Below are 54,594 nucleotides of genomic sequence, written 5' to 3'. Positions count from 1 at the left end.
GTCGGCGCGCATCTCCAGCCAGGCCAGGCCCGGCAGGCGCATCTCGGCCCGCAGCCGCAGCAGCCGGCCCGGTTCGATCTCCTCCACCCGCCAGAAGTCGAGGGAGTCGCCGACCCGCAGCCGCTGGGCATCGCGCCGCCCGCGGCGCAGCCCGACCCCGCCCGCCAGCCGGTCGAGCCGGCCGCGCAGCGCCCAGGCGAGCGGGAAGGAGTACCAGCCGTTCTCGCCGCCGATGCCCTCGATGACCCGCCACAGCGCCTCGCGCGGCGCGTCGACGATGCGTTCCCGCCGGTCGGTGTAGAGGCTGCCGCCCGCCCAGTCGGGGTCGGTGGGCAGCGGATCACTGGGCGCCCCGGGCACCGACGCGGACGACCAGCGGGTCATGACCTGGGCGTCCCGGACGCGCTGCAGGGCCAGCCGCACCGCCTCCTCGAAGCCGACGGGATGTCCCGGCGGGTCGGGCACGTAGCGGGTGATGTCGTGCTCGCGGCAGACCACCTCGTGCCGCAGGGACTCGGTGAGCGGTCGGGCGATGGACGCGGGCACGGGGGTCACCAGGCCGATCCAGTGGCTGGACAGCCGGGGCGTGAGGACGGGGACGGGGACGATGATCCGGCGCGGCAGGCCCGCGACCGCCGCGTACCGGCGCATCATCTCCCGGTACGTCAGGACGTCCGGCCCACCGATGTCGAAGGTGCGGTTCACGTCGTCGGGCATGCGCGCGCTGCCCACGAGCAGGCGCAGCACGTCCCGTACCGCGATGGGCTGGATCCGGGTCCGCACCCAGCTGGGCGTGACCATCACGGGCAGGCGCTCGGTGAGGTAGCGCAGCATCTCGAAGGAGGCGGAGCCCGATCCGATGATGACGGCGGCCCGCAGCACGGCGGTGGGCACGCCCGAGGCGAGCAGGATGCGGCCCACCTCGGAGCGCGACCGCAGGTGCGGCGAGAGCTCCTCCTCGGGCACCCCGGTCGGCGTGAGACCGCCGAGGTAGACGATGCGGCGGACCCCCGCCGCCCGCGCCTGCTCGCCGAAGATGCGCGCGGCGCGGCGGTCGGTCTCCTCGAAGTCCCCTCCGGAGCCGAGCGCGTGCACCAGGTAGTACGCGACGTCGACGTCCCGCATCGCCTCGGCGACCGAGGCGGCGTCGGTGACGTCGCCTCGCACCACCTCGACTTCCCCGGACCACGGGTGGTCGCGCAGTTTGCCGGGGGAACGGGCCAGACAGCGCACCCGGTGGCCGGCGTCCAGCAGTTCGGGCACGAGCCGGCCGCCGATGTAGCCCGTGGCACCCGTCACCAGGCAGCGCGGTCCCTCTCGCGCCGTGTCACCGTTCATCGGCCCTCCGTCCTCCGCGTCGGCGCCCGGCGGTCGTCCCGTCCACCAGGCTGCTGCTGTGATCACTTCCACACGAGCGGGCCCGGCGGATGCGGGCACCGGCGTTCTATAGGCTGATCGCGTGGCCACAGCAGACGACCGGGCGCAGCGCGCGGTGGGACCGGGTGCGCACGCCGGTCCGGCGGCGAGGGACCTGCAGGTCCTGGCCGTCCAGCTGCGGCGGATGAACGGTGAGATCAACCGTCTGGTGCAGGACTTCGCGAGCGACCACGGGCTGCACGCCACCGACGTCCAGGCGCTGGCGGCCATCCTGGACGCGGACGAGCCGATGACGCCGGGCCGGCTGCGGGCCCATCTGGGGCTCACCTCGGGTGCCGTGACCGCGTGCGTGGACCGCCTCGAACGCGCCGGGCACATCCGCCGGGTGCGCGAGAGCGCCGACCGCAGGGTGGTCCACCTGCACTACGCGGCAGACGCCCGTTCCGCCGCCCGGACGCACTTCCGTCCACTCGCGGAAGCGGCGGCGGCTGCCCGGTCCCGGTTCACCGAGGAGGAACTGGCGGTGGTGGCCCGCTTTCTCGGGGCGATGAACGAGGAACTGTCCCTGCGCCGGTCTTCCGCGGACCGGCCCGGTTAGCGGACCGGCCCGGTTAGCGCACCGGCCCGGTTAGCGCACCGGCCCGGTTAGAGGGCGGTGCATCCGCCGCCCCGTCCGGCGGCGAAGAAACGGGCAGACCCGGGGTTCGATAACTTGATGATTGAGATTGTTTTTCATCGAAGTACCTCGTGTCCCCGAACCCCCAGCGGCAGGGCCCGGCCCGAAGCGGCCTCAGCCCCTCACCGCCCCGTGACCGAACCACAGGAGAACGATGTCGGCCATCCCGCGCCCGGTCCGCTGGCTCATCCCCGTAGCCCTGCTCGTCGTATGGCTGGGCATCGGCGGGACCCTGGGCCCGTATGCCGGGCGGCTCGGCGAGGTAGCCACCAACGACCAGGCGGCCTTCCTGCCGCGCAGCGCGGAGTCCACCGAGGTCATCACCGCGCAGCGCGCCTTCCAGCAGAACGGGACACTGCCGGCCATCGTGGTGTGGACCGGCGACGGCGGTACCGAAGTGCGGTACCGGCAGGCGGCGGCCACCAAGGCGCTGGCCTCGCTGTCCGGCACGCCGGGCGTCGTCGGGCGGACCTCACCGGCCCTGCCCTCCCCGGACGGCAGGGCGTTGCAGGGCGTGGTGCAGCTGCGGCCCGGGCTCGGCGACCGGCTGCCCGGCACCCTCGACCGCGTCAGGGCCGCCGCCGAGCGCGTGCCCGGCACCAGGGCCCGACTGGCCGGCCCCGCCGCGACCCAGGCGGACCTGGCCGACGCCTTCTCGGGCATCGACGGCCTGCTCCTCGGCGTCGCACTCGCCACCGTCCTGGTCATCCTGCTGCTGGTGTACCGCAGCGTGCTGCTGCCCGTGGTGGTCATCCTCGGCGCCGTCCTCGCGCTCGGTCTGGCCTGCGCGATCGTGTACGCGCTCGCCGGCCACGGCGTGGTCGGCGTCGACGGCCAGGTCCAGGGCATCCTGTCCATCCTGGTGATCGGCGCCGCCACCGACTACGCGCTGCTGCTGACCGCCCGCCACCGGGAGGAACTCGCCCGGCACACCGACCGGTTCACGGCCGTCCGGGCCGCCCTGCGGCGGTCCTGGGGGCCGGTCGTGGCCAGCGGGGCGACGGTCGCGCTGGGCCTGCTGGCCCTGCTGATCAGCGATCTCACGAACAACCGGGCCCTCGGGCCGGTCGGCGCCATCGGCATCGGCTGCGCCGTGCTCAGTGCCCTGACCTTCCTGCCCGCCGTGCTCGTCCTGCTCGGCCGTGCCGCCTACTGGCCCGCCTCGCCCCGGCCTGCCGCCGGCACGGACTCCGGCAGCGGGGTCTGGCCGCGCGTCGCCCGGCTGGTCGACGGCTCCGCGCGCAAGGTCTGGGCGATCGCGCTGGTGGGCCTCCTCGCCTGCGCCGCGTTCGCCCCGACCCTCACGTCCAGGGGCGTCCCCCTCGACGAGACCTTCGTGAACGACGCGCCGTCGGTCACCGCCCAGCAGACGCTCGGCCGGCACTTCCCGGCCGGCTCCGGCAACCCGGCGGTGATCATCGCGGACGCCGGCCGCCAGGAGCAGGTCCTCGCGGCGGCCCGCGACACCTCCGGCGTGGCCTCGGCCGCGGGCGTCACCCGGACGGGGCACCCGGGCGGGGAGGCCCTGGTCGTCGACGGCCGGGTGCGGATCGACGTCACGCTGCGCGCCACGCCCGACAGCGACGCGGCCAGGCGGACCGTGGCCCGGCTGCGGTCGGCCGTGCACGCGGTGCCCGGCGCGCACGCCGTGGTCGGCGGCTACACCGCCCAGCAGTACGACACCCTGCGCACGGCCGAACGGGACCGCACCCTCATCGTCCCGGTGGTACTCGCCATCATCTTCACCATCCTGACGGTGCTGCTCCGCTCGCTGCTGATGCCGGCGCTGCTCGTGGCCACCGTGGCACTGAACTTCGTCGCCACCCTCGGCGTCTCGGCCCTCGTCTTCCAGCATGTGTTCGGCTTCACCGGCACCGATCCGTCCGTGCCGCTGTACGGCTTCGTCTTCCTGGTCGCACTGGGCGTCGACTACAACATCTTCCTGATGTCCCGGGTGCGCGAGGAGTCGTTGCGGCACGGCGTGCGCCAGGGCGTCCTGCGGGGCCTGGTCACCACTGGCGGCGTGATCACCGCGGCCGGCGTGGTGCTCGCCGCGACCTTCGCCGCCCTGGGGGTGATCCCGCTGGCCTTCCTGGTCCAGATCGCGTTCATCGTGGCCTTCGGCGTCCTGCTCGACACCCTGGTGGTGCGGTCACTGCTGGTGCCCGCTCTGGTACGGGACATCGGGGCCGGCGCCTGGTGGCCGGGGCGGCTGAGCCGCCGGCGGGACCACGGCGCGGCCGACGGCCCTGGACGGGCCGGACCGGGCTGACCCGCCCGCCCCGAACACCCGGTTCCATGGCCAGTGGACATGGTCCGGCCAGTAGCGGGCAGGCGCATTGTACGCGTTGGAGATCGTCCGTCGCGGTGAAGGAGCGAATGCGGAGGTGTATGCCGGTATGGGCGCGAAGGTGTTGGAGCGGTTTCCTGCGGGAGCTCCGCGCGGATCGTGGCCGGCGGAGGAGTACGCGGCGCGGCGCAGGGCGGAGGGGCAGCCCGCGACCGTGGTGATGGACCTGAAGGACGACGCGTTCCTCGTGGTGGTCCCCACCGCCGAGGAGGACTGACGAGGAGTGGCGTCGCGCCAGTGCCGGCGCGGACGGAGCGCGGACCAGCACCGAAGGGGCGCGGCCGCCCGGACGCGGCGCCCGCCACCTCCACACGCCGCACGACCGGTCCGCCGGAAGAGCCGGCACATCGGCGGGCCGGTGGCCGAACGGCACCCAGCCGAATGCAGGACGCCCTCGGCCCAGGCGCCCTCGGTGAGCCGGGCCTCAGCCGGCCAGATGGCCGAGGTGAGCCCGGCGCACCTCGGCCGTCTGCCCCTGGACCAGCAGGAACATCCCCTCACGTGCCAGCCGCTGGGCCCGGCCGCCCAGGTCCAGGGACCGGCCGCCCCCGGCCACGATCGCGGCGGTCGTCGCGGCCCGCATCAGGTCGTAGGCCCGTGTCTTCAGCGCGAGCCGCTCCTCGATGCGCTCGTGCGGCACCGGGTGGTCCCAGAGGGCGTAGGCCCGCTCCCGGACCTCGTCGAGACGGGTGCCGAGCGCACGCCCCGCCTCTGCCGCCTCCGGGACGCCGTCGAGCAGGGCCAGTGCCGCGTGCGCCACGCCGAAGACGGCCGGGGAGGCGTTGGTGTTGCGGGGGCGGTCGACGAGGGCGAACCGCTCCTGGGGGGTGCGCAGGACGACCGCCTCCTCCGGCAGCCACAGTCCGTCGAGCTCCAGCGACACCGTACGGGCGGCGCCGAGCGCGGCCAGGCGCATGGGTGGTGACGGGCGCAGCCCCGGCTGCTCGCGCGCCTCGGCGAAGGCGAACACCACCTCGGCCGCGTCGGTCACACCGGCCAGCAGCATCATGTCGTTCAGTCCCCACCCCGTGTACCAGGGGACGGTGCCGTCGAAGCGCCACCCGCCGCGCTCGGCCACCGCCCGCACCGGAACCCGGGGGAACGCGCGGACGTGCGCGTAGGCGATCCCGGCGAGCAGTTCGCCGGACGCCAGCGGTCGCAACAGCCGCTCGCGCACCGGGAGTTCGGACATCGCGAGCAGCTTCACGGGAGTGTGGTGCTGCGTCACCACGAACCACGTCGAGCAGCACGCCCCGGCCAGGATCTCCGCCGTCTCCCGGCCCACGGCGGAGGGCGCGGCCGCCCCGCCGTACTCCGCCGGCGCGCTCAGCCCCAGCAGCCCGGACCGCTTCACCGCCCGGATGTGGCTCAGGGGCACCTCCTCCTGATCGACGCATTCGGCGTTCGGGGCGAGCAGGTCCTCCGCGAGCCGGCGGGCCCGGCCGACGAGGAGGTGCGCGTCCGGGGAGTGCGCCTCGGAGGAGTCCGCGTCGGGGCAGTGCGCGTCGAGGGTCATGGAAAAGATTCTCCGGGTGCCGTAGGGCGAGGTGTCGATCCGGGGGTGTGCCGTTCGTGTAGGAGGTGGGACAAAGGCACTATGCCAAGGAGGACGCCATGAAGTACTACCTGCTCAGCGTGATCCAGCCGAGCGAGGGCACGCCGCCCTCGGCCGAGAAGCTCGCGGAGATCATGGGCGACGTCGAGACCTTCCACCAGGAGCTGCGTGCGGCCGGGGCCTGGGTGTTCGCCGGCGGGCTGCACGGCCCGGAGACGGCCACCGTCCTGCGCCCCAAGGGCGAGGACGTGCTGATCACGGACGGGCCCTACGCAGAGGGCAAGGAGTATCTGGGCGGCCTGTGCCTGATCAAGGCGCCCGACCTGGACGCCGCCCTGGAGTGGGGGCGGAAGGCCAGCCGGGCCACCACCCTCCCCATCGAGGTACGGCCCTTCCTGCACCCGGCCGAGGAATGATGCCCGACGCCCTCGACGTCGAGGCCGTCTTCCGCGCCGAGTACGGACGCGCGGTCTCCGTCCTCGTCCGCTTCCTCGGCGACATCGACCTCGCCGAGGAAGCGGTCCAGGACGCCTTCACCACGGCCCTGCGGCGATGGCCGGAGACCGGCGTGCCGCCGAGCCCGGCCGGCTGGATCGTCACCACGGCGCGCAACCGGGCGATCGACCGGCTGCGCCGCGAGTCCTCCCGGGACGCCCGGCACGCCGAGGCGGCCCGGCTGTACGCGCCCGACGTACCGGCCGAGGAGGGACCCGTGCGCGACGACCGGCTCCGCCTGATCTTCACCTGCTGTCATCCCGCGCTGGGCCTCCAGGCGCGGGTGGCGCTCACCCTGCGCCTGCTCGGCGGGCTGACGACGGCGCAGATCGCCCGCGCCTTCCTCGTGCCCGAGGCGACACTGGCCCAGCGGCTGGTCCGGGCGAAGGCGAAGATCCGCAACGCGGGCATTCCCTACCGCGTGCCCGGCGACGCGGATCTGCCCGATCGCCTGGGCGGCGTGCTGGCCGTCGTCTATCTGATCTTCAACGAGGGCTATACGGGTGCTGTCGAGCTGTGCGCCGAAGCGGTACGCCTCGGCCGGCTGCTGTCCGGGCTGATGCCGGACGAACCCGAGGTCACCGGCCTGCTCGCGCTGATGCTGCTCGTCGAGGCGCGCCGCCCGGCCCGGGAGGGCGGCGCCGGTGAGCTGGTGCCGCTTCCCGAGCAGGACCGTACGCGCTGGGACCGCGAGCTGATCGCCGAGGGCCGGGAACTCGTCCGCCGCTGCCTGCGCCGGGGCCGGCCCGGGCCGTACCAGCTCCAGGCCGCGATCAACGCCGTGCACAGCGACGCCCCGACGCCGAAGGCCACCGACTGGGTGCAGATCCTGCGGCTGTACGACCAGCTCATGGCGCTCGCGCCGAGCCCGGTCGTCGCCCTGAACCGGGCGGTCGCCGTCGCCGAGGTCGAGGGCCCGGGGCAGGCCCTCCGTCTCGTGGACGCGCTCGACCTCCACGGCTACCACGTCTTCCACGCCGTCCGCGCCGAGCTGCTGCGCCGTCTCGGCCGGTACGCCGAGGCCGTACGGGCCTACGAGACGGCCGTCGCCCTGACCGGGAGCCCGGCCGAACGCGCCCCTCTCGAACGGCGCAGGCGCGAGTTGGAGTGTGACTGAGGGCACAGCGAGAGCGTCCGCCGGACGGAATTCATTTCGGTGCCTGAAAGGTTGGTAACTACACTGACCGCCGATCCGCGACCGCAAGGACGCGCCCCACCAGCGAGGCACCGTGAACCGTCCCACCCCCGAGCAGCCCGCCGACATCGTGGCCCGGCTGCGCGCCACCTTCCGCACCGGCCGCACCAGGCCCGTCGCATGGCGTACGGCCCAACTCGGCCGCCTGCGCGCGATGCTCACGGAGAAGGGCCCGGAGCTCGCCGCCGCCCTCCACGCCGACCTCGGCAAGAGCTCCGCCGAGGCACACCGCACCGAGATCGACTTCACGATCCGCGAGATCGACCACACCCTCGCCCACCTCGAGGAGTGGCTGCGCCCCGAGCCCGCCCCGGTCCCGGCGCACCTGGGTGGCGACGCGAAGGCCTGGACGCAGTACGACCCGCTCGGCGTCGTCCTCGTCATCGCCCCGTGGAACTACCCGGCCCAGTTGCTGCTCGCACCCATGGTGGGCGCGCTGGCCTCGGGCAACGCGGTCGTCGCCAAGCCCAGCGAACTGGCCCCCGCCACCTCGGCCGTGCTGGCCCGGCTGCTGCCCGCCCACCTCGACACCGACGCGGTCGCCGTGGTCGAGGGTGGCGTCCCGGAGACCACGGCCCTGCTGGCCGAGCGCTTCGACCACGTCTTCTACACCGGCAACGGCGCGGTCGGCCGTGTCGTGATGCGGGCCGCCGCCGAGCACCTCACCCCGGTCACCCTCGAACTCGGCGGCAAGTCCCCGGCTTTCGTCGACCGCGGCACCGACCTGGAGGTGGTCGCGGACCGGCTGGCCCGCGGCAAGTTCCTCAACGCCGGGCAGACCTGCGTGGCCCCGGACTACGTGCTGACCGACCCGAAGACCGCCGCGGCCCTCGAACCGGCTCTGGCCCGTGCCGTCGAGGCGCTCCACGGCGCCGACCCGTCGGCCGACGGCGAGTACGGCCGGATCGTCAACGAACGTCACTTCGACCGGCTCTCCGCTCTGCTCGGCTCCGGCCGTGTGGTCGTGGGCGGCGGCAGTGACCGTGCGGACAGGTACATCGCGCCGACCGTGCTGGCGGACGTCGACCCCGCCTCGCCGGTCATGCAGGAGGAGATCTTCGGTCCGATCCTGCCGATCGTGACGGTGCCGGGCCTGGACGATGCGATCGAGTTCATCAACGACCGGGACAAGCCGCTCGCCCTGTACGTCTTCACCGAGTCCGACGGCACCCGGTGCCGGATCGCGGCCGAGACGTCCTCCGGCGGGCTCGGGTACGGTCTGCCGCTCGCCCATCTCACCGTCTCCGACCTGCCGTTCGGTGGCGTGGGGGAGAGCGGCACGGGCAGCTACCACGGCCGCTACTCCATCGAGACCTTCAGCCACCGCAAGGCGGTCCTGGACAAACCGCTTGGCTGAGAGGGCGGTTGACTGGTCTATACCCTTGACTGGTACAGACCAAAGCGGTTGAGTGTGCCTCCACACCCCCCACCACGGCCGCCCCCACGCCGTGACCGGTACCACCGGTGCGTGCGCACGGGACCGGGCAGCGACCCAGCCCCGTCCGGGAGCGGCCGTGCTCCGCAAAGGAGTTGATCCCGTGTCGAGACGCCGCATCGCCGCAGTCCTGACCTCGCTCGCCGTCTCGGGCGCCGCCCTGGTGCTCCAGCAGGCCCCCACCGCCTCCGCCGCCGGATTCGTCGTGAGCGAGGCACAGTTCAACCAGATGTTCCCGGGCCGGAATTCCTTCTACACCTACGGCGGGCTGACCGCCGCGCTCGGCGCGTACCCCGCGTTCGCCAACACCGGCAGCGACACCGTCAGGAAGCAGGAGGCCGCGGCCTTCCTCGCCAACGTCAGCCATGAGACCGGCGGGCTGGTGTACGTGGTCGAGCAGAACACCGCCAACTACCCGCACTACTGCGACTGGAGCCAGTCGTACGGCTGCCCGGCCGGCCAGGCGGCGTACTACGGGCGCGGCCCCATCCAGCTCAGCTGGAACTTCAACTACAAGGCCGCGGGTGACGCCCTCGGCATCGACCTGCTGAACAACCCCTACCGGGTGCAGAACGACGCCGCCGTCGCCTGGAAGACCGGTCTGTGGTACTGGAACACCCAGACCGGCCCAGGCTCCATGACCGGCCACAACGCCATGGTCGGCGGCGCGGGGTTCGGCCAGAGCATCCGCAGTATCAACGGCGCCCTGGAGTGCGACGGCAGGAACCCGGCCCAGGTGCAGAGCCGGGTCGACGCCTACCGGCGGTTCACGCAGATCCTCGGGGTTTCACCGGGCGGCAACCTCTACTGCTGACGCCCGTCCGTACGGCATGGTGTCATGCACCTGACTATTCGCCAGGGTCGTCGTCACCATCGTCCGGACGAAGGGGACACCGTCATGCGCACCCCCCACGCCCTGCTCGCCACGACCGTCGCGCTGGCCGCGGCGGTCGTGGCCCCTGACGCACACGCATCCACCAGCGCCGCGGCGGTGGTTCCGGCCGCCGGGGCGTACTACGTCCAGAGCGCCACCACCGGCCTCAACGCGGCCGCCGGCGGCGGAGCCGTCGAACAGCACAGTCCCAAGGGCAACGAGGACCACCAGCAGTGGAACCTCAGAGCGAGTGGAACCTCGTACGTCCTGGAGAACGCCGACACGGCGGGCAGCTGCCTCGGCCGCTCCGGCGACCAGGCCCGCACCGTGGCCTGCACGAGCCCCGAGGCGGCCTGGGAGATCACGCCTGCCGGCACCGACCGGTACACCCTCAAGGTCCCCGGGACCGACCGGTACCTCACGGTCGGTGCCAAGCCTGCCGGCGCCAACTACCCCGCCCAGCTGGCCCTCGGCTCCCCGGGAGACCTCGCCGCCTGGTTCCTCACCCCGGTGACGCCGGCCACCGGGCCCATGCCGCCGGCCGGCCAACGCACCCTGGACCAGGTCACCTTCCTGACCGCCCACAACGCCTACGCCAACGGAGTCGACGGCGGATTCGCCCCGCCGTTCGTCAACCTCGTGCCCAACCAGCGCCGCGGCATCGACCAGCAACTCGCCGACGGAGTAAGAGGGTTCATGCTGGACATCCACCAGACCCCGGACGGCGCGATCCTGTGCCACGACAGCTGCACCCTGGTCAGCAGCCCGGTCGCCCTGTGGGTGGACCTGCAGCGCATGGTGAACTTCCTCAGGGCCCACCCGGACCAGTTCGTCACCGTGTTCCTGGAGGACTACGTCGATCCCGGCGTCCTGCGCGACGAGATCGCCCGCGTCGGCGGCCTGTCCGACGTGCTCTACCGGCCCGACCGGACCGGTGTGCGGCTCAGCGGCTGGCCGAAGATGGCAGACCTGATCGCGGCGAACCACCGGCTGCTGATCTTCACCGACCACAGCCGTTCGTCGGACGAGGCGGCGGGGCTGACCCGGGACAGCTTCGGCGTGATGTACCAGCGGGAGTGGACGGTCGAGAACTACTGGTCGATGGGATCGGGCCTCGGCTCCTCCGACTGGTCCTGCTACAGCCGCTGGTACGGAGCCGACACCAACATCCCGCTCACGCACACCGAGCCCGGCTTCCGCCCGCTGTTCGTGATGAACCACTTCCGCGACTTCACCATCGCGGGCACGGCGCAGACCGACAACACCAAACTCGCCGACCGGGCCCGGCGGTTCTGCCAGCCCGCAGCCCGCAAGAAGCCCAACTTCCTCGCCGTGGACCGCTACGACCTGGGCAACCCGGCGGACGCCGTCGGCTCCCTCAACACCTACACGTATCCGTAGGGCGCCGAGCGCACCCGTCCGCGGCCGGGGTGTGTGCGAGACTCCGCCGATGACCTCCGAAACGATCAACGCGGACGCGGCCGGCACCTGGAAACTCGGCGACCTGCCGGTGGGCCGGCTCGGCCTCGGCGCGATGCGGCTGACGGGCAGCGCCGCCTTCCACCTCGGCACGCCGAGCAGGCGGGCGCGGTCGATCGCCGTGCTGCGCAGGGCGGTCGAGCTCGGTGTGAACCACATCGACACCGCGGCCTTCTACTTCTCCGCCCTGCGCTCCGCCAACGAGCTGATCAACAGCGCACTGTCGCCCTACCCCGGCGACCTGCTCATCGCCATCAAGGTCGGCCCCTACCGCGACTACCACGGCGAGTGGGGCACCTCGGCCCGGCCCGACCAACTGCGCGGGCACGTGGAGGAGAACCTGCGCCAGCTCGGCCGTGACCACCTGGACCTGGTCTATCTGCGCCGCATGCGCCAGGACTCGATCGCCGAACACTTCGGCGCCCTGGCCGAGCTGCGCGAGGCGGGTCTGATCCGGCACCTCGGCATCTCCGACGTCGAGCCCCGCCACCTCGCCGAGGCACAGGCCATCGCGCCCGTGGTGAGTGTCCAGAATCGCTTCGGACTCGGTCTGCGCACCCCGGCCGGCGACGAACTCCTTCGCATCTGCGGGGAGCAGGGCATCGCCTTCGTGCCCTTCTACGCAGTGGCGGGCGAGAGCGGGCCGCGGGCCGCCACCGGCACCCACGAGGACGAGGTGCTGGCCGTCGCACGGGCCCACGGCGCGACCCCCACCCAGGTCCGGATCGCCTGGACCCTGCACAAGGGCCCGCACGTGCTGGCCATTCCCGGCACCGGCAACCCCGACCACCTCGTGGAGAACGTGGCGGCCGGCGCGCTCCGCCTCACCGGCGAGGAGACGGCCCGCCTCGACACGCTGCACACCGGGGCCGAGTGAGAGGTCCCCGGCGCCTGCCGTGACGTCGTCCGGTGCCGCCCGCCGCGGCGCCGTCCCGGCGCCGTCGTCGTCCTCCGCCGGTCAGCCGAGCCGCTCGTGCAGGAACGCGACCGTGCTGCGCCAGGCCCGGGCGGCCGAGCCGGGGTCGTGGCTCGGGCGGCGGTCGTTGAAGAAGGCGTGACCGGCCGGGTGGAGACGGAAGTCCGGGGTGATGCCGGACTGCCGCCGGATCGTCTCGCGCAGCTCCTCGACCCTCTCCGGCGCGATGCTGCGGTCGCGCTCGCCGTAGTGACCGAGGATCTGGGCCCGCAGGCCGGAGAAGTCGGGCAGCTCGCCCTGGATCACGCCGTAGAACGGCACCGCCGCGCTCACGCGTGGCTCGGCCGCGGCCAGATACAGCACGAAGCCGCCGCCCATGCAGAAGCCGACCGCGCCGACCGTGTCCGAGGTGACCTCGGGGCGGGACAGGAGGTGGCCGACCGCGCCGGAGAGCAGTTCGACCCCGCGGGAGACCGGCAGGGCCCTCATCATCCGCCGGGCCTCCTCCGCGTCGTGTGCCACGCTCCCGCCGTACAGGTCGGGAGCGAGGGCGACGAAGCCCTCCGCGGCCAGCCGGTCGGCGATGTCCGCAATGTGGTCCGTCAGGCCCCACCACTCCTGGATGACGAGCACGCCGGGCCCGCGTCCGGACGGCGGCGGAGCGAGGTAGCCGTGGGCGGTGGCGCCCGCGCTGGGGAACGTGACGTTCTGCCGGGCGGGGGTCTCGGCCGGCTTCGGCTGCTCGGGCATGGCGCTCAGCTCCTGTGGGGTGCCGCTTCGCTCCGCTCCTCCTGCGAACGACACAGGGAGCACGGGTGTGCGAATCCCTGCGGCCGTTCCCGGCGGTCCCTCCCATAATGGGTGCGGGCGCGGCCACGAGCAGGCGACGGCGCCCGGATGACTACAATCGTGTAGACGGTCTGCTGAGCTGCGGACGAGGACGGGGTGAGGAACGTTCCCATGACCGACGCGAAGGACGAGCGCAGGCCGGCCGGCGAGCTGGAAGCCAGCGTCATGGCCGTCCTGTGGGCGACCGGCGCGCCGCGGACCCCCGGCCAGGTCCAGCTCGGCCTCGGTGCCGATCTGGCCCGCACCACGGTGACCACGATCCTGACCCGGCTGCACGACAAGGGCGTCGTCGGGCGCCGCCGCCAGGGCCGCGGCTACGCCTACTACCCCGTCCAGGACGCGCACGGACTGACCGCCCGCCGTATGCACTCCGAGCTGGACCGCGACACCGACCGCGAGCGGGTCCTCGCCCGCTTCGTCGCCCAGCTCAGCCCCGACGACGAGCGCATCCTGCGCGATCTGCTCGAACCCGGTGAGCAATGACCGCTTTGCTGCTCCTGCCGCTGCTGCTGCCGTTCGCGGTACCGGCGCTGGCCCGGCGCGCGCTCGACCGCCTCGCGCCGGTGACCGCGCTGTGGGTGATCACCGCGTCCGCGGTCGTGCTCGCGGGCTGCTCCCTCGCCGCGCTCGGCGGCTTCGTCCTGACCGGCCTGCTCAAGCTGCCCGTCTTCGCGGCGCTCGGCGAACTCGTCCGCCCGCTGCCCACGGCCTCGGACCTGGTGGTCGTCCCCGCGGCCGCGGTCTCCGTCGGCGCGCTCGCCGTCTGCGCGGGCACGCTCGGGCGCGCGGCGCTGCGGGAGTTCCGCGCCTTCCGCAGCGCCCACACGGAGGCCGACCGCCGGCCCGCCGCGGGCGACCTGTGCGTGGTCGACTCCCCGTACCCGGACGCGTACGCCCTGCCGGGCCGCCCGCACCGCATCGTCGTCACCACCGCGATGCTGCGCAGCCTCGACGCCGCCGAGCGCGAGGTGCTGTTCGCCCACGAGCGGGCCCACAACCGGGGCGGCCACCACTACTTCCTGGCCGCCGCCGAACTCGCCGCGCACTGTCATCCCGCGCTGCGCCCGGTCCGCCGTACCATCCGCCTGGCCGCCGAGCGCGCCGCCGACGAGGCCGCGGCCGAGGCCGTCGGCGACCGCCGCCTGACCGCCCGCGCCATCGCCCGTGCCGCCCTGGCCGGCCAGGATTCCCACTCCGCGCGCCCCGAGTTCGCCCCCGCCGCCACTTCGGGCCCCGTCCCGCACCGGGTCAAGGTGCTCCTCGCCACCCCCCACATCCCGCGTCGCGCCGCGGCCTCGATCGCCGCGCTCCTGGTGGCCTGCTCCGCCGTCTCCTTCGTCTCCTCGGCGAGCGGCATGATCGACCTCCATCACCGGGTGGAGATCGCCCAGGGCGAAGAGTCCCGCTGACCCTCCGCCGATCCTCCGTCGGGCCACCGCCGGACATCCCCGTCCTTCTTCGGGAACAGTGACTGGCGCGCATCGGGTTTTACGTATAACCTCACCCGTCAATCCCACCTCCCCGGAAGGCCCCGATGAGACACGTCGCGCTGGTCACCCTCGTCGTCGAGGACTACGACGAGGCGATCCGCCACTACACCCGGGACCTTGGGTTCCGGCTCGTCGAGGACGCCCCGCGCCCGGACGGCTCCCGCTGGGTCGTCGTCCGGCCGGGTCCCGGGGACGGCACCGGACTGCTGCTCGCCCGTGCCAGGGGCGACGCCCAGCGGGCCCGGATCGGCGACCAGACCGGCCGGCGTGTCGGGTTCTTCCTGCACACCGACGACTTCGCCCGCGACCACGCACGGATGCGGGCGGCCGGTGTGACCTTCCTGGAGGAGCCGCGCCACGAGCCGTACGGGACGGTCGCCGTCTTCCAGGACCGGTACGGCAACAAGTGGGACCTGCTCCAGCCCGCCACCGCGTGACACACCATCTGCCGAGGAAAGACCGCACATGACCGCGCCCCGCATCGACACCGACACCCTCCGCCGGCTCCCCAAGGCCGTGCTGCACGACCACCTCGACGGCGGCCTGCGCCCCGCCACCGTCGTCGAACTCGCGGACGCGGTCGGCCACACCCTGCCCACCACCGATCCCGACGAGCTCGCCGCCTGGTACTTCGAGGCCGCGAACTCCGGTGACCTGGTCCGTTACATAGCCACCTTCGAGCACACCCTCGCCGTGATGCAGACCCGCGAGGGCCTGCTGCGCACCGCCGAGGAGTACGTCCTCGACCTCGCCGCGGACGGCGTGGTCTACGCCGAGGTGCGCTACGCCCCCGAGCTGATGCTCCAGGGCGGCCTGACCCTCGCGGAGGTCGTCGAGACCGTGCAGGAGGGACTCGCGGCCGGCATGGCCAAGGCCGCGGCGGCCGGTACGCCGGTCCGTGTCGGCACGCTGCTGTGCGGCATGCGCATGTTCGACCGCACCCGCGCGACCGCCGACCTCGCCGTCGCCTTCCGCGACGCCGGCGTGGTGGGCTTCGACATCGCCGGCGCCGAGGACGGCTTCCCGCCCGCCGACCACCTGGAGGCCTTCGAGCACCTGCGCCGCGAGAGCGTGCCGTTCACCATCCACGCCGGTGAGGCGCACGGCCTGCCCAGCATCCACCAGGCCCTCCAGGTCTGCGGCGCCCAGCGCATCGGCCATGGCGTGCGCATCACCGAGGACATCGTCGACGGCAAGCTCGGCCGCCTTGCGGGCTGGGTGCGCGACCGCCGCATCGCCCTGGAGATGTGCCCGACGTCCAACCTCCAGACGGGCTGCGCCACCTCGATCGCCGAGCACCCCATCACGGCCCTGAAGGACCTGGGCTTCCGGGTCACCCTCAACACCGACAACCGTCTGGTGTCCGGCACCACGATGACCCGGGAGATGTCCCTGCTGGTCGAGCAGGCCGGCTGGACCGTCGAGGACCTGCGCACGGTCACGGTGAACGCCCTCAAGAGCGCCTTCGTCCCCTTCGACGAGCGCAAGGCCCTCATCGAGGACGTGGTCCTGCCCGGCTACGCGGCCGCGCTCTGAAGCAGTCCCCGGACGTAGGCGGCCTGTCCGACGTGCTGCAGATCGTCGGACAGGACGCTCACCAGGCGCACGCCCAGCGTGACCGGAGGGTCCCAGCGCTCGTCGACGACGCGTTCGAGGTCCTTGGCGGCCAGCCGGCGCAGGGCCTGAACGGTCTGCTCGTGCACGGCGTCGTAGTAGCCCGTCAGCAGTTCACCGGAGGCGACCCGCACCTTGGCGACCTTCGCCGGGCTGTGCCCGTATCCGGTGTCGCGGCGGCCGAGGTCCAGCCCGAAGCGCTTCTCCCAGTCCTGGGTGAGCCACACCTGGTCGAGGCCGAACGCGCCGGCGACGTGGTCGTCCTGTACCCGGGTGAGATGCCAGACCAGCCAGGCGACGGAGTTGGCGTCGGCGGCGGGACGGGCGTCGAGCAGCTCGGCCGGCAGACCGTCGACGACGGCATGGACTTCTTCCCGGATGCGGCCGTAGCCGTCGATGAGGATGTCCTTCGCATGCATACGTCCACCATCGCGCATCACCGTTCCTCATGCGTCCCCAGTCGCGGCCGGCAGGGAACAGCCCGCCCCGGCGGTCAGGAGGACTCGGGCTCCCAGGGCGGTGTCGGACCCGCGGGACCTCCGGTCTCGAGCAGGGTGATCAGGGCGCGGGCGGCAGGACTGGTGGCCTGCTCGGGAGGCAGCAGGGCCACGGTCTCGTACGCCGTCTCGTCGACGCCCTTGAGCGGGAGGGCGGTGAGCCCCGGCCGCTTGTGCCGGAAGTGCCGGGGCACGACGGCGACGCCCAGGTTCTCGTCGACCAGGTCGAGCAGGCTGTGCACGTCGTTGACCTCCAGGGCCACCGTGCGCCGCACACCCGCGGCGGAGAAGGCCGCGTCGGTGGTCCGGCGCGGTCCCCAGTCCGGGTGGAAGTCGACGAAGACCTCTGCCGCGAGATCCCGGGGAGTCAGGGCCGCGCCGGGCGCCGCGAGCCGGTGCTCCGGATGGCACAGCACCGTCATCGGCTCGCTGGTCAGCGCCACCGAACGCAGCTGATCGGTGTCGGCCTGGGTGCGATAGGCGAACGCCAGGTCCAGCCGGGCGGCCGCGACCTCCTCCGCCAGCGCCCCGGAGCCCGCCTGCCGCAGCCGGATCTCCACATCCGGGTGCCGCCGCCGGAACGCGGCCAGCAGCCCGGCCACGTGCACCCCGGCGATGCACTGCTCGGTGCCCAGCGAGAGCGTGCCGCGCAGCACGCCCTGCACCGCCGCCACCGCCTCGTGGGCCGCCCGCACCTGCGCCAGGATCCGCTCCGCCTCGCCGAGCAGGGCCCGGCCGGCCTCCGTGAGCGTCACCCGGCGCGTGGTGCGCACGAACAGCGGGGTCTGCAACTCCCGTTCCAGCGCCCGGATCGACGCCGACAGACCCGACTGGGACACCATCAGCCGCTCCGCCGCCCGGGTGAAGTGCTGGTCCTCCGCGACCGCGACGAAGTGCTGGAGGTGACGCAGTTCCATCGGACCTTCGGACCTTCTCTCAGGGGTGACCGGCTCGCCCCACATCGTAGAGGCGCGGGCGTTCGCCCCCGGCGCGTGGGCCGGCGCCGCGACAAGGACACCTCCCGGCCGGGCGGACGCCGCCCCGGCCGGGCGGACGCCGCCCCGGCCGGGCGGACGCGCGCCTGATTGAGAACGCCGGCCGCTGAATCGCATCGGATTCCTCTGTTGGACCGCTGCCGCCGGGCGCGCAAGAGTGGGACCCCGGTTCCATGGCCCACCGGTGAAGACCGGTGCCGTGCCATGGAACCGGCCCTGTGCGCCAACCCCTCTGGAGTCGCGTTGTACACCGCCCACCCCGACCGCTACGCCGACATGCCCTACCGGCGCACCGGGCGCAGCGGCCTGAAGCTCCCCGCGCTGTCGCTCGGCCTGTGGCACAACTTCGGCCCCGACCGCCCGGTCGCGACCCAGCGGGCCATCCTGCGCCGCGCCCTCGACCTCGGCGTAACCCACTTCGACCTGGCCAACAACTACGGCCCGCCGCCCGGCGCCGCCGAGTCCGCCCTCGGTGAGGCACTGAAGGCGGACCTCGCGCCGTACCGCGACGAACTGGTGATCTCCACCAAGGCCGGCTACCTGATGTGGCCGGGTCCGTACGGTGAGTGGGGATCGCGCAAGTATCTGCTGTCCTCGCTGGACCAGAGCCTGAAGCGCCTGGGCCTGGAGTACGTCGACATCTTCTACTCGCACCGCCCCGACCCCGGTACTCCCCTGGAGGAGACGATGGGCGCGCTGCACTCGGCGGTGCGGCAGGGCAAGGCGCTCTACGCCGGCGTCTCCAACTACTCCGCGGAGCAGACCCGCGAGGCCGCCCGGATCCTGGGCGAGCTGGGCACCCCGCTGCTGATCCACCAGCCGCGCTACTCGATGCTGGACCGCCGCCCCGAGGAGCAGGGCCTCCTGGACACCCTGGAGGAGCTCCAGGTCGGCTCCATCGCCTACTCCCCGCTGGAGCAGGGCCTGCTCACCGCGCGCTATCTCGACGGCATACCCGAGGGCTCCCGCGCGGCGGGCGACAGCCCCTTCCTCGGCTCCGACGCGGTGACCGGGGAACTGGTGGGCAGGCTGCGCGCACTGGAGGAGATCGCCAAGTCGCGTGGCCAGTCCCTGGCCCAGATGGCGCTGGCGTGGGTGCTGCGCGGCGGCCGGGTGACCTCGGCCCTGGTCGGCGCGAGCAGCCCGCAGCAGCTGGAGGACAGCGTCGCGGCGACCCGCAACCTGGACTTCGACGCGGAGGAACTGGCCCGCATCGACGCGGTCGTCACCGCGTAGGCCGCCGGGGCGGCACGCGGGCCGTCACCGCGCAGGCGCGCCGGCACGCGTGGCCGTCCCCGTGGGCGCCGGCGGCGCGGGTGGCCGTCACACGGGGAGCCGCTCCCGCAGCCGCACGGTCACCGTGTCGCCCTCGCCCTTTCCGATCGCCCTGCGCAGGCCCGCCTTCACGGGCAGCTTGTGGGTGCCGTCGCCCAGGGCCATGAAGGAGCTCTGGAACGGCACCCCGTCGATCGTGCCGCGGATCCGGACCAGCCCGCGGGTGCCGAAGAAGGCGACGGACTCCGGCCAGACCACGTAGGTCCAGCCGCCCCTGCCGGGGCTCCTGCACAGGACCGCGGTGAACTCCGCGTCCACGGTGCCGGTCGTTTCCATGGTTCCTCCCGCACGCGGTGGTCTCGAAAGCCGTACGGCAGTGCTGACCACCGCGGCAGGCGGAACTCATCGCCCGGCCGGGCGTCAGGCCCCTGTGGGCACCCGGTCGAGGAAGCCGAGCACGGTCCGGATCCGCCCCTCGCCGTCCAGCGTGATCACATCGGACCCGGCGACCGGCGCGGAACCGTCGGCCTCGCTCACCAGCTCCCAGGCGAAGCGCGCGGTGTCGTGGTGCCCGTCCACCGGGCCGGTGAGCCGGAAGGCGAAACGGGGGAACTGCTCGCGCGCCGCGGCGATCACGGCCGCGATCTGCTCGTGGCCGCCGACGTCGGCGAGGGGGTCGGTGTAGCTGCCGTCCGGGGCCCAGGCGGCGGCGACCGCCTTGGCCCGGGCCTCCGGCCCGGCCGCGTTCCAGGCCTCGAAGTAGCGGGCGACGGCACTCTCGTAACGGTCGGTGTGCGCGGACATGGCGAATCAGCCTCCATCGAGGTCATAGCTGCTGGTCGGAACCGGATCCGCCTGGTCGGCGACCCGATGGGACAACCATGCCGGGCCGCGCCCAGGGGGTCGATTACCGCCGGGGTAATGCCGGTGCCCGCAGCTGCGCCCGGTTTCGGCCATACGGCGCGCTGAATATGCCAGGAGACTGGCCGGAAAGTCATGGTGACACTGTTTCAGGAGTCAACATACTCGAAGGTCAGGGACGCTTCACCGCACCGGAGCGGCATCCAGGGGGAGGCACGGCCGGCATACGGACGATGCGACGGGGGAGGAGCAGTGCACGACGAATTCCTGTGCCATGTCACCGCGTACGGCGTGTGCGACGGCCGCCGTATCGGCGTACCGCTCGGCACCTACCGGGCACCCACCCTGGCCCTGGCCCTGTGGTGGCTGCGCGACCGGGCCTCCTGGATCGCCGAGCGGCTCGACCCCGGCCCCGCGAACCCGCACATTCCGCACAGTGCGCTGGTCCCGGTGCCGGAGGCCGTCCCCGACGTGCCCGGCATCCTGCGCTCCTGGTGCGCCGACGTGGCGCAACAGGAGATCACGGCCGACGAGTTGGCCGGCGGGCGGCTGGTGCGGATCGCTGCCGGCGACGACACCACCGAGTACGAACTGCTCGCGGAGTCCGTGGACGCCCTCCGTATGCAGCGGACCCTCCCGGCGCTCCTGCTGCCGATGGTCTGACGCCGGTCCCACGCCGGTTCGCTGCCAGGTCCCACGCCGGTTCGCTGCCAGGTCCCAGGCCGGTTCGCTGCCAGGTCCGGAGCTTGTACGACGCCGGGCCGGCGTCCGTCCCGACGCAGAGGAGTGTGCCGGTCATCTGCCGGTCCGGTGGCAGGCCCCGAGCCTGCCGACCGGGCGCGCATGGGTGCAAATCGTTAGAATTCTGGCATGGCTGAGCGGCCCCCCGCGCCGACCGCGCCCGAGCTCCTCCTGGAGACGGAGACGGGCTCGACGGTGATGAGTCCCAGCCGCGACTACCACCTGGGGCGCGATCCGCTGAGCGACATCGTCCTGGACGACGCCCGGGTCTCCTGGCACCACGCGGTCCTGCGGCCGGAGGACGGCCACTGGACCCTGCACGACGACGACAGCACCAACGGCACCTATGCCGACGGCCGCCGCGTCCATGCCTGGGGCGTCCGCCCGGACAGCGTGATCCGGTTCGGCAACCCCGACGACGGCCCCACCGCCGTCCTCGTCAGCCGCCCCCCACCGGCCCCCGACCGCCCGTCCTCGGTCCGCATGCCCGCCCTGACCACCACCTTCCGGCAGCCCACCACCGTGCGGCCGCTGCCCACCCGGGTGGTCCGCATCGGCCGCGCCGCCGGCAACGACCTGGTCGTGGACGACCTGATCGTCTCCCGACGGCACGCCGAGCTGCGCGTCTGCCCCGACGGAAGCTATGAGATCGTCGACCTCGGCAGTCACAACGGCACCTTCCTCAACGGCAGGCCGGTCAGCCATGCACCCCTCTCCCCCGGCGACATCGTCGGCATCGGGCACTCCTCGTTCTGCCTCGTGGGCGACCAGCTCCAGGAGTACGTCGACACCGGCGAGGTCTCCCTCGACGTCCAGGACCTCACCGTCACCGTCGACCGCGGCCGCAAGGTCCTGCTCGACCGCGTCTCCTTCCCGGTGGGGGAGAAATGCCTGCTGGGCGTCGTCGGCCCCAGTGGAGCCGGGAAGTCGACCCTGCTGGGCGCCCTGACCGGGCAGCGGCCCGCCGAGCACGGCACGGTCCTCTACGACGGCCGCGACCTCTACCGCGACTACGCCGAACTGCGCCAGCGCATCGGCCTGGTTCCGCAGGACGACATCCTGCACGCCCAGCTGACCGTGCGCAGTGCCCTCACCTACGCCGCCGAGCTGCGTTTCCCGCAGGACACCTCCAAGGTCGAGCGCCGCACCCGGGTCGACGAGGTGGTGCGCGAGCTGGGCCTGACGGAGCGCGTCGGGCAGCCCGTGCACAGCCTGTCCGGAGGACAGCGCAAGCGGGTGAGCGTGGCCCTGGAACTGCTCACCAAGCCCTCCCTGCTGTTCCTCGACGAGCCGACCTCCGGTCTCGACCCCGGCATGGAGCGCTCGGTGATGCGGATGCTGCGCGGCCTCGCCGACGACGGCCGCACCGTGGTCGTCGTCACCCACAGCGTGCTCAGCCTCGACGTCTGCGACCGCCTGCTCGTCCTCGCGCCGGGCGGGAGGGTCGCCTACTTCGGGGCGCCCGGCGAAGCGCTCGAGTTCTTCGGCTTCGGGCAGTGGCCGGAGGCCTTCGAGGCGTTCGAGACCGACCGTGAGCGGGACTGGGCGGGAACGTACCGGGACTCGCCGCTGCACCGCGAGTACATCGTGGACGCCGGCGCCCAGCCGCACCTGGCGCGCTCCGGCCCCGTCGCGCCCGCCCCGCCGCAGAAACCGCGCAGCTGGGGCGCCCAGCTCGGCACCCTCGTGCGCCGCTACGCGGCCGCGCTCGTCGCCGACCGCACCTTCATCGCCACCATGATCGCGCTGCCGTTCCTCACCGGTCTGATGGCCCGGGCGGTCGCCGGCAGCAGACTCACCCCGCTGAACGCGATGAACGTGCTGCTCATCCTGTGCGTGGGCGGCATGCTGACGGGCTCGGCCAACGCCGTGCGCGAGCTGGTGAAGGAACGCGTGATCTACCAGCGCGAGCGGGCCGTCGGCCTGCCCAGATCGGCGTACCTCGCCTCCAAGGTCGTCGTCCTCGGGGTGATCACCGTGCTGCAGGCGGTGGTGCTCACCCTCGTGGGCCTGCTCGGCGTCGACCTCAACGCCCCTGGCGGCAAAGGCGTGTTGCTGCCGCCACTGTTCGAAATCGCCCTGGCCGTGGCCCTGCTGGCCTTCACGGCCATGCTGCTCGGCCTGCTGGTCTCCGCGCTGGTCCCCAAGGAGGAGGTGACGATGCCGCTACTGGTGCTGCTGACCGTCGTTCAGGTCACCTTCTGCGGGGCACTGCTGAAGCTGCACGGTGTGCCCGGGCTCGACCAGCTGACCTGGCTGGTGCCCTCGCGCTGGGCGCTCGGGGCCATGGCCGGGACCGTCGAGCTGACCCGGTTCGTGCCCGGCGACCTGACCGCCGACCCGCTGTTCCGGCACTCGGCCGGGGTGTGGCTGCGCAACATGGCCGTGCTGCTGGTGCTGGCGGCCGCCTTCGGCTGTGCGGTCTCCCGGCTGCTGCGCCGGTACGAACCCGCCGTGATGCGCAAGTGAGGCGGCGCCACGATGACCACACCCGACTTCCGGCCCACCCACGTGGTGCCCCAGGACGGGCTGCCCGCCTGGGAGGCCCCGGACCCCGCCCGGCCCACGGTTCCCCTCGACCCCCTGCTGCCCGTGCGGCTCGTCGCACGGCGCGGCGACTGGGCGCACATCATGTGCGCCAACGGCTGGTCCGCCTGGGTCGACGGCCGCCTCCTGGTCACCGTCCCCCAGGGCCCGCCCGACCACGAGGACCCGCCCGTCCGCACCGCCGACGCCCGACCGCTGCTGGCCCGCGCCGACCAGGCCCTGGCCCGGTACCGGGCGGCCGTGGAGGAGCTGGCCGACGGCCGCCTGGACGGGGAGTCCTTCCGCGGCCGCACTCAGGGGCTGCGGATCGGTGTCGTGGTCGACGGCGAGTCGGTGTGGCTGTACGACAGCGAGCACGGGCGCTGGGAATACGCGGACGGCTCCGGACTGAGCACCTACGCGGCCGACGCGGCACCGATGACCTCGCAACCGGCGCAACCGGCGCAACCGGCGCAACCGGCGGAACCGGCGGAACCGGCGGCTTCCGCGGAGGGTGCCGCACCGGCCGAACCCGACGGCGCGTCCGAGTCCGCTCGACCCGCCGAATCCGCCCGGCCCACCGACCGCACCGCGACCCGCGTCGTCGCGCCGAAGGGCGAGCCATGACGCCCGCCCGCGTACGCGTCACGACCGCGGCCCGGGCACGACCGCGGCCCGGGCACGACCGCGGCCCGGGCACGACCGCGCCCCGGCATGATCGCGGCCCGGGTACGACGGCGCCCCGGGCACGACCGCGGCCGGTACACGCCCGGCGGGCCGGTCCGTCACGGGCCCTGGGACCGCTCGGATGGGACTTCGGGCGGCACCTCACCGGGGCGGCGCACCCGCCGGGCCGCCAGTGCGCCCAGAAAGCCCGTGACCAGGCCCCACAGCAGGGCGAGGCCGAGCGCACTCCACAGCCGGGGCGTGAGCAGCAGCTCACCGGAGAGGTTGCCGCCGACGTCTGCGATGCCGAGCAGGGACAGCCCGTAGTGGGCGGAGATCCGGCCCACGAGGCAGATCGTCAGGACCGTCAGCGCCAGCGCGACGGCCATGCGCAGGGCGTGCCGCCGGCTGCCCACCCGGGCCGGTGAGCGGCTCGCCATCAGGAACGCGGCGGCCGGCACCAGCAGCGCGTCGGCGACCAGCAGCCACCACACCCGGCCGTCGTGCTCCGCGAGAGTGCCCAGGTTGAGCGTGGACACGTCGGGGGTGCGCAGCACCTCGTCGAGCAGATGCGGCATCGGCAGTGCGAACGGGCCGTCCACCCGGCCGTTCCAGGTGGCGCCGAGCCCGATCGTGAGGGCGGGCCAGGCAAGGTTGGGCAGCCCGAGCAGGATCACGGCGAAGGTCTGCGCCGGGTGTCCGCGCGTCGCCGCCGTCACCAGCGCGACGACGAGAGCCACGGCGACGTCGACGAGCAGCAGGGCGACCATCGCGTACGCCGCCGGACGCACCGGCGTCTGGAACCGCAGCAGCCGCGCCGGCAGCGGTGCCCCGCGCGCCACCAGCAGGGCCAGCACCAGCACGCCCGCCAGCCACAGCAGCCCGAACAGCACGGTCAGCGGCACCTGAGTGGTGAAGCCGACCTCCGGCGCGGCGCCGAACAGGCCGCCGATCGCCCCGAGCACCCCGTTGCCGAGGTCGATGGCGAAGGTCTGACGGGCCCCGAACGCCAGGCCGATCAGCGCGAGCAGCCACAGTACGGCGATGCGGGCGGCCCACCCGGCCAGCTCCCGCACCCCGGCCACCGCCCGGTGCCGCAGCGGCCGCAGGAAGCCCGCCGCGACGACGAGCGCCCCGACCAGCGTGACCGACAGCGGCATCACCGTGATCCCGGCGTGTGTCTCGGCGAGCGCGCCGGCGTTGCCCGACAGCTCCACGGAACCGCCGACCGCCGTCACCACGGTCGCGGCGACCACGCGTGGGAAGGCGTTGTCGGGGAGGTCCGCGGCACCGGCCGCCCACAGACCCAGCGCGGCGACCACGCCCATGGCGACCAGCCCGGCCAGCACCGTGGCGAGGGCCTGCACCCAGCCATGGCGGGCCGCGGGCGGGGCGGCGGGGCTCGGCGGGCTCACGCTGCCACGCTAAGCAGCGCTGTGGCGGTGCGCCCGCCGGGAGGGCCGTCCGCGTCCGCTTGCGAGCGGCGCCCGACCGGAGCACACAATGGTGATGTTCGGAAAAAGCGGCGGCATCCGGGTGAACTGCCGCATATGCCGACGTCGGGAGTGCTCGTGAGCGTCGAACCGCCGGCCTCCGGCCGCCCCACAGGACCTCCTTCCGGACCTCTGTCGGGGCCGCCCTCCCAGCCGCCCTCGGGCCCACCCACCCTGCCTTCGGGCGGGGGCGGCGGCGGTGCCGCGCCGGAGCCCGGCCGGCCCTGGTGGTCCTCGGTTCCGCGGGTCGCGGTACTCGCCGGACTCGTGGTGGCCGCGGTGGTCGTGGCCGTCGTGCTCACCAACTCCGGCGGACCGCAGGCGCGGGGCGAGGTGTTCCTGCAGCCCGCGGCCGCGACGGGACCCGACCCCTTCACACCGTCGTCCGCGACGACCGGCGACGGCTCGTCGACGGCGCAGCCCCCGCCGGGGCAGATCACTCCCGCGTCGCCGGGCCGGCCGTCCGCGGCCTCGGCCACGCAGTCCATGGCGCCCAACACCGTGCGGGGCATCTCCGGCGGGGCGCCCGGCCTGTACAGCGGTACCCGGAACGCGGCCAGCTGCGACGTGGAGAAGCAGATCGCGGACCTCCGGGCGAACCCCGCCAAGAACCGTGCCTACGCCTCGAGCGTCGGCGTCCGCCCGGCCGCCGTGCCGGCCTATCTGCGCTCGCTCACGCCCGTGCAGCTGCGCATGGACACCCGCGTCACCGCCCACGGATACCGCGACGGGTCGGCCACCAGCTACCAGTCCGTCCTCCAGACCGGCACGGCCGTCCTGGTCGACGCCCGCGGAGTGCCCCGCAACCGCTGTGTCTGCGGCAACCCGCTGACGCCACCGGTCGCCCAGTCGGCCACGCCCAAGTACACGGGCCCGTCGTGGGCGTCGTACCGTCCGCAGAACGTCGTCGTGGTCACCCCCGCGCCGCAGCCCGTGAAGGTGTTCGTCGTCTACGACCCGCACCACCACAAGTACTTCGCCCGCGCCCGAGGAGACACGGGCCACAAGGACCACTGGACGGAGCCGCCGAAGCACCCTCCCACCCCGAGCACCAGCGTCCTGCTGCCCAGCAGCACGCCGCCGTCCGCCTCGAAGTCCTCCTCCCCGCCGTCCTCCTCCTCGTCCTCGCCGTCCTCCTCGTCGTCGTCCGGGCCGGGCAAGCCTCCGTCCTCGCCGCCGGCCTCGAACCCCCCGCCCTCGAGCGCCCCCTCCTCGGCTCCGGCCTCGCCGCCGCCCTCGAACCCCCCGCCGCCCTCCACACCGTCGGCACCGCCCACCTCGGGGCCGTCCGAGCCGTCGGCGCCGCCCCCGTCCTCCGGGCCGCCGTCCGCCCAGCCGCCGTCGTCCCAGTCCCTGGGGTCGCAGACCGTGCCCACCTCCTCGGCACCGGCCGGGGCACTCTCGCAGCCCGGGTCCGGCCCCGGCGCCCCGCAGCCGTCCGCTCCGGGGCCGACGTCCTGAACCGGTCACGGCGAGGCCGGGCCGCCGTACGGGGACTGCCGAGCGCGGCTCGGGGTAACAGCACAGGTGCAGCAGCGTCCGGTCAGACCGGCTTCCGAGAGAGACATGCATGACCGAATACCTGGACGGGGCAGTGATACCGACTGGTTTCGACGTTCCCGTGGAACCGCTCCGGCGGGCGGCGCACTACACCGGTGAACCGGGGTGCATCGCCGAGGCGCGCTCCTTCGCCGCGCACTTCCTGGACCAGCTCAGGACCGAGTGGTGCGCCGGGATCGGCCGCCGGTCCGGCGAAGCACTGCTCCTGGTGGTCAGCGAGCTCGTCACCAATGCCGACCGGCACAGCAACGGGCCGTACATCCTGGAGCTGGAGGGCACGGACGCCTCGGTGGCCGTCTCCGTCTACGACAGCAGCGCGGCGCTGCCCCGGCGTTTTCCCCGCGACCCCGAGCGCGTCGGCCGGCACGGCCTGGAGATCGTGCACGCGCTGGCGGCGGAGGTCACCGTGGAGCGGGTGCCGGTGGGCAAGTGCGTGCGCGCGGTGGTCCGCCTCGACGGCGACTGAGCCCTCCCTGGCCTGCCGTCCTCCTCGTCCCGGCCTGCCGTCTGCCGCGTCTGCCGCCTTTCCCGCGTCTTCTTCGTCTTCGTCCCGTGGTCAGGCGCAGCCCAGCTCGCCCAGCATGCCCTGCCGTGGGTGATGATGCGCTTGATCAGCCGGGACACGTGCATCTGCGAGCAGCCGAGCCGTTCGCCGATCTCCGCCTGCGTGGCCTCCTCCACGAAACGGAGATGGATGATCTGCCGGTCCCGTTCGCCGAGTCCGGCCACCAGTGGGGCCAGCGCGTGGAAGTCCTCCACGAGCCTGATCCCGTCCTCCTCCACGCCGATGAAGTCGGCGAGCACCGCCTCGCCGCCCTCGGGGCCGTCACCGGTGAGGGCGGCGTCCAGCGACGCGGAGTTGTAGCCGTTGGCGGCGATCTGGCCCTCGGCCACCTCGTTGCCGGTGAGGTTCATCAAGGTGGCGAGCTCGGCGACGGTCGGTTCGCGGTCCAGACGGCCGGCCAGCTCCTCGCGCGCCCTGGCCAGCTCCACGCGCAGCTCCTGCAGTCGCCGGGGCGCCGGGCAGCCGGTGCCGGGCCGCGATCAGGGCCGTGTCCACGTCCTCGGTGCCGGTCGGCACGCACAGTGTGCAGGCCAGGTCGTCCATGCGCCTGCGGACCTCCGGGGTGCCGTGGTCGGCGTCCAGGATGCGCAGGGTGTCGTACTGCTCGACGAGGTTGGACAGCACCGCCGGGTGGGCCATCAGCACAAGGGTCTCCTCACTCTTGCCCGTCGTGTCGTGTGTGACGTGCCCGTCGGATACCCGCAGTGACCCGGCACATGCCCCTCGTGCCGCGGGCGGCGCGAAACCGGCGGCGCCGCCCGGCTGCCGTCCCGTCCGCTTCCGGGCGGCGCTTCACCCAGGGCGGAACTCCGGTCCCTTCCGCCCGCGTTCAGGACTCCTAGGCTGAAGTGGTGAGCAACCAAGCGAACCAAGCCCGCGTCATTCCCCTGCGCCCGCCGGCCGCGCGCCCGGGAACCGCCCGCCCCGAGCCCGCCCGCCCCGAGTCCGGCCGCCCCGAGTCCGGCCGCCCCGAGTCCGGCCGCCCCGAGTCCGGCCGCCCCGAGTCCGGCCGCCCCGAGTCCGGCCGCCCGGTGTCCGCCCGCTCAGCGTCCGCCCACCCGGTGCCGGGCCGCGCCCCCGGCCGGAGAGCGCCGGCCGTCGCACGCGAACCCCTGTGGCGCGACCTCGTCGGCGACGTCCTGCGTCGTGAGCGGCTCGCCCAGGAGCGCACGCTCAAGGACGTCGCCGACGCGGCGCGGATCTCCATGCCGTACCTGTCGGAGGTCGAGCGCGGCCGCAAGGAGGCCTCCTCGGAGGTCCTGGCGGCCGCGGCCCAGGCCCTCGGGCTGGGCATCGGCGACCTGCTGTCGCTGGCGCAGGGCGAACTGGTCCGGCTCACCGGCCGGACCGCGGGCCACGGCCACGCCCACGGCCGCGGCCCGTCCGCCTCCGGCTACGACGGACTGTGCCTGGCCGCCTGACCGGCACGTCCGGACCGGCGCCTCACACCATCGTGAGGCGCCGGTTCAGCACCTCGTCGGCCAGCCCGTAGGCCACCGCCTCGTGCGCGGTGAACACCTTGTCGCGGTCCATGTCGGCGCGCAGGGCCGCCACCTCGTGTCCGGTGTGCCGGGACAGCACCTCCTCGACCTGGGAGCGGATCCGGACCATCTCCTTGGCCTGGAGCGCCAGGTCGGAGACCGTTCCCTGACGGCCGCCGCTGGCCGGCTGCCCGAGCAGCACGCGCGCGTGCTCCAGCACGAACCGCCGTCCGGGGTCCCCGCCGGCCAGCAGCACGGCCGCCGTCGAGGCGGCCTGCCCCACACAGAACGTGGAGATCGGCGACTGCACGAACGTCATCGTGTCGTAGATCGCCATCAGCGAAGTGAACGAACCTCCGGGCGAGTTGAGATAGATCGCGATCTCGTGCTCCGGGTTCGCCGACTCCAGATGGAGCAGTTGCGCGATGACCACGTTGGCGACGCCGTCGTCGATCTCGGTGCCGAGAAAGATGATCCGCTCGTTCAGCAGCCGGCTGAACACGTCGTAGGACCGCTCGCCCTGCGCGGTCCGCTCGATCACGTGGGGAATCGTGTACGACCCCATGTCACAACCCCATCCGCCGTCGTGAGGAGGCCGGTCGGACGTCGGTCAGCGACTCCACCACCCGGTCCACCAACCCGTACTCCCTGGCCTGTTCGGCCGTGAACCAGCGGTCCCGGTCGCCGTCCCGCGAGATCGTCTCCTCGCTCTGCCCCGTGTGCTCGGCGGTGAGCCGTTCGATGGTCCGCTTGGTGTGCTCCAGGTTCTCCGCCTGGATCTCGATGTCCGCGGTGGTGCCGCCGATCCCCGCCGACGGCTGGTGCATCATGATCCGCGCGTGCGGCAGCGCGAACCGCTTGCCGCGCGTGCCCACGGTGAGCAGGAACTGGCCCATGCTCGCGGCGAACCCCATGGCCAGCGTGGACACGTCGTTGGGGATGAGCCGCATCGTGTCGTAGATGGCGAGCCCCGCGGTGACGGACCCGCCGGGGCTGTTGATGTACAGGCCGATGTCGGTACGCGGGTCCTCCGCCGACAGCAGCAACAGCTGTGCGCACACGCGGTTGGCCGACACCTCGTCGACCTGGGTGCCCAGGAAAACGATCCGCTGGGCGAGGAGCTGGGCCGCGAGATGGTCGTCGAAGCGGCTGGGCGGTGTGTCGCCCTCCTCCGCACGCGGCGAGAGCTTGGTGAGTGGAGGCATCGGATCTCCTTGTCGTGGCAACGAACGCCGTCGGCTCCACTGTTGACCGCGGGCGGCCCACCCAGGCGGTTTCTCTGCCCGTGGCAGATTCGCCACGGGCAGAGCGCACTCGGCGGGCGCGTCCACCCGGCCCCCGGAGACCGGTGACTCGGCCCTGGTGTCTCAGGTCCCGTCTTGAGGTCCGGTGTCTCGGGCCTGCCGTCTCGGGCCTGCCGTCTCGGGCCAGGTGGCTGAGCCCTGCTGTCTCAGCCCTTCTCGCGCAACTGCCGGAAGAACGCCCGTACGTCACCGGCCAGCAGGTCCGGCTCCTCCATCGCCGCGAAGTGGCCGCCCCGGTCGAACTGTGTCCACCGCACGATGTTCTCGGTGCGCTCCGCCCTGTGCCGCAGCGGCACCTGCGGTTCGGCCGGGAAGACGGCGAGCGCGGTGGGCGCGGTCGACGGCAGGGTCGGTGCGGCGGCCCGGTCCGGGGCGGCGTGCGCCCGCTCGTAGTAGATCCGGGCCGCCGAACCCGCGGTCCCGGTCAGCCAGTACAGCATCACGTCGGTCAGCAGCCGGTCCCGGTCGACGGCCTCCTCCGGCAGTTCCTCGCAGTCCGTCCACTCGCGGAACTTCTCGACGATCCATGCCAGTTGGCCGACCGGTGAGTCGGTGAGCGCGTACGCCAGCGTCTGCGGCCGGGTCGAGTGCAGGACCGCGTATCCCGTGCCCTCCCGCTGCCAGGCCGCCCAGCGCCGCCATGAGGTGAGCGTGCGCTCCCGTTCCTCGGCGGACAGCGGGGCCAGCTCCGCATCGGTCGGCTCGGTGGCCTGCTGCGCCCCCGGGAGCAGGTTGAGGTGGACGCCGATCACCCGGTCGGGGTGGGCGCGGCCCAGCTCGCGGGAGATCGCCGCGCCCCAGTCGCCGCCCTGTGCGCCGAACCGCTCGTAGCCGAGCCGCCGCATCAGTCCGGCCCACGCGTCGGCGACCCGGCCGGCCTCCCAGCCGCGGTCGCGGGTGGGCCCGGACAGCCCGAAGCCCGGGACGCTCGGCACCACGACGTGGAACGCGTCGGCCGGGTCGCCGCCGTGCGCCGCAGGGTCGGTGAGCGGCCCCACGATGTCGAGGAACTCCACGATCGACCCCGGCCAGCCATGGGTGATGACGAGCGGGGTGGCGTCCGGCTCGGGGGAGCGGACATGGGCGAAGTGGACGTTCGCCCCGTCGATCGTGGTCGTGAACTGCGGCCACTCGTTCAGCCGCGCCTCGGCCGCACGCCAGTCGTAGGTGTGCCGCCAGTACCGTACGAGCTCGCGCAGGTAGCCCTGGGGCACGCCGTGGTCCCAGCCGGCGCCGGGCAGCTCGTCGGGCCAGCGGGTGCGGTCGAGGCGGTCGCGCAGGTCGTCGAGGTCGCACTGGGGGATGGCGAGGCGGAAGGGCCGGATGCCGTCGGTGGGCGGTGACGTCGTCATGATCCGGATGCTAGTTCGGGGCGGCGCGAGGACCATCCGGAATTGGTCCCCGCTCCCGCCGATGAGTTCCGGGCCCGGGACCGGTCGACACAGCAGAAGCACTTCCGCACTCCAGGAGGTAACCCGTGGCCACCGAAGGATTCACCACCTGTCTGTGGTTCGACGGCCAGGCCGAGGAGGCCGCCCACTACTACGTCTCGGTCTTCAAGAACTCCGGCATCGGGCGGACCGGCCGCTACACCGAGGCCGGCCCGGGCCCCGCCGGTTCCGTGATCGCCGTCGACTTCACGGCCAACGGCCACAAGTTCATCGCGCTGAACGGCGGTCCGCAGTTCAAGTTCAACGAGGCGATCTCCTTCCAGATCTACTGCGACAGCCAGGAGGAGATCGACCACTACTGGAACAAACTCACCGAGAACGGCGGCGAGGGCGGCCCCTGCGGCTGGCTCAAGGACAAGTACGGCGTCTCCTGGCAGGTCATCCCGGACGGGCTCATCGACATGATCGGTGACCCCGATCCGGAGAAGGCGGCCCGCACCACCCGGGCGATGCTCCAGATGGGCAAGCTGGACATCGCGGCGCTGAAGCAGGCGTACGCGGGCGGGTAGCGGGCCGCCGCAGGGCCGGCCCACCCGTCCGGGGGAGTGGGCCGGCCCCGCGGCACCGGCCGGCGTACCGTGGGGCGGGCCACCGCGGCCGTGCGCCCTCGTCGACCGCCCGGGCGATCTCGCGTGCCATGCGCAGGATGCCCGGCGAGCGCGCCGGGCACGGCTTCGGGGCGGCCGTCGCAGGGGCCGGCCGCGGGCGCCTTCACCGGAGCCAGGGTGCGGGCCCGGGTGGACGAGGCGCCGGCCCGCGGCGGGACGGTGGCGGCCGGTGCGCCCGGCACCGGGGGCGCGGGAGGCGACGACCCGGGCCGGTCCGCCGGATCCCCGCAGGCGCCGAGCGGCACACCGGCCGGCAGCGCTCCCACGACCCACGGCCCGTGCATGGGGCAACTCCCGCCCCGGCCCCCGAAAGGGCTCCCGGGCAAGCACGGCCGGGCACGAGGGGGAAGCCACGCGCCGGACCGGGCCCGCCCTACGCGGGCCCGCCCTACGCGGGGGCGCCCCCGGGGGACAGGTCGTTCACCAGCACCGCGGCCCCGTCGAAGCGGCCGGCCTTGAGGTCCTTGAGCGCCTGCTGGGCGCGCGAGAAGGGATAGGTGTGCGTGGTGGCGCGCACGCCGTGCCGGGCGGCCAGGGCCAGGAACTCCCGTGCGTCCTTCCGCGTGTTCGAGGTGACGCTGCGCAGCTCCTTCTCGTAGAACAGCTCGCTCTCGTAGTGCAGCGGCGGCGTGTCGCTCAGATGGATGCCGGCGACGGCCAGCACGCCGCCGCGGTCGAGGGCCCGCAGCGCGACCGGCACCAGATCGCCCACCGGGGCGAACAGGATCGCGCTGTCCAGGGGCTCCGGCGGCGCGTCGTACGCGTCCTGGGCCGAGGCGGCGCCGAGCTCCAGCGCGAGCCGCCGCGCGGCCGCCCCACGCGTCATGACGTGCACCGTGGCGCCCTCGGCGAGCGCCACCTGGGCGCACAGATGGGCGCTGCCCCCGAAGCCGTACAGACCGAGCCGGCCGCCGGGGGGCAGCGAGGCCCGGCGCAGTGCGCGGTGGCCGATGATGCCCGCGCACAGCAGGGGAGCCAGTGCGACGTCGTCCACCTCGCCGGGCAGCCGGTGGGCGAACGCGGCCGGGACGGTGGTGTACTCGGCGTAACCGCCGTCGGCGTCCCAGCCGGTGTACCGCGAGGCCGGGCACAGGTTCTCCGTGCCGCGCACGCAGTAGGCGCAGGTGCCGTCGGTACGGCGCAGCCAGGCCACGCCCACCCGGTCGCCGAGTTCGAAGCCGCGCACCGCCCCTCCCCGGCCCGCGACCACGCCGACCACCTCGTGGCCCGGTGTGACCCCGGGCCGGCGCACCTGCAGGTCGCCCTCGGCGACGTGCAGGTCGGTGCGGCACACCCCGCACGCGCGCACATGCACGAGCAGCTCGTCGTCCGCCGGCACGGGAACCGGCCTCTCGACCAGCCTCAGGGGGTCCTCCTCCACCGGCCGCGGCCCGGTCACCGCCCATGCCCGCATCGTCCCGTCCGTCATCTCACGCCCCGTCCCGGCCACGGCCGTCCGTCCCCGCCTCCAGTGTGGACCCGGGGACGACACGGAGGCGGTCATTCGGCGCGCGGCCCGCCGAGGGTGTGACTAGCGTGAGGAACCGGACAAGCCACCGAACGGGAGAGGGCCGCAGCCATGGCGGTACGACCTGAGGGAGCCCCCTGCTGGGCCGATGCGATGTTCACCGACGTCGAGGGGGCCAAGAGCTTCTACGCCGACGTCCTCGGCTGGACCTTCGGCGAGTCGTCGTCCGAGTACGGCAACTACACCCAGGCCTACGCGGACGGCAAGGCGGTGGCCGCCGTCGTCCCGCCCATGCCGGGGCAGGAGGGTCAGTCGCAGTGGTGCCTGTACTTCGGCTCTTCGGACGCCGCCGCCACCGCCGGCAGGATCCGCGCCAACGGCGGCGAGGTGCTGATGGAGCCGATGCAGGTCGGCGACTTCGGCACCATGTGCCTGGCCCGCGAGCCCAGCGGCGCGGTGTTCGGGGTGTGGCAGGGCGGCACCCACCAGGGCTTCGAGGCGACCGCGGTGCCCGGCGCCTACTGCTGGGCCGAGGTCTTCACCCGCGAGCCCGAGAGGTCGGACCCCTTCTTCACCGCCGTCTTCGGCTACACCGCCAAGCAGCTCGAGGACGAGGCGATCGACTTCCGTATGTTCAACGTCGGCGACGACACGGTCCTCGGCCGGATGAGGATGACGGAGGACTTCCCGCCCGAGGTGCCGTCGTACATCAACGTCTACTTCACCGTCGCGAACTGCGACGACGCCGTCGCCGCGGCGACCAGGCGGGGCGGAGTGCTGCGGTTCGGGCCGATGGACAGCCCCTTCGGCCGGTTCGCGGCGCTCAGCGACCCGCAGGGCGCGAACTTCTCGGTGATCGACATCACGACCACGCAGGGAGACCTGCCGCGGGCCAGGGACGCCTCCTAGACCCTTCCCGGGCGCTGGCCCCGGGGCCCCGTCCGGGCGTGGCATGATCGAGGTCATGCGTGAACGTGTGGTGGCCGCGTGCGACGGGGCTTCGAAGGGAAATCCGGGTCCGGCGGGCTGGGCGTGGGTGGTCTCCGACGACGCCGTGACCCCGGACCGCTGGGAGGCCGGTGAGCTCGGCACCGCCACCAACAACGTCGCCGAACTCACCGCGCTGGAGCGGCTGCTGACGGCGACCGACCCGGGCGTGCCGCTCGAGGTCCGCATGGACTCCCAGTACGCGATGAAGGCCGTCACCACCTGGCTGCCCGGCTGGAAGCGCAACGGCTGGAGGACGGCCGCCGGCAAACCGGTCGCCAACCAGGAACTGGTCGTACGGATCGACGAGCTGCTGGAGGGCCGTTCGGTCGAATTCCGCTATGTGCCCGCCCACCAGGTGGACGGCGACCCGCTCAACGACTTCGCCGACCGCGCCGCCAGCCAGGCGGCGACCGTGCAGCAGCCCGCGGGCAGCGCCCTCGGCTCGCCGGAGCCGCCGCCCTCGCCCGTCGCCCCCGCCTCGGCCGCCCCGCGCCGCCGCGCGAACGGCGCCGGGACGGCACGGCAGCGCGGCGGCGGTTCCGCGTCCCGCACGATCAAGGCGAAGTTCCCCGGCCGCTGTGTGTGCGGCCGCCCCTACGCGGCCGGCGAGCCCATCGCCAAGAACGACCAGGGCTGGGGCCACCCGGAGTGCCGCACGGCGGCCGCCGGGTAGCGGCGCCGGCGGGCCGGGCGCCGAAGGGTGCCCGGCCGCCGCCCGGTCCGGCGCATTCGGTCCGGCGCATTCGGTCCGGCGCTCGGCCCGTCGCTCAGGCCGTCGCTCAGTCCGTGTCGAAGGTGTAGTGGGCGGTGTGGTCCAGCAGGTCCGCCGGGGTCACGTTGTTCCACGGCTTCATGGTCTCGTGCAGGTCCACCACGTCGGGCGTGCCGGCGGCGGGCACGTAGCCGGAGCCCGGGTGCCGCCGCTGCCACTGGGCCCACAGCTTGTCTATGTAGGCGTGGTGCAGCCAGAAGACCGGGTCGTTGGGCGACACACCGGTGGCCATCTGGCCGCCGACCCATACATGGACCCGGTTGTGCAGATTGACCCCGCGCCAGCCTTCGAGGTGGTTGCGGAAGCCGTCGGAGGCGCTGTTCCAGGGAGCGGTGTCGTACGTGGCCATCGCCAGCACCGAGTCGACCTCCGCCGGGGTCGGCAGCTCTCGGACGCTCGCGCCGAGCGAGCGGCGCAGATAGGTGCGGTTGTCCACGCGGACGGAGATGGGCCAGTTGCCGGAGGAGGCCGCGAAGGGGCCGTCCATCACCCGGCCGTCCACGCTCCGCCCGGTGCCGCCCAGGAAGTCCGGTGCCCACAGCGAGGCACGGGCCGTGCGGTCGGTGCTCCAGTCCCAGTACGGCAGCGCGACGGAGGCGTCCACGGACTGCAGCGCCTGCTCGAACTCCAGCAGGAATCTGCGGTGCCAGGGCAGGAACGACGGTGAACGGTGGCCCGTCCGCTCGCCGTTGTCGGTGTCGCCCATGATGAAGGCGTTGTGCGTGGTGACGAAGGCGTCGTAGCGGCCGCTGCGCTTGAGCTCCAGTACGGCGGCGACGAAGCGCCGCTTCTCGTCGGCGGTCAGGGTGGCCTGGTTCTTGCGTACGGTCATGTGCGGGTGCTCCGGATGTCCTTGCGGGGGCGGTCAGTTGGCCGGGAACGGGACGAGTCGCGCGCCGCGCAGTTCGTCGACCGCGGCCCGGGCGGCGGCCAGCGGGCTCGCCACCGGGTCGTAGTGGCTGACGACGCTGATCCAGGTCCCGTCCGCGTTCTGCATCACGTGCAGCTCGGCCCCGTCGACGAACACGGCGTAGCCCATGTCGCCCATGCCGTGGTGGTGGCCGCCGCCGCTGGACGGCCGGCCCTGTATGCGGCGGCCCTTGTAGACCTCGTCGAACGGCTCGGGGGAGCCATGGTGGTGGGCGTGGGGTTCGGCGGCCGACGCGCGGGGCGCGGCGGCGACCGTGCCGACGCCGGCGGCAGCGGCGAGGGCGGCCGTGACGGTGAGCGCGCGGCGACGGCTGAGTTCCGGCATACGGGACCTCCTGGGTGGGTTCGGGTGGAGACCCCGCATGCCTATCGGCCCGCCGGGAAGCGGGAGAAATCGCCGGGAAGGGGTTGGCTGCGATCCGGACAATCGCGTACATGCCGTACAAGTTTGAACGAAGATGATCTTGCTGTGCGAGATGCCCGAGAATGGCCGGAAGGGGGAATTCCTCTCCCTGGTACGGGTGTTCCGCGTGTTCTTTGGCGACGGGACCCGTCCGGAGTGGCGCCGCTCACGCGCGGAAACTGACGCGATTGCAGGGTCGGGGTGGCGTTGGTGAAGAGGTGTTCACCCGATATGGTGAATTGACATTCACCTCCGCCGCCCGCTGGAGCGCCGATGGAGCAGCCCGCACCGATGTCCGACCCGGCCGGCTTGCGCGGCGAGGCCACCCGCCCGAGGGACCGGTTCACCATCCCGGTGCTGGCGTTCGGCGGCATCCTCATGGCCGTCATGCAGACCGTGGTCGTACCGCTGCTGCCGGACCTGCCGCGACTGACGGGCGCGTCCCCGGGCGCGGTTTCCTGGACGGTCACCGCGACGCTGCTGTCCGGGGCCGTACTCACCCCGGTGCTCGGCCGGGCCGGCGACATGTACGGCAAGCGGCGGGTGCTGACGGCCGCGCTCGCCCTGATGACCGTGGGCTCGGTGACGTGCGCGCTGTCCTCCGACATCGGCGTGCTCATCACCGCCCGCGCGCTGCAGGGCGCCGCGGCGTCCGTCGTACCCCTGTCGATCAGCATTCTGCGGGACGAACTGCCGCCGGAGCGCCGGGGTTCGGCGGTCGCGCTGATGAGCTCCACCGTCGGCATCGGCGCCGCGCTCGGTCTGCCACTGGCCGCGCTGGTCGTCCAGTACGCCGACTGGCACACGATGTTCTGGCTGACCGGTGCCCTGGGTGCCCTCGGTGTGGCGGCGGTGTGGTGGGCGGTGAGGGAGTCGCCGGTGCGGGAACCGGGGCGGTTCGACGTGCTGGGCGCGCTGGGACTCGCCGCGGGGCTGGTGTGCCTTCTGCTGGGCGTGTCGCAGGGCGGCCAGTGGGGCTGGGACAGCCCGCGGATCCTGGGTCTCTTCACCGGTGCCGCCGGCATCCTGTCCGGCTGGTGGTGGCAGCAACTGCGCGCCCGGCGACCGCTGGTGGACCTGCGGCTGGTGTTCCGGCCGAAGGTCGGCCTGTCCCATGTCGCCGCCCTGCTCACGGGCTTCGCGTTCTACGCCAACTCCCTGGTGACGGCCCAGCTGGTGCAGGCGCCGAAGGCCACCGGCTACGGACTGGGTCTGTCGATCGTGGCCACCGGTCTGTGCCTGCTGCCGGGAGGTGTCACCATGCTGCTGTTCTCGCCCGTCTCGGCCCGCATCTCGGCGGCCCGCGGACCGCGGATCACCCTCGCGCTCGGGGCCGCGGTGATCGCCTGCGGCTACGCGGTGCGGATCGCGGACAGCCGCGACCTGTGGATGATCATCCTGGGTGCCACGGTGGTGGCGACCGGCACCACCCTCGCGTACTCGGCGCTGCCCACCCTGATCCTGCGCGCCGTCCCGGCTGCGCAGACCGCCTCCGCCAACGGCGTCAACGTCCTGATGCGCACCATCGGCCAGGCCACCTCCAGCGCGGCGGTCGCCGCGGTCCTCGTCCACCACACCGCCCCGGCCGACGGCACCCCCGTACCCACCCTGCACGGCTACCTGCTGGCCTTCGCCATGGCGGGCACGGTCGCCCTGGCCGCCTGCGCGGCCGCCCTGACCATCCCCGGCGACACATCCTCCGCCGGCTCCCGCCGCGCCACCCAGCACACCCCGAACCCCCGCGACGAGGCCCTGGAGGAAGCCTGACCCCCATGCGCACCACATCCGGCACCCCCGTCCCCGAAAGCCCGGCCCGGCCCGCACCCGGCGGCAAAGTCCCGCCCGGTTCCGGCGGTGGCGCCCCGTCCGCACCCGGCGGCGGCGTTCCGTCCGCGGCCGCCCGGCGGGACGCCGAGGCGACCAAGCAGGCGATCCTCAAGGCGGCCCGGTACTTTCTGGCGCGGCAGGCACACGGGGACGTCACGGTCAAGGCGATCGCCGAACGGGCCGGGGTGAGCCCGCCGCTGGTGCTGAAGTACTTCGGCTCCAAGGACGGGCTGTTGGCCCGGGTCATGTCCTTCGAGGACGACGCGGGAGGCCTGCTCGACGCGCCGCTCGACGACCTCGGCCGGCACCTGGTCCGCCATGTTCTGGAAAGCCAGCGCGACCGGGGTGCCGACCCCGTCCTGCGGATCGTCTTCGCGCCCCTGCACGGCGAGCGCGGCGACGTCCTGCGCGCCAACTTCCGCACCCAGGTGACCGAACGCCTCGCCGAACGCCTCGGCGGCCCCGACGCCGCCCTGCGCGCCGAGCTCGCCGTGGGCGCCCTGCTCGGTCTGGGCGTGATGTACGGCATCGCGCGCGGACCGCGGCTGCGCGCGAGCGCGGTCGACGAGATCGTCGAGCGGTACGCACCCGTGGTGCAGTCGCAGTTGACGCCCCTGCCCGGGTGAGCGGCCGGAGTGGTCGGTTCCGGGCACGGAGGCCCCCGGGTGACAGACTGACGCCATGGACGAACGTGAATTCGGCAGGTCCCATCAGCACGCCTCGGCCGTCGGGCTCGGCACCTGGCAGCTGGGCGCCGACTGGGGCGACGTGGACGACAAGGAGGCCCTGCATGTGCTGGAGGCGGCCGCCGAGTCGAGCGTGACCTTCTTCGACACCGCCGACGTCTACGGCGACGGGCGCAGTGAGCAGACCATCGCCGGCTTCCTGCGCACCCGCCCCGACCTGCACGTGCTGGTCGCCACCAAGATGGGCCGGCGCGTCGAGCAGGTCCCGGAGAACTACGTTCTGGACAACTTCCGCGCCTGGAACGACCGCTCCCGGCGCAACCTCGGAGTCGACCGCGTCGACCTGGTGCAGCTGCACTGCCCGCCGACGCCCGTCTACTCCACCGGCGCGGTCTTCGACGCGCTGGACACCCTCGTCGAGGAGGAGCGGATCGCTGCCTACGGCGTCAGCGTGGAGACCTGCGCCGAGGCGCTGACCGCGATCGCCCGGCCGAACGTGGCGAGCGTGCAGATCATCCTCAACCCGTTCCGTATGAAGCCCCTGCGTGAGGTGCTCCCAGCCGCCCGGGACGCGGGTGTCGGCATCATCGCCCGGGTCCCTCTCGCCTCGGGGCTGCTGTCGGGCAAGTACACCAAGGACACCGTCTTCCCCGCCAACGACCACCGCACCTTCAACCGGCACGGGGAGTCCTTCGACCAGGGCGAGACCTTCTCCGGTGTCGACTACGCCACCGGGGTGGAGGCCGCGGCCGAGTTCGCAGCGCTCGCCCCCGAGGGATACACCCCGGCCCAGCTGGCGCTGCGCTGGATCGTTCAGCAGCCGGGTGTCACCACCGTCATCCCGGGTGCCCGCTCCCCGGAGCAGGCACGGGCCAACGCGGCCGCCGCCAAGCTGCCCCCGCTGACCGACGAGATCCTCGCCGCGATCGGCGATCTCTACGAGCGCCGGATCAAGGACCAGGTCGAGGCTCGCTGGTGACGGAGCCGCCGGCCGATCACGGCTCCAGGCGCAGCTGCCGCTCCTGCTCCTGGTCACCGGCGGCCGCGCCCTCGTCCTGGGCCGTGAAGGCGTGGGTGAGCGTGTCGCTCGCCCTCCGCACCGCCTCGGGAGTGCCCTGGACGGTGACGTTCACGGGCGCGGAGAGCCGGCCGCCGTCCCCCGCCCCGCCGGGCGCCCCCTCGGTCCTCTCCCCGGAGAACGTCGCCGTGCGCACGGTCGCCCTCTCGTCGCCGGGGAACCCGTCCGGCGACCCGAAGACCTCCTCAAGGACCCTGACGACCGCCTGCGCGTCGGCGACAGCGCCGCCGTCGAGCGTCACCGTGAGCTGCGTGCCGGGCATCGACCGGAACCTCCTCGAGCGGGCTGTCTGCGTCACCCGGACCGTGTAACCGCGGGCCGCTCCCTCAAACAGATGTCCGACCAGGCGGGATTCCCGTCTTCTCGGGGAACCCTGTGTGTTGTGGGGCGGAGTTCGCGGAAACGGGAGGGCGGCGGCACAGTGACGGGAAAAGACGTGGACAGGCGCCGGGGGCGCAACGAGACCGAGGAGGAGAGAGCCGACCGCATGTGGGGGGAGCTCATCCAGGAGGTGCGGGTCGCTCAGACAGGTGTGCAGATCCTCTTCGGCTTCCTGCTCACCGTGGTGTTCCAGCAGAAGTACGACACCCTCGGCCACACGGACAAGGTCATCTACATCGTCACCGTCGTCCTCGGCGCCACCGCGACGGGCGCGCTCATCGGACCGGTGTCGCTGCACCGTCTCGTCTCCGGGCGCCAGGTCAAACCCCAGGCGGTGCGCTGGGCCTCCCGGCTGACCTTCGTCGGCCTGGTGCTGCTGCTGGCCACCATGACCGCCTCACTGCTGCTGATCCTCAGGGTCGCGACGCACGACGGCTTCGTGCCCTGGCTGGTCGCGGTCGTGGTCGTCTGGTACCTGCTGTGCTGGTTCGTGCTGCCCCTGTGGACCCGGCACCGGTACACGTCCCGGTGAGACCGGGGGCCGGGTGAGGACGGCGAGCCGCCGGTCGTGAGCCCGGGCCGCGGCCGCCCACTCCAGACCGGGGGTCTCGCGGACCCGGTCGCCGACAGGGACCCGGTCTGTCGGCAGGCGCTGGACCGACGCGCGGACGCCCGGCCCGGCCACCACCCCGGGCAGGGGGGCGGGCAGGACACGGCGCGGGCCGGGGCGCGCGGCGGGCGCGCCGAAGACGGCGGGCGCGCCGAAGACGGCGGGCGCGCCGAAGACGGCGGAAGGGACGAAGACGGCGGACGGGGCGGGCTCGAAGCCGGGAGAGCCTCCTCGTGGCCGGGGGGCGCGGGGACGGCGTGAGCACGGCCACTCATTGGCGGTGCGCTCAGCCCCCCGCGATGACCTCCGCCAGGAAGTCGTCGGCGCCGAACTCCTCCGTACCGGGCGCCACCACCTCGTGCGTCTCCCGCAGGAAGGCCGCGACGGCCGGCGCCCACACGAACACCGCCGCGTGGTGCCGTCCCCCGTCGGGGTGGGAGTTGCCGTAGAACTCCATGCACAGCTCCTCCGACGGGCCGGACGACACGGGACGGAAGTGGACGTCGCCGAGTCCAACCGCCCGTGTCAGCCCGTCGCCGAGCATCTCGCGGTCCAGGGTCCACCGGGCGAGCACCCGGCCGTCGTGACTGAAGACGACCGTGACGGCGAACGGGTCGTCGGCGTCGTAACCGAGGTGCGCCAGCACGGGAAAGCGATCCGTGGCGCCCGCCTGCAACTGCACGACCACGGTCTTGTGCACGTAGGAGTTCACGAGAGGGACCCTCCGGGGACATCAGGACGTAGAGCCCTCTAGTACCCCCGAAACGCGCGAGATGCTCAGGCATCCGGGTGAAAGTCCCCAGCGGCGCGGCGCGGCGCGGGGCGGGGCGGGGCCCCGCCCGGCCGGTCAGGCGAAGGCGTCGCGCAGTGCCGGCAGGAGGGTCTTCGCCGACCAGTCCAGGTACGTCTCCTGCGACTCGCCGCCGATCTGCACCAGCGCGATCTCGGTGAACCCGGCCTCGGCGTACGGACGCACCGCCTCGACGAAGGCCTCCGGGTCGTCGCCGCACGGAATGGACCCGGCCACGTCGCCGGGCCCGACGAACCGGGTGGCCGACTCGAACGCGTCCGGATGCGGCAGTTCGGAGTTGACCTTCCAGCCGCCGCCGAACCAGCGGAACTGCGCATGCGCGCGTTTGACGGCCGTGTCGCGGTCGGGGTCGTAGCAGACGGGCAGCTGGCCCACGCGCGGCTTGCCCTCGCCGCCGAGCCGGTCGAAGGTCTCAAGCAGACCGGTATCGGGCTCGGTGGCGATGACCAGGTCTGCGAGATGGCCCGCGAGCCTGCAGGACTGTTCGCCGGAGACGGCGATGCCGATGGGCGGCGGCTGGTCCGGCAGGTCCCACAGCCGGGCCGAGTCCACGTCGAAGTGGGCGCCGTGGCGGGTGACATGGCCACCCCGGAACAGGGCCCGGATGATCTCGACGGCCTCCTCCAGCCGTTCGTGGCGTACGTCGACGGAGGGCCAGCCGCCGCCCACGACATGCTCGTTGAGGTTCTCGCCGGAGCCGAGGCCCAGCCGGAACCTGCCCTCGCACAGCAGTTGCAGCGTCGCCGCCTTCTGTGCCACGACCGCCGGGTGGTAGCGGAAGGCCGGGCAGGTCACGTACGTCATCAGCGGGATGCGCGAGGTCGCCTGGGCTGCCGCGCCGAGCACCGCCCACGCGTACGGCGAGTGGCCCTGCGAGCGCAGCCACGGAAAGTAGTGGTCCGAGGTCACCGAGAAGTCGAAGCCGACCTCCTCGGCCCGCACCACATGGCCGACCAGTTCACGGGGACCGGCCTGCTCGGTCATCATCGTGTATCCGATTTGCACCATGACGGCCGAGTCCCCGGACGATGTGCCCGAAAACGGCGGATCGGCCGATCCGGCCGGTCAGACCGCCGCCGGCCGGAAGGTCCTCAGGAAGACGCTCAGGGCCTGCTTGTTCGTGGCCGCGCCGAAGTCGTCGGCGGGGGTGGTCCAGCGCAGCGAGAAGCCGCGGCGGCCGCCGAGGAGGAAGCCGCGGCCGAAGGTGTGCACCCGCTGGTCCCCGGTCCCCGACAGCCACTCCATGTCGGCGCCCTTGTGCCCCTGGTACGTCGTCGCGCGGATGGCGCCGATCCGCCCGTACCCGGGCTGCCGTTCCAGACCCGGTTCGACGTCGTCCCGCCAGACGGCGACCGGGTCCGGGCCCACGCGGGTGCTGTAGGTGACCGCGAGGGTGCGCTCTTCGCCGCTGGTGCCGAATACGACGCGGTACGCCTGGTCGGGTGCGCGCACGGTCCGCAGCGGCTGCCACCCGGCGGGAAGGGCGATGGAGAAGCCTTCCGGGGCGTTGTAGAGGCGGTAGCCGGACGGCAGGCCCGAGGCCGGGGACGAGGGAGAGGAGGGAGAGGAGGGAGAGGAGGGAGAGGAGCCGGGGGTGGTGGGCGGTGACGGTGTGGCGCCTGCGGGCCGGCCGCCCGGTGCCTTGGCGGTGGCGGAGGTGGAGGCGGAGGGAGGTTCGGTGGCGCGGGGGGCGGCGCCGGAGCCCGAGGTGCCGGTGCCGGGCAGCTGATGGGTCACCGCCAGGACGGCCACCGCGACGGTGACGACGGCCAGGGTGGTGCCCACGGTCATGGTCCGTCTGCTCCAGGTCCGGCCCGCCTCGCGGGCCGCGGCGTACGCGCCGCGCAGCCGGGGCCGGGGGAGTTCCCGCGCGACCATGTCGGGGTTCTCGCGCAGGACGCGGGTGAGCGCCTCCCGGACCACCGGACGGGTCAGCCGCTCCCGGGAGTCCTTGCGCAGGAGGCCCTGCACGGCCTGGGTGAGCGCTCCGGCCCGCACCGGGCTGCGCAGCGGCAGCCGGTCCACGGCCCCGAGCGTGGCCTCCGGCCCGCCCCGGTCGCAGTACGGCGGGTGCCCCTCGACCATGGCGTACAGCATCGCGCCCAGCGCCCACAGGTCGGCCGCAGGTCCGATGCGCTCGTCGCGGGCCTGCTCGGGGGAGGCGTACGCCGGTGCGGTGATCCGGGGGGCGAGGGTCGCGCCCGCGAGGCCGAAACCGGTGAGTACCACCCCGCCCTGGTCCCGCACGAACACCTGGCCGGGCCCGAGTTCGCCGTGCGTGATGCCCTCGGTGTGGGCGGCCTCCAGCACGTCGAGGATCTCAAGGCCGATCCGCGCCGCCCGCACGTAGTTGAAAGGGCCCTCCTTGGCGAGGAGTTCGCCCAGCGGGATGCCGTCGATCCACTCCGTGACCGTCCACAGCGCCCCGGCCTCCGCCACGGCGTCGACCACCGTGGCGACCCGGCCCGGCCGCAGCAGTCCCATGGTCTCGGCGGTGCGCATGATGCGCGCTGTGATCCGGCGGGCGCTCTCCTGGTCGGTGTCGGCCGGCAGCCCGGTCTGGGTCAGCAGGCGGGGACGCTCCGCCGCCACGTCCTCGCCGTACCAGCAGATGTGATTCGTCGCGCGGTGGACGACCTCCAGGAGCCGGTACCGTCCGGCGATCGGCTCCTGTGCGGACACGTGCCCCTCGACCATGGTCATCCCTCGCTGAACCCCCGGCATCACCTTTCCCAGAGGTACGACGGCCGAGACCGGGTCTGTTCAAAGGAACCGCAACCCGGCGGCTGTTCCTGCCTTTTATTCAGCCATTGCCGAGCACGTGTGCGATGAAATCCGTCCAGATCCCGCCCCGGAACGTGTCCGGCCTGCCGAACCCGCCCGGAGGTGCGTCGTTGTGCCGATCGGCCGGTGCACTCACATGACCGAAGGAGCCCCGGGAAGTTCCGATTCCACCCGAGCGGGACCGCCGCGCAATTCGCCCGGCGGAATCCTCCGGGCGAATGCACGGCCACCGACCTGTGGTAACCATCGGTAATCCCGGCCGACGGCCGAATTCGACCCCGCTGACGCCTTTCGATCGCCGATCGCGGAGCGCGGAACACCGCCCGGATCCCCCGGAACACCGCGTCAGCGCAAGCCGAAGCGGTCCGCCCAGGACGCCACGTCGGGAAGCGTCGCGTTGCCCCCGCACACCACCAGCCCGAGGCGGGCCCGGGCGCCGACCCGCTCCCGCACCTGCCGGGCCGCCGGCAGCAGACAGCCCGCGGCCGGCTCGGCCCACACCTTGGCGTGCTCGGCCAGCTCCAGGCAGCCCCGGACGGCCTCCCTGTCCGGTACCACGAGCACCTCGTCGACCAGGGCGGAGACATGGTCGTACGTCAGCCGGGACACCGCCGGGGCGCTCAGCGTCGACACGATGGAGGAGAGGGCCACCGGGACCGGTCCGCCGGCCGCCAGGGCCCTGGACATCGCCTCGGCGCCCTCGGTCTCCACGCCCCAGATACGCACCCCGTCACGCAGCGCGCGCAGCGCCGCGGCGACGCCCGAGATCAGCCCGCCGCCCCCGATGCTGACGAGCACGTCCGTGACCTCGCCGGCGTCCCGCGCGAGTTCCAGGCCGACCGTGCCCTGACCGGCGATCACCACCGGGTCGTCGAAGGGGTGGACCAGGGTGAGCCCTTCGTCCCTCAGCCGGGTCGCCGTCGCGAACGCCTCGTCCATGCCGTCGGTCAGCCGCACCGACGCCCCGGTCTCCTCCACGATCGCGATGGACCGCGCGGGCGCCGACCGGGGCATGACCACCGTGGCCTTCACCTGGAGGGCGGCCGCCATCACCGCGAGTGCGATGCCGTGGTTGCCGCCGCTGCTCGCCACCACGCCCGCGGCCCGCTGCGCATCGTCGAGCGAGAGCAGCTTCGCCGTCGCGCCGCGCACCTTGAACGAGCCGGTGCGCTGCAGCAGTTCCAGCTTCGTGGTCACCGGGACGCCGAGCAGCGCGGACAGTCCGGGGCTCGGGACGGTCGGGGTGCGCACGACGTGCCCGGCGATCCGCTCGGCCGCCCTTTCGATCTCCGAGATGCCGATCAAGGCAGTTCACCTTCCCGGCGCGGGGGTGTTGGTCCGCGCCGCCTCGACCCTCACCCGTGAGGCGGCGCAGGTCAACACGTTTCAGAGGTCACGCCGCAGCAGGAAGGCCGGCAGCGCGCGCAGCTGCGCGGCGGCCGCCGCCCGCAGCGGCACGGCGGCCAGCGCCGTCTCGGCGGCGGCCACGTGCCGGTGGGCCTCGGCCAGTGCCGCGGCACGGCCGCCCGCGGCCTCGATCAGCGCGGCCGCCTCGGTGCCTTCCCCGTCCGACTCCAGCAGTCCGGCGAGGTGGGAGGCGGCCGGGTGCGGGGCGTCGAGAGCGGCGAGCACCGGGAAGGTCTTCTTCCGTTCGCGCAGATCGGCGTGTACGGGCTTGCCCGTGACGGCCGGGTCGCCCCACAGGCCCAGGACGTCGTCCACCACCTGGAAGGCGACCCCGAGGTGCCGGCCGGCCCGGTCCAGCGCGTCGGCCGTCGCCGGGGGCGCCCCGCCCAGCACGGCGCCCAGCGCGGCCGCGCAGCCCAGCAGGGCACCCGTCTTGTGCTCCGCCATCGCCCGGTACTCCGCCGGCCGCACCCGCTCGGGTCCCGTCCAGGGACGCGTGGCGAACAGCAGGTCGTCGGCCTGCCCGCGCAGCAGGTCGGCGAGCGTCACGGAGAGTCTGCGCAGGGCCGCGGTCCCGCCGGGGGCCGCGGCGAGCGTCTCGACGGCGAGCGCGAACAGGGCGTCGCCGGCGAGGACGGCCGGGCCCGTGCCGTACGCCTTCCACACGGTGGGGCGGCCTCGCCGGGTCGCGTCGCCGTCCATGATGTCGTCGTGCACCAGTGAGAAGGCGTGCACCAGCTCCACCGCCACGGCCGCGGCCACCCCGTCCCGCCCGTCCGCTCCGGCCGCCTCCGCCCCGAGCACCGCGAGCGCCTGCCGTACGCCCTTGCCGCCCGGCGCGGCCGCGGGAGCCCCGCCGACCTCGCACCAGCCGAACGCGTACCCGGCCATCTCACCCACCCACGGATGCAGCCGCCCCACCGTCTCGGCCAGCACGGGCCGCACCAACTCCCGGCACCGCTGCAGCACTTCGGGCACCCCGACCGCGACGGGCACAGCCGATGACACCGCGCTCACCGCCCGTCCTGCGCACTTCCCGCGACCGCACCACCGGCGCCGCAGGTCGCGGCGGCCGCGGTGGGCTCCACGGCGCGGGCCCGGCCGGTCGTGGCATCCGTGAGACCGAGTTCCTCCTGGGCCCGCCGTACCATCTCCCGGGCGTGGCGCAGGCCGATGCGCTCCAGGACGCGGGCCAGGTCGGCGAGTTCGGCGGCCGTCTCGGCCGGGTCGTGGCCCAGGCGGGCGCGGGACTTGGCGAGGCCGAGGCGGGAGAGGGCCTCGCCGCGGGGCTCGCCTATGGCGCGGAACTCCGCAAGGGACTGCTCATAGGTCGCCCGCGCCTGCGCGTACCGCCCGGCGCGGTAGAGGACGTTGCCGCGCATCTTGTGGTTGTACGCCAGCGCGCCGGCCAGCTTCATCGCGCGGCAGCTCTCCTCCGCCTCCGAGAGCAGGGCGAGCGCGCGCCCGGTGTCCGCGTCGCGCACCGAGAGGATGTCGGCGAGACCGCGCAGCGCCCACGCGTGGCCGCGCCGGTCATCGGCGCGGGCGGCTATCCCGGCGGCCTCCTCGAACATCGCGTACGCCGTGTCGTAGGAGCCGGTGTTGCGGTGCATCTGCGCGATTCCCTCCAGCGCCCACACCGTGTGCCGGGCTTCGCCGCGCCGCCGCGCCTCGGCGAGCAGCTGCTCGTGCAGCCGGCCGACGGCCTCGTAGTCGCCCTGGATCCGGCCGGTCTCGGCGAGCCCGGCCAGCGAGTAGCCGCGCACGACGACGTCCCCGCCGCGCTCGCCGAGTTCGGCGGCGAGGCCGAGCAGCCGCCAGGCCAGCGCGAACGCCCCTCGCTGGCGGGCCAGCGTGCCGCCGCTCCACAGCGCCCAGGCCATCGCGGCGGTGTCCCCGGCCTCCCGCGCGGCCCGGTAGCTCGCCTTCCAGGCCCGGTCGGCCTCCCGCACCTGGCCGAGCCGCCGGTGCGCCTCGGCGACCGCGAGCCCGGAGCGCGCCGCCTCGCCCTGCCGCCCGGCCCGCTCGGCGGCCGCCAGCTGCTCTCTCCCGGCGGCCAGGACATCGGTCAGCGAGGAGTTCACGGACAGGGAGGTGAGGGCGCCCTGGTACTCAGGGGCGAATGCCTTGCCGTACATGCGTACCTTTCTATACACGATGTGTATACATGGTGTGTATAGCGCGTCGGAAACCGGCCCTGGCCCTCGTGGACCAGGGCGGTCGGCTGTTGCTGTTGCTGTTGCTGTTGCTGTTGCTGTTGCCGATCAAGACGCGGGTACGGGCGCCGGGGTTGCCCGTGCGGCGCAGATCACCTTCCGGGCGGTGCTCAACTCCCTCAGTGCTGCTGGGGTTTGGGCGGGGTCGCCTCGCTGGGCCGGACGACGACGTACCCTTCGCCCTGCAGGGTCAGCTGCACCGCCTCGCCGGACCCGCCGCGCAGCATCGAGCCGATCGACTGCGAGCGGTGCAGGGATGTCCGGAGGTGGGCCGTCCAGCCGACGACCGCGTCCGTGTCCACGTACACCGGCTGCTGCGGCGTGACCGGTATGACCAGCGGGTTGCCCTCGCACACCAGCCCCAGCCGCCCCTGTCCGGTGAACACGCTGTTGAACAGCCCGCCACCGGCGATGCCCGAACCCTTGACCGTCTTGATGGTGTACGACAACGACGGGTCGAAGCACAGGACGTTGCGCCCGTTGACGGTGAACTCGTCGCCCGGGTCGACCTCGACGACGAAGCAGTTCTGGGCCTCGTGCGCGAACCAGGCCTCGCCCCGTCCGCGCACGGCCATCAGCGGCAGTCCCTCTCCGGTGACCGCACGCTTGAGCATGCCGCCCACGCCCTGGCCCTTGCGTTCGAACTGCAGGTTGCCGCGGAAGGCCACCATCGAGCCCTGGCGGGCGAACATCTCGCCGTCCACCGCGTATCTGACGCACTTGGCGTTCTCGACGGTCATGCCCGGCGCGGTCGCGGGCTGCACCACGTGCTCACTGGAAAAGAGATCACCCTTCATCCGGGCATGGTCGCCCGGAGAGGACGGTTCCGCCAAGCTCACCGAGCGAGGTCGTTCTCCGCGTCCGGACGGGGGAGTGGGGCCGCACTCCGCACCTTGGTCTGCTTGCCGCAGAACGCCGATTCCAGCGTGCCCAGCATGGTGACCTGCACCGCGCCGTTGTTGGAGGTGTTGACCAGCGCGGCGAGGCTGCGTCTGCCGTCCTTGCTGGTGAAGGCGTAGGTGTAGAAGCCCTGGACGGCACCCGTGTGCCCGTAGACCGACACCCCGCACGACAGGTCGCGGCGGCGCAGCCCGAGCCCGTACGCCTGGGCGGTGCCCGCCGGGATCCACCGCTCCATCTCGGCCAGTTGCGCGGCGGGCAGCAGCCGGCCGCCGAGCAGTGCGGAGAGGAAGGTGTTCAGGTCGTGGGTGGAGGAGATGAGCGCGCCCGCGCTCTGCGCCCAGGACACCGTCTGGTCGGTGGCGTCCACCAGCGCGGCCTTGGTGTCGTCCGGCGTGAGATAGCCGTGTGCGTGGCGGCCGGGGATCTTCGTGTCGGGGTGGACGTAGAAGGTGTCGGTGAGCCTCAGCGGTTTGATGATGCGGTTCTCGTACTCGGTGCGCACCGAGTGGCCCGCGAGCTTCTCGATGAGCAGGCCGGCGACCACGAAGTTGGTGTTGGAGTAGGCGTAGACGGCGCCCGGCGCGTGGGTGAGCGGGTGCTTCAGCGAACGGGCCACCAGCTCACGGTAGGTGAACACCTTGGTGCGCACGGCCTCGAAGCCGGGGACGGTCTCGGCGAACATGTCGTCGGTGTAGTCGTACAGCCCGCTGCGATGGCTGAGCACGTGCCGCACCGTGATCCGGTCGTCGGGCAGCAGGCCCGGCAGGTAGTGGTTGACGGACGTGTCCAGCTTCAGCCTGCCCTCGGCCGCCAGTTGCAGCAGGACGACGGCGGAGAAGGTCTTGGTGACACTGCCGATGCGGAACCGGTCGGCCGTGTTCATCGCCTCCGCGGTCCCGCGGTCGGCGACCCCCTCGGTGGCCTTGTACACCACGGCGTGGTCGTCATAGACCGTGCGGTGGTCGTCGATCCGTGCCATCGCGCCCGGCGCGCCCTGCGTCAGCGCCGTGCGCAGCAGGCGTCCGAGGCCCGCCGTGTCCGGCGCGGGCAGTTCGGCGGGCACGGCGGGCTCCGCGGCGGCCGGCCGGCCGTCCACCGCGTGCGCCGGCCCCGCCACCAGGGTCAGCGCCAGCGATCCGAGCACCGCACTCCTGCAGATCGTTCGTGAGGCCATACGATTCCTCTCCCGTCTCCGTCCGCGCGTGGTCCGTGCGAGATCGATCACATTGGGGCAACGCAACCTTCGCCCATCGCGTCACCTCTCCACAGACGACACACAGTTGGTCACTCGCTGATCACTGAGTGGGGTGGATTGGCAAAAGATTGTCATGGACTGCACGGAATGGATCATTCGTGCTTTACATGCTCATGACTGATCCATAAGGGTTCCGTTCCGGGGCCCGACCAGCCCCCATGGCGCAACTCCGCCATGTCTCGGGGCGGTTGGCGATCCCGGCCGCCTTCACTAACGAAGGAACCCCCAAGAGTGCACAGACCTCACATACGCACCGTGGCGGTCGCCGTCGCGGTGACCGCGGCCGCCGCGGGCCTGGCCGGCCCGGCGCTGGCCCTTCCCGGCGCGGGGCCGGACAGTGCGGCGGCGTCCGCCACCGCCTCCGCCGCCCCCGTCGTGGAAGCCGCCCGCACCGCCGCCTTCGCCCACGCGGCGGAGACCGGCGTCAGCCAGGGGGACGGGCTGCGGGCCCAGGACGTGATGCTCGACCCCGAGGGCGCGCGCCACGTCCGGTTCATGCGCACCCACCAGGGCATGCCGGTCCTCGGCGGCGACCTCGTGGTCCACCTGGACCACTCGCTGGCGTACACCGGTGTCACCCGGGCCGCCGGACACGACGTGGAACCGGCCGCCACCCAGGCCAAGGTGACGCCGGCGCAGGCGGCGGCCAAGGCCGCCTCCGTCGCCAAGGGCGACGCGGGCGGCGCCCACCTCGTGGTCGACGCCCGTGACGGCTCCTCCGCCCTCGCCTACCAGGTGCGGGTCACGGACAGCTCCACCACCGAGGGCGGCGGCTCCCGGACGGTCGTCATCGACGCCGTCACCGGCAAGGTGCGCAGCAACACGCCCGACAGCGACGAGTTCCTGTCGCCCAAGCTGCTGGACACCCTGCGCAAGCGCGGCGAGACGCTCGACCCGGCCACGGCCGGCGCCCCGCTGCCGTCCGGCCTCGGCGTCACCAGCCCCACCGCGGCGGCCGCCTACCCGCGGACCGTCACCGGCTCCGGCGCGTCGCTGTTCGTGGGCACGGTCTCGCTGACCACCACCCAGACGGCCCGCACCAGCTTCCTGCTGAAGGACCCGACGCGTTACGGGACCGAGACGCGGGACGCCAAGAACAAGCTGCTGGAGAACTTCGCGAAGGGTACGAAGTTCACCAGCACCACCAACAAGTGGGGCAACGGCGCCGTCTCCAGCCGCGCCAGCGCCGCCGTGGACGCGCAGTACGGCATCACCAAGACCCTGGACTTCTACAAGAAGACCTTCGGGCGCAAGGGCATCGAGAACAACTCCAAGGGTGCCAAGGCGATGGTCCACTTCGGGAACAAGATCGCGAACGCGTTCTGGGACCCGACGTGCGACTGCATGCTGTACGGCGACGGCGACGGCCAGATGTTCAAGAAGCCGCTGGTCGCCCTCGACGTCACCGGACACGAGCTCACCCACGGGGTCGTGGACGCCACCGCCAAGCTGCAGCCCACCTATGTGGACTCCAACGGCAACCAGTACGGCGAGCCGGGCTCGCTGAACGAGTCGCTGGCCGACATCTTCGGCTCCAACGTCGAGTTCTTCGCCAACAACACGAAGAACCCGCCGAACTACCTCATCGGCGAGAAGCTGGGCCTGGCGCAGAAGTTCCTGCGGCGCCTGGACCACCCGTCCCTCGACAAGCTCGAGGGCACGATCGACTACTGGTCGCCCGACGTGTACTACACCGAGGTGCACGCCGGCTCCGGTGTCTCCTCGCACGCGTTCTACCTGCTCGCCGAGGGCAGCGGCCGCAAGACGATCGGCACCGTCGCCTACAACTCGCCGACCTACGGCGGGCTGTCGGTGACGGGCATCGGCCGCACCAAGGCCACCGCCATCTTCTACCGGGCGCTGACCCGCTACATGGTCTCCACGACCGACTTCCACGACGCGCGCGTCGCGACGCTGAAGGCGGCCAAGGACCTCTACGGCGCGAGCAGCACCGAGTACAAGACGGTGGACCGGGCCTGGGCCGCGGTCAATGTCACCGCCGCCAACACCCCGGCGGACCGCCACTGACGGTTCGTCGTCGAGCACGACCGGATGCCCCGCCCCCGGCGGGGCATCCGCATGTGTGGCTCAGCGCAGCGTGTCCGCCCAGTTCGCCGGGACGCGTCCGGCCGGGCCCGGGGCCGGCTGGTCCGCAGGGTGGGCGGCCGGAGGGGCCAGCTCGGGGCCCGACTCCTGCAGCTCGTTCGTCTCGTAGTTCCAGAACCAGCTCTCGCCCGGCTCGAAGCTGCGGATCACCGGATGTCCGGTGGCGTGATGGTGGGCGGTGGCGTGCTGGGCGGGGGAGTCGTCGCAGCAGCCGATGTGGCCGCAGGCGGCGCAGCGCCGCAGATGGAACCACCAGCCGCCGGCGGCGTCGCACTCGACGCAGCCGGTGCCGCTCGGCGGGACGCTGGGGTCGATCCCGGGATCACTGGTCATGCCGGCTCCTCGGACGTGAGCGGGGTGTCGCCGGCCGTGCGGCCGGGGGGCGTGGCGCCGGTCTCCGCGGCGGTCAGCGGCAGCAGGACCTGGAAGCGCGTGTCGCCCGGCACCGACTCCACGCGCAGGCTGCCGTGGTGCTTGTTGACGACGATCCGCCAGGAGATGTCCAGGCCCAGGCCGGTGCCCTGGCCGACCGGCTTGGTGGTGAAGAACGGGTCGAAGATCCGGTCCCGGATCTCCGCCGGAACGCCCGGTCCGGTGTCGCGGAACTCGACCAGGAGCCGGTCGTCGTGCCGCCCCGTGCGCACCGTGAGCGTGCCGTCGCCGCCGGCGCCGTCCATGGCGCAGACCGCGTTGTCGACCAGGTTGGTCCACACCTGGTTCAGCTCGGCCGGGTAGGAGGGGATCCGCGGCAGCGTGAGGTCGTACTCCTTGACCACCTTGATGCGCGGTCCGATCTTGCCCGACAGCATCAGCAGCGTGCTGTCCAGGAGTTCGTGCACATCGGCCACCTGGTAGGGGGCACGGTCCAGCTGCGAGTACTGCTTGGCCGCGTCCACGAGGTGCGAGATGCGGGTGGTGGAGTCCGCGATCTCGTCCATGAGCAGCTCGGTCTCCACCGTGTAGTTGAGCCATGCCACGGCGCCCGGCAGGATCTCCTCGTCCACGGCCGCCGCGACCTGCTCCAGCCAGCCGGCGTCGAGCCCCGCCTGGACGAAGGTGGGCGCGAGCTGCCAGCCGTGGTCGATGCCGTGGTCCTCCAGCCAGTCGGTCAGCGCGTCCTCCCGGTCCGCGGCCTCCAGCGGGGTCAGCGACGGGGCCTTGGCGACCCGTTCGGCCGTGCGCTCCTGGAGGTCGATGAGGTTCGCCAACTGGTCGCGGGAGAAGGGACCTTCGGCGATGACGGCGAGCTTGTGCCGCATCTTGGCCACCCGCTCGCGCAGGGTCGCCGTCGCCCGCACGGCCGCCGCCGCCGGATTGTTGAGCTCATGCGTGAGCCCGGCCGACAGCGAGCCGAGCGCCAGCAGCCGCTCCCGCTGGCCGATGGCGGCCTGGGTGCTCTTCGCCCCGAAGAACAGCCCCTCCAGCAGATGCACCGCCATCGGGAACCATTCCTGCATGATGCTCGCGAACGTGTCCGCGGGCAGTACGAAGAACCTCGTCGGCTCCGTGACACGCATCGAGTTGTTGTACACCTGCCGCACCCGGTCGCCGATGTACGCCTGCATCGCGCCCGCGTACACCCCGCGCTGCGAGGTCCGGGTGACCTCCACGTCGTCGCCGCCGACCCGGCGGGAGAGCA

At 73.1% G+C, this 54,594-nt stretch carries 53 protein-coding genes and 3 pseudogenes (2 of these 56 only partly in view); 28 read left to right on the top strand and 28 right to left on the bottom strand.

The annotated features are described in order from the left end of the window. A protein-coding gene (locus tag ACH4UM_RS28900) for an SDR family oxidoreductase (protein ID WP_398185377.1) crosses the window boundary here: on the bottom strand, positions 1 to 1,338 show its 5' portion. 195 nt of this gene lie to the left of the window's left edge; the window shows 1,338 of its 1,533 coding nt (coding positions 1–1,338); its start codon is at positions 1,336 to 1,338; its stop codon lies off the left edge, out of view. 121 nt (positions 1,339 to 1,459) lie between these two features. Here ACH4UM_RS28900 and ACH4UM_RS28895 point away from each other — a divergent pair, with 121 nt between their 5' ends. The 3 genes from ACH4UM_RS28895 (at position 1,460) to ACH4UM_RS28885 (ending at position 4,620) form a co-directional block, all read left to right on the top strand. Further along, a complete protein-coding gene (locus tag ACH4UM_RS28895; protein WP_398185375.1) occupies positions 1,460 to 1,975 on the top strand; it encodes a MarR family winged helix-turn-helix transcriptional regulator in 516 nt (171 codons plus the stop codon). A gap of 232 nt (positions 1,976 to 2,207) precedes the next feature. Further along, a complete protein-coding gene (locus tag ACH4UM_RS28890; protein WP_398185372.1) occupies positions 2,208 to 4,325 on the top strand; it encodes an MMPL family transporter in 2,118 nt (705 codons plus the stop codon). Positions 4,326 to 4,452: 127 nt separating this feature from the next. Continuing rightward, a complete protein-coding gene (locus tag ACH4UM_RS28885; protein ID WP_398185370.1) occupies positions 4,453 to 4,620 on the top strand; it encodes a hypothetical protein in 168 nt (55 codons plus the stop codon). A 207-nt stretch (positions 4,621 to 4,827) separates the two neighbouring features. Here ACH4UM_RS28885 and ACH4UM_RS28880 read toward each other — a convergent pair whose 3' ends face one another. Then, the gene (locus ACH4UM_RS28880; RefSeq protein ID WP_398185367.1) at positions 4,828 to 5,919 is read right to left on the bottom strand and encodes an acyl-CoA dehydrogenase family protein; all 1,092 of its coding nucleotides are present in this window, start codon (positions 5,917 to 5,919) and stop codon (positions 4,828 to 4,830) included. Between the two features lie 98 nt (positions 5,920 to 6,017). Between ACH4UM_RS28880 and ACH4UM_RS28875 the strand changes: the two genes are divergently transcribed. From ACH4UM_RS28875 to ACH4UM_RS28850, 6 genes are all read left to right on the top strand, one after another. Beyond that, positions 6,018 to 6,374, top strand: a complete 357-nt coding sequence (locus ACH4UM_RS28875; RefSeq protein ID WP_398185365.1) for a YciI family protein — start codon at positions 6,018 to 6,020, stop codon at positions 6,372 to 6,374. Beyond that, positions 6,374 to 7,570, top strand: a complete 1,197-nt coding sequence (locus ACH4UM_RS28870) for an RNA polymerase sigma factor (RefSeq protein ID WP_398185362.1) — start codon at positions 6,374 to 6,376, stop codon at positions 7,568 to 7,570. The genes ACH4UM_RS28875 and ACH4UM_RS28870 overlap by 1 nt, the downstream gene beginning before the upstream one ends. A gap of 112 nt (positions 7,571 to 7,682) precedes the next feature. Then, positions 7,683 to 9,005, top strand: coding sequence for an aldehyde dehydrogenase family protein (locus ACH4UM_RS28865; protein WP_398185360.1), 1,323 nt, complete (start codon positions 7,683 to 7,685; stop codon positions 9,003 to 9,005). A 181-nt stretch (positions 9,006 to 9,186) separates the two neighbouring features. Next, entirely contained in the window at positions 9,187 to 9,897 is a 711-nt protein-coding gene (locus ACH4UM_RS28860) for a chitinase (protein ID WP_398185357.1), read from the top strand. 84 nt (positions 9,898 to 9,981) lie between these two features. Further along, positions 9,982 to 11,358, top strand: coding sequence for an RICIN domain-containing protein (locus tag ACH4UM_RS28855; RefSeq protein ID WP_398185355.1), 1,377 nt, complete (start codon positions 9,982 to 9,984; stop codon positions 11,356 to 11,358). Between the two features lie 49 nt (positions 11,359 to 11,407). Then, positions 11,408 to 12,313 carry an aldo/keto reductase gene (locus tag ACH4UM_RS28850; RefSeq protein WP_398185353.1) on the top strand — a complete coding sequence of 302 codons (906 nt, stop codon included), beginning with the start codon at positions 11,408 to 11,410 and terminating at the stop codon, positions 12,311 to 12,313. 81 nt (positions 12,314 to 12,394) lie between these two features. On the opposite strand, the gene ACH4UM_RS28845 is transcribed toward ACH4UM_RS28850, so the two are convergent. Continuing rightward, positions 12,395 to 13,102, bottom strand: a complete 708-nt coding sequence (locus ACH4UM_RS28845) for a dienelactone hydrolase family protein (RefSeq protein ID WP_398185351.1) — start codon at positions 13,100 to 13,102, stop codon at positions 12,395 to 12,397. A 210-nt stretch (positions 13,103 to 13,312) separates the two neighbouring features. Between ACH4UM_RS28845 and ACH4UM_RS28840 the strand changes: the two genes are divergently transcribed. From ACH4UM_RS28840 to ACH4UM_RS28825, 4 genes are all read left to right on the top strand, one after another. Beyond that, on the top strand, positions 13,313 to 13,684 hold the full coding sequence (locus tag ACH4UM_RS28840; protein ID WP_398185349.1) for a BlaI/MecI/CopY family transcriptional regulator: 372 nt from the start codon (positions 13,313 to 13,315) through the stop codon (positions 13,682 to 13,684). After that, positions 13,681 to 14,610, top strand: coding sequence for a M48 family metalloprotease (locus tag ACH4UM_RS28835; RefSeq protein WP_398185346.1), 930 nt, complete (start codon positions 13,681 to 13,683; stop codon positions 14,608 to 14,610). Before ACH4UM_RS28840 ends, ACH4UM_RS28835 begins: the two co-directional genes overlap by 4 nt. 125 nt (positions 14,611 to 14,735) lie before the next feature. Next, the gene (locus ACH4UM_RS28830; protein WP_398185343.1) at positions 14,736 to 15,128 is read left to right on the top strand and encodes a VOC family protein; all 393 of its coding nucleotides are present in this window, start codon (positions 14,736 to 14,738) and stop codon (positions 15,126 to 15,128) included. Positions 15,129 to 15,156: 28 nt separating this feature from the next. Continuing rightward, entirely contained in the window at positions 15,157 to 16,227 is a 1,071-nt protein-coding gene (locus ACH4UM_RS28825; RefSeq protein WP_398185339.1) for an adenosine deaminase, read from the top strand. On the opposite strand, the gene ACH4UM_RS28820 is transcribed toward ACH4UM_RS28825, so the two are convergent. Continuing rightward, positions 16,209 to 16,724, bottom strand: a complete 516-nt coding sequence (locus tag ACH4UM_RS28820) for a DinB family protein (protein ID WP_398185336.1) — start codon at positions 16,722 to 16,724, stop codon at positions 16,209 to 16,211. The two genes, ACH4UM_RS28825 and ACH4UM_RS28820, sit on opposite strands and share 19 nt — an antisense overlap. Positions 16,725 to 16,798: 74 nt before the next feature. Then, the gene (locus ACH4UM_RS28815) at positions 16,799 to 17,719 is read right to left on the bottom strand and encodes a LysR substrate-binding domain-containing protein (RefSeq protein WP_398185334.1); all 921 of its coding nucleotides are present in this window, start codon (positions 17,717 to 17,719) and stop codon (positions 16,799 to 16,801) included. 321 nt (positions 17,720 to 18,040) lie between these two features. On the opposite strand from ACH4UM_RS28815, the gene mgrA reads away from it, so the two are divergent. Continuing rightward, entirely contained in the window at positions 18,041 to 19,033 is a 993-nt protein-coding gene (mgrA, locus tag ACH4UM_RS28810; protein ID WP_398185601.1) for an L-glyceraldehyde 3-phosphate reductase, read from the top strand. A gap of 87 nt (positions 19,034 to 19,120) precedes the next feature. Here the strand turns inward: mgrA and ACH4UM_RS28805 are convergent, their stop codons facing one another. Continuing rightward, on the bottom strand, positions 19,121 to 19,408 hold the full coding sequence (locus ACH4UM_RS28805; RefSeq protein ID WP_398185331.1) for a DUF1905 domain-containing protein: 288 nt from the start codon (positions 19,406 to 19,408) through the stop codon (positions 19,121 to 19,123). Positions 19,409 to 19,492: 84 nt separating this feature from the next. Further along, positions 19,493 to 19,876 carry a nuclear transport factor 2 family protein gene (locus ACH4UM_RS28800; protein ID WP_398185328.1) on the bottom strand — a complete coding sequence of 128 codons (384 nt, stop codon included), beginning with the start codon at positions 19,874 to 19,876 and terminating at the stop codon, positions 19,493 to 19,495. Positions 19,877 to 20,185: 309 nt separating this feature from the next. Here ACH4UM_RS28800 and ACH4UM_RS28795 point away from each other — a divergent pair, with 309 nt between their 5' ends. From ACH4UM_RS28795 to ACH4UM_RS28785, 3 genes are all read left to right on the top strand, one after another. Further along, entirely contained in the window at positions 20,186 to 20,596 is a 411-nt protein-coding gene (locus ACH4UM_RS28795; RefSeq protein WP_398185325.1) for a hypothetical protein, read from the top strand. A 207-nt stretch (positions 20,597 to 20,803) separates the two neighbouring features. Next, on the top strand, positions 20,804 to 23,143 hold the full coding sequence (locus tag ACH4UM_RS28790) for an FHA domain-containing protein (protein WP_398185322.1): 2,340 nt from the start codon (positions 20,804 to 20,806) through the stop codon (positions 23,141 to 23,143). A gap of 12 nt (positions 23,144 to 23,155) precedes the next feature. After that, a complete protein-coding gene (locus ACH4UM_RS28785) occupies positions 23,156 to 23,827 on the top strand; it encodes a hypothetical protein (protein WP_398185319.1) in 672 nt (223 codons plus the stop codon). Between the two features lie 158 nt (positions 23,828 to 23,985). On the opposite strand, the gene ACH4UM_RS28780 is transcribed toward ACH4UM_RS28785, so the two are convergent. Further along, entirely contained in the window at positions 23,986 to 25,194 is a 1,209-nt protein-coding gene (locus ACH4UM_RS28780; RefSeq protein ID WP_398185599.1) for a streptophobe family protein, read from the bottom strand. Between the two features lie 243 nt (positions 25,195 to 25,437). On the opposite strand from ACH4UM_RS28780, the gene ACH4UM_RS28775 reads away from it, so the two are divergent. Together ACH4UM_RS28775 and ACH4UM_RS28770 are read left to right on the top strand one after the other, a co-directional pair. Next, entirely contained in the window at positions 25,438 to 26,820 is a 1,383-nt protein-coding gene (locus ACH4UM_RS28775) for a DUF6777 domain-containing protein (RefSeq protein WP_398185316.1), read from the top strand. A 109-nt stretch (positions 26,821 to 26,929) separates the two neighbouring features. Then, positions 26,930 to 27,385: an ATP-binding protein gene (locus ACH4UM_RS28770; RefSeq protein WP_398185313.1), complete on the top strand. Its 456-nt coding sequence runs from the start codon at positions 26,930 to 26,932 to the stop codon at positions 27,383 to 27,385. A 90-nt stretch (positions 27,386 to 27,475) separates the two neighbouring features. Here the strand turns inward: ACH4UM_RS28770 and ACH4UM_RS28765 are convergent. Together ACH4UM_RS28765 and ACH4UM_RS28760 are read right to left on the bottom strand one after the other, a co-directional pair. Next, a pseudogene (locus ACH4UM_RS28765) lies at positions 27,476 to 27,936 on the bottom strand (sigma-70 family RNA polymerase sigma factor); the annotation flags it as partial. Further along, a pseudogene (locus ACH4UM_RS28760) lies at positions 27,935 to 28,129 on the bottom strand (DUF5133 domain-containing protein); the annotation flags it as partial. The pseudogenes ACH4UM_RS28760 and ACH4UM_RS28765, both read right to left, overlap by 2 nt. Positions 28,130 to 28,335: 206 nt before the next feature. Here ACH4UM_RS28760 and ACH4UM_RS28755 point away from each other — a divergent pair. Continuing rightward, a complete protein-coding gene (locus ACH4UM_RS28755; RefSeq protein WP_398185310.1) occupies positions 28,336 to 28,905 on the top strand; it encodes a helix-turn-helix domain-containing protein in 570 nt (189 codons plus the stop codon). A gap of 22 nt (positions 28,906 to 28,927) precedes the next feature. Here the strand turns inward: ACH4UM_RS28755 and ACH4UM_RS28750 are convergent, their stop codons facing one another. The 3 genes from ACH4UM_RS28750 to ACH4UM_RS28740 all read right to left on the bottom strand — a co-directional run bounded on the left by ACH4UM_RS28750 (position 28,928) and on the right by ACH4UM_RS28740 (position 31,621). Further along, positions 28,928 to 29,530, bottom strand: coding sequence for a ClpP family protease (locus ACH4UM_RS28750; protein ID WP_398185307.1), 603 nt, complete (start codon positions 29,528 to 29,530; stop codon positions 28,928 to 28,930). 1 nt (position 29,531) lies between these two features. Then, positions 29,532 to 30,170, bottom strand: a complete 639-nt coding sequence (locus ACH4UM_RS28745) for a ClpP family protease (protein ID WP_398185304.1) — start codon at positions 30,168 to 30,170, stop codon at positions 29,532 to 29,534. A gap of 245 nt (positions 30,171 to 30,415) precedes the next feature. Then, the gene (locus ACH4UM_RS28740; RefSeq protein WP_398185301.1) at positions 30,416 to 31,621 is read right to left on the bottom strand and encodes an epoxide hydrolase family protein; all 1,206 of its coding nucleotides are present in this window, start codon (positions 31,619 to 31,621) and stop codon (positions 30,416 to 30,418) included. A 125-nt stretch (positions 31,622 to 31,746) separates the two neighbouring features. Here ACH4UM_RS28740 and ACH4UM_RS28735 point away from each other — a divergent pair, with 125 nt between their 5' ends. Continuing rightward, the gene (locus ACH4UM_RS28735; protein WP_398185298.1) at positions 31,747 to 32,229 is read left to right on the top strand and encodes a VOC family protein; all 483 of its coding nucleotides are present in this window, start codon (positions 31,747 to 31,749) and stop codon (positions 32,227 to 32,229) included. Between the two features lie 91 nt (positions 32,230 to 32,320). On the opposite strand, the pseudogene ACH4UM_RS28730 reads toward ACH4UM_RS28735, so the two are convergent. Continuing rightward, a pseudogene (locus ACH4UM_RS28730) lies at positions 32,321 to 32,416 on the bottom strand (SGNH/GDSL hydrolase family protein); the annotation flags it as partial. A 300-nt stretch (positions 32,417 to 32,716) separates the two neighbouring features. Further along, entirely contained in the window at positions 32,717 to 33,742 is a 1,026-nt protein-coding gene (locus ACH4UM_RS28725; RefSeq protein ID WP_398185596.1) for a zinc-binding alcohol dehydrogenase family protein, read from the bottom strand. Between the two features lie 165 nt (positions 33,743 to 33,907). On the opposite strand from ACH4UM_RS28725, the gene ACH4UM_RS28720 reads away from it, so the two are divergent. Further along, positions 33,908 to 34,705: a VOC family protein gene (locus ACH4UM_RS28720; protein ID WP_398185295.1), complete on the top strand. Its 798-nt coding sequence runs from the start codon at positions 33,908 to 33,910 to the stop codon at positions 34,703 to 34,705. 55 nt (positions 34,706 to 34,760) lie between these two features. Beyond that, entirely contained in the window at positions 34,761 to 35,459 is a 699-nt protein-coding gene (locus ACH4UM_RS28715) for a ribonuclease H (protein ID WP_398185292.1), read from the top strand. A 106-nt stretch (positions 35,460 to 35,565) separates the two neighbouring features. Here the strand turns inward: ACH4UM_RS28715 and ACH4UM_RS28710 are convergent, their stop codons facing one another. Next, positions 35,566 to 36,390, bottom strand: coding sequence for a tyrosinase family protein (locus ACH4UM_RS28710; protein ID WP_398185289.1), 825 nt, complete (start codon positions 36,388 to 36,390; stop codon positions 35,566 to 35,568). Between the two features lie 33 nt (positions 36,391 to 36,423). Beyond that, positions 36,424 to 36,813: a tyrosinase cofactor gene (locus ACH4UM_RS28705; protein WP_398185286.1), complete on the bottom strand. Its 390-nt coding sequence runs from the start codon at positions 36,811 to 36,813 to the stop codon at positions 36,424 to 36,426. A 351-nt stretch (positions 36,814 to 37,164) separates the two neighbouring features. Here ACH4UM_RS28705 and ACH4UM_RS28700 point away from each other — a divergent pair, with 351 nt between their 5' ends. The 3 genes from ACH4UM_RS28700 to ACH4UM_RS28690 are packed head-to-tail and all read left to right on the top strand — an operon-like array spanning position 37,165 to position 40,383. Then, the gene (locus ACH4UM_RS28700; protein WP_398185283.1) at positions 37,165 to 38,658 is read left to right on the top strand and encodes an MFS transporter; all 1,494 of its coding nucleotides are present in this window, start codon (positions 37,165 to 37,167) and stop codon (positions 38,656 to 38,658) included. A 5-nt stretch (positions 38,659 to 38,663) separates the two neighbouring features. Continuing rightward, positions 38,664 to 39,344 (top strand): TetR family transcriptional regulator, encoded by a 681-nt coding sequence (locus tag ACH4UM_RS28695; protein WP_398185281.1) that lies wholly within the window; start codon positions 38,664 to 38,666, stop codon positions 39,342 to 39,344. A gap of 55 nt (positions 39,345 to 39,399) precedes the next feature. Further along, entirely contained in the window at positions 39,400 to 40,383 is a 984-nt protein-coding gene (locus tag ACH4UM_RS28690; RefSeq protein ID WP_398185278.1) for an aldo/keto reductase, read from the top strand. A 16-nt stretch (positions 40,384 to 40,399) separates the two neighbouring features. Here the strand turns inward: ACH4UM_RS28690 and ACH4UM_RS28685 are convergent, their stop codons facing one another. Further along, positions 40,400 to 40,744 (bottom strand): hypothetical protein, encoded by a 345-nt coding sequence (locus tag ACH4UM_RS28685; protein ID WP_398185275.1) that lies wholly within the window; start codon positions 40,742 to 40,744, stop codon positions 40,400 to 40,402. A 225-nt stretch (positions 40,745 to 40,969) separates the two neighbouring features. Between ACH4UM_RS28685 and ACH4UM_RS28680 the strand changes: the two genes are divergently transcribed. Then, positions 40,970 to 41,395 (top strand): DUF6328 family protein, encoded by a 426-nt coding sequence (locus ACH4UM_RS28680; protein WP_398185593.1) that lies wholly within the window; start codon positions 40,970 to 40,972, stop codon positions 41,393 to 41,395. A gap of 364 nt (positions 41,396 to 41,759) precedes the next feature. On the opposite strand, the gene ACH4UM_RS28675 is transcribed toward ACH4UM_RS28680, so the two are convergent. From ACH4UM_RS28675 to ACH4UM_RS28640, 8 genes are all read right to left on the bottom strand, one after another. Continuing rightward, positions 41,760 to 42,185 carry an SsgA family sporulation/cell division regulator gene (locus ACH4UM_RS28675; protein WP_398185273.1) on the bottom strand — a complete coding sequence of 142 codons (426 nt, stop codon included), beginning with the start codon at positions 42,183 to 42,185 and terminating at the stop codon, positions 41,760 to 41,762. A 135-nt stretch (positions 42,186 to 42,320) separates the two neighbouring features. Next, on the bottom strand, positions 42,321 to 43,292 hold the full coding sequence (locus ACH4UM_RS28670) for an LLM class F420-dependent oxidoreductase (protein WP_398185270.1): 972 nt from the start codon (positions 43,290 to 43,292) through the stop codon (positions 42,321 to 42,323). 57 nt (positions 43,293 to 43,349) lie between these two features. Beyond that, on the bottom strand, positions 43,350 to 44,987 hold the full coding sequence (locus ACH4UM_RS28665) for a protein kinase (RefSeq protein ID WP_398185267.1): 1,638 nt from the start codon (positions 44,985 to 44,987) through the stop codon (positions 43,350 to 43,352). 426 nt (positions 44,988 to 45,413) lie between these two features. After that, positions 45,414 to 46,373, bottom strand: coding sequence for a threonine/serine dehydratase (locus tag ACH4UM_RS28660; protein WP_398185265.1), 960 nt, complete (start codon positions 46,371 to 46,373; stop codon positions 45,414 to 45,416). Between the two features lie 81 nt (positions 46,374 to 46,454). Continuing rightward, positions 46,455 to 47,492: a polyprenyl synthetase family protein gene (locus ACH4UM_RS28655; protein WP_398185263.1), complete on the bottom strand. Its 1,038-nt coding sequence runs from the start codon at positions 47,490 to 47,492 to the stop codon at positions 46,455 to 46,457. Beyond that, positions 47,489 to 48,613: a tetratricopeptide repeat protein gene (locus tag ACH4UM_RS28650; protein ID WP_398185260.1), complete on the bottom strand. Its 1,125-nt coding sequence runs from the start codon at positions 48,611 to 48,613 to the stop codon at positions 47,489 to 47,491. Before ACH4UM_RS28650 ends, ACH4UM_RS28655 begins: the two co-directional genes overlap by 4 nt. 197 nt (positions 48,614 to 48,810) lie before the next feature. Next, a complete protein-coding gene (locus tag ACH4UM_RS28645) occupies positions 48,811 to 49,488 on the bottom strand; it encodes an AIM24 family protein (RefSeq protein WP_398185257.1) in 678 nt (225 codons plus the stop codon). Positions 49,489 to 49,526: 38 nt separating this feature from the next. Beyond that, positions 49,527 to 50,768: a serine hydrolase domain-containing protein gene (locus ACH4UM_RS28640; RefSeq protein WP_398185255.1), complete on the bottom strand. Its 1,242-nt coding sequence runs from the start codon at positions 50,766 to 50,768 to the stop codon at positions 49,527 to 49,529. 312 nt (positions 50,769 to 51,080) lie between these two features. On the opposite strand from ACH4UM_RS28640, the gene ACH4UM_RS28635 reads away from it, so the two are divergent. Beyond that, positions 51,081 to 52,877, top strand: coding sequence for a M4 family metallopeptidase (locus ACH4UM_RS28635; RefSeq protein ID WP_398185252.1), 1,797 nt, complete (start codon positions 51,081 to 51,083; stop codon positions 52,875 to 52,877). Positions 52,878 to 52,937: 60 nt separating this feature from the next. Here the strand turns inward: ACH4UM_RS28635 and ACH4UM_RS28630 are convergent, their stop codons facing one another. Continuing rightward, positions 52,938 to 53,288: a UBP-type zinc finger domain-containing protein gene (locus tag ACH4UM_RS28630; RefSeq protein WP_398185249.1), complete on the bottom strand. Its 351-nt coding sequence runs from the start codon at positions 53,286 to 53,288 to the stop codon at positions 52,938 to 52,940. Continuing rightward, a protein-coding gene (locus ACH4UM_RS28625) for an ATP-binding protein (protein WP_398185246.1) crosses the window boundary here: on the bottom strand, positions 53,285 to 54,594 show its 3' portion. The gene runs 187 nt beyond the window's last position; 1,310 of the gene's 1,497 nt are visible here — the last part of the coding sequence; its start codon lies beyond the right edge, outside the window; the stop codon is at positions 53,285 to 53,287. The genes ACH4UM_RS28630 and ACH4UM_RS28625 overlap by 4 nt, the downstream gene beginning before the upstream one ends.

It is taken from the genome of Streptomyces sp. NPDC020801 (genome assembly GCF_044334385.1).
Lineage (GTDB): Bacteria > Actinomycetota > Actinomycetes > Streptomycetales > Streptomycetaceae > Streptomyces.
Note: the sequence above shows the minus strand (reverse complement) of the source record. Positions and strands in the feature narration are given on the sequence as shown.

What these genes read in the sequence shown, in the direction of transcription:
- ACH4UM_RS28890 (WP_398185372.1), top strand. Translation starts at nt 2,208, where the DNA reads ATGTCGGCCATCCCGCGCCCGGTCCGCTGGCTCATCCCCGTAGCCCTG.
- ACH4UM_RS28885 (WP_398185370.1), top strand. Translation starts at nt 4,453, where the DNA reads ATGGGCGCGAAGGTGTTGGAGCGGTTTCCTGCGGGAGCTCCGCGCGGA.
- ACH4UM_RS28880 (WP_398185367.1), bottom strand. Translation starts at nt 5,919, where the DNA reads ATGACCCTCGACGCGCACTGCCCCGACGCGGACTCCTCCGAGGCGCAC.
- ACH4UM_RS28875 (WP_398185365.1), top strand. Translation starts at nt 6,018, where the DNA reads ATGAAGTACTACCTGCTCAGCGTGATCCAGCCGAGCGAGGGCACGCCG.
- ACH4UM_RS28870 (WP_398185362.1), top strand. Translation starts at nt 6,374, where the DNA reads ATGCCCGACGCCCTCGACGTCGAGGCCGTCTTCCGCGCCGAGTACGGA.
- ACH4UM_RS28855 (WP_398185355.1), top strand. Translation starts at nt 9,982, where the DNA reads ATGCGCACCCCCCACGCCCTGCTCGCCACGACCGTCGCGCTGGCCGCG.
- ACH4UM_RS28850 (WP_398185353.1), top strand. Translation starts at nt 11,408, where the DNA reads ATGACCTCCGAAACGATCAACGCGGACGCGGCCGGCACCTGGAAACTC.
- ACH4UM_RS28845 (WP_398185351.1), bottom strand. Translation starts at nt 13,102, where the DNA reads ATGCCCGAGCAGCCGAAGCCGGCCGAGACCCCCGCCCGGCAGAACGTC.
- ACH4UM_RS28840 (WP_398185349.1), top strand. Translation starts at nt 13,313, where the DNA reads ATGACCGACGCGAAGGACGAGCGCAGGCCGGCCGGCGAGCTGGAAGCC.
- ACH4UM_RS28835 (WP_398185346.1), top strand. Translation starts at nt 13,681, where the DNA reads ATGACCGCTTTGCTGCTCCTGCCGCTGCTGCTGCCGTTCGCGGTACCG.
- ACH4UM_RS28830 (WP_398185343.1), top strand. Translation starts at nt 14,736, where the DNA reads ATGAGACACGTCGCGCTGGTCACCCTCGTCGTCGAGGACTACGACGAG.
- ACH4UM_RS28825 (WP_398185339.1), top strand. Translation starts at nt 15,157, where the DNA reads ATGACCGCGCCCCGCATCGACACCGACACCCTCCGCCGGCTCCCCAAG.
- ACH4UM_RS28820 (WP_398185336.1), bottom strand. Translation starts at nt 16,724, where the DNA reads ATGCATGCGAAGGACATCCTCATCGACGGCTACGGCCGCATCCGGGAA.
- ACH4UM_RS28815 (WP_398185334.1), bottom strand. Translation starts at nt 17,719, where the DNA reads ATGGAACTGCGTCACCTCCAGCACTTCGTCGCGGTCGCGGAGGACCAG.
- ACH4UM_RS28805 (WP_398185331.1), bottom strand. Translation starts at nt 19,408, where the DNA reads ATGGAAACGACCGGCACCGTGGACGCGGAGTTCACCGCGGTCCTGTGC.
- ACH4UM_RS28800 (WP_398185328.1), bottom strand. Translation starts at nt 19,876, where the DNA reads ATGTCCGCGCACACCGACCGTTACGAGAGTGCCGTCGCCCGCTACTTC.
- ACH4UM_RS28790 (WP_398185322.1), top strand. Translation starts at nt 20,804, where the DNA reads ATGGCTGAGCGGCCCCCCGCGCCGACCGCGCCCGAGCTCCTCCTGGAG.
- ACH4UM_RS28785 (WP_398185319.1), top strand. Translation starts at nt 23,156, where the DNA reads ATGACCACACCCGACTTCCGGCCCACCCACGTGGTGCCCCAGGACGGG.
- ACH4UM_RS28780 (WP_398185599.1), bottom strand. Translation starts at nt 25,194, where the DNA reads ATGGGCGTGGTCGCCGCGCTGGGTCTGTGGGCGGCCGGTGCCGCGGAC.
- ACH4UM_RS28770 (WP_398185313.1), top strand. Translation starts at nt 26,930, where the DNA reads ATGACCGAATACCTGGACGGGGCAGTGATACCGACTGGTTTCGACGTT.
- ACH4UM_RS28750 (WP_398185307.1), bottom strand. Translation starts at nt 29,530, where the DNA reads ATGGGGTCGTACACGATTCCCCACGTGATCGAGCGGACCGCGCAGGGC.
- ACH4UM_RS28745 (WP_398185304.1), bottom strand. Translation starts at nt 30,170, where the DNA reads ATGCCTCCACTCACCAAGCTCTCGCCGCGTGCGGAGGAGGGCGACACA.
- ACH4UM_RS28740 (WP_398185301.1), bottom strand. Translation starts at nt 31,621, where the DNA reads ATGACGACGTCACCGCCCACCGACGGCATCCGGCCCTTCCGCCTCGCC.
- ACH4UM_RS28725 (WP_398185596.1), bottom strand. Translation starts at nt 33,742, where the DNA reads ATGCGGGCATGGGCGGTGACCGGGCCGCGGCCGGTGGAGGAGGACCCC.
- ACH4UM_RS28720 (WP_398185295.1), top strand. Translation starts at nt 33,908, where the DNA reads ATGGCGGTACGACCTGAGGGAGCCCCCTGCTGGGCCGATGCGATGTTC.
- ACH4UM_RS28715 (WP_398185292.1), top strand. Translation starts at nt 34,761, where the DNA reads ATGCGTGAACGTGTGGTGGCCGCGTGCGACGGGGCTTCGAAGGGAAAT.
- ACH4UM_RS28710 (WP_398185289.1), bottom strand. Translation starts at nt 36,390, where the DNA reads ATGACCGTACGCAAGAACCAGGCCACCCTGACCGCCGACGAGAAGCGG.
- ACH4UM_RS28705 (WP_398185286.1), bottom strand. Translation starts at nt 36,813, where the DNA reads ATGCCGGAACTCAGCCGTCGCCGCGCGCTCACCGTCACGGCCGCCCTC.
- ACH4UM_RS28700 (WP_398185283.1), top strand. Translation starts at nt 37,165, where the DNA reads ATGGAGCAGCCCGCACCGATGTCCGACCCGGCCGGCTTGCGCGGCGAG.
- ACH4UM_RS28695 (WP_398185281.1), top strand. Translation starts at nt 38,664, where the DNA reads ATGCGCACCACATCCGGCACCCCCGTCCCCGAAAGCCCGGCCCGGCCC.
- ACH4UM_RS28690 (WP_398185278.1), top strand. Translation starts at nt 39,400, where the DNA reads ATGGACGAACGTGAATTCGGCAGGTCCCATCAGCACGCCTCGGCCGTC.
- ACH4UM_RS28685 (WP_398185275.1), bottom strand. Translation starts at nt 40,744, where the DNA reads ATGCCCGGCACGCAGCTCACGGTGACGCTCGACGGCGGCGCTGTCGCC.
- ACH4UM_RS28680 (WP_398185593.1), top strand. Translation starts at nt 40,970, where the DNA reads ATGTGGGGGGAGCTCATCCAGGAGGTGCGGGTCGCTCAGACAGGTGTG.
- ACH4UM_RS28670 (WP_398185270.1), bottom strand. Translation starts at nt 43,292, where the DNA reads ATGGTGCAAATCGGATACACGATGATGACCGAGCAGGCCGGTCCCCGT.
- ACH4UM_RS28665 (WP_398185267.1), bottom strand. Translation starts at nt 44,987, where the DNA reads ATGACCATGGTCGAGGGGCACGTGTCCGCACAGGAGCCGATCGCCGGA.
- ACH4UM_RS28650 (WP_398185260.1), bottom strand. Translation starts at nt 48,613, where the DNA reads ATGTACGGCAAGGCATTCGCCCCTGAGTACCAGGGCGCCCTCACCTCC.
- ACH4UM_RS28645 (WP_398185257.1), bottom strand. Translation starts at nt 49,488, where the DNA reads ATGAAGGGTGATCTCTTTTCCAGTGAGCACGTGGTGCAGCCCGCGACC.
- ACH4UM_RS28640 (WP_398185255.1), bottom strand. Translation starts at nt 50,768, where the DNA reads ATGGCCTCACGAACGATCTGCAGGAGTGCGGTGCTCGGATCGCTGGCG.
- ACH4UM_RS28630 (WP_398185249.1), bottom strand. Translation starts at nt 53,288, where the DNA reads ATGACCAGTGATCCCGGGATCGACCCCAGCGTCCCGCCGAGCGGCACC.